49 protein-coding genes (1 of these 49 cut by a window edge) are annotated in these 44147 nt (G+C 68.9%); 27 read left to right on the top strand and 22 right to left on the bottom strand.

The window, feature by feature from the left end:
• Nucleotides 1-242: 242 nt before the first annotated feature.
• From A6I89_RS12195 to A6I89_RS12185, 3 genes are read right to left on the bottom strand one after another with little or no spacing between them, the layout of a single operon-like run.
• On the bottom strand, nucleotides 243-1901 hold the full coding sequence (locus A6I89_RS12195) for a CotH kinase family protein (protein ID WP_060934538.1): 1659 nt from the start codon (nucleotides 1899-1901) through the stop codon (nucleotides 243-245).
• On the bottom strand, nucleotides 1901-2578 hold the full coding sequence (locus A6I89_RS12190) for a DUF4956 domain-containing protein (RefSeq protein WP_005516395.1): 678 nt from the start codon (nucleotides 2576-2578) through the stop codon (nucleotides 1901-1903). Before A6I89_RS12190 ends, A6I89_RS12195 begins: the two co-directional genes overlap by 1 nt.
• Nucleotides 2578-3438 carry a polyphosphate polymerase domain-containing protein gene (locus A6I89_RS12185; protein ID WP_013414476.1) on the bottom strand — a complete coding sequence of 287 codons (861 nt, stop codon included), beginning with the start codon at nucleotides 3436-3438 and terminating at the stop codon, nucleotides 2578-2580. Before A6I89_RS12185 ends, A6I89_RS12190 begins: the two co-directional genes overlap by 1 nt.
• A gap of 125 nt (nucleotides 3439-3563) precedes the next feature.
• Between A6I89_RS12185 and A6I89_RS12180 the strand changes: the two genes are divergently transcribed.
• From A6I89_RS12180 to A6I89_RS12165, 4 genes are all read left to right on the top strand, one after another.
• Complete coding sequence (locus A6I89_RS12180) at nucleotides 3564-4424, top strand: SMP-30/gluconolactonase/LRE family protein (RefSeq protein WP_022593323.1); 861 nt, start codon at nucleotides 3564-3566, stop codon at nucleotides 4422-4424.
• Nucleotides 4425-4586: 162 nt separating this feature from the next.
• Nucleotides 4587-5114 carry a hypothetical protein gene (locus A6I89_RS12175; RefSeq protein WP_041674502.1) on the top strand — a complete coding sequence of 176 codons (528 nt, stop codon included), beginning with the start codon at nucleotides 4587-4589 and terminating at the stop codon, nucleotides 5112-5114.
• Nucleotides 5115-5384: 270 nt separating this feature from the next.
• Entirely contained in the window at nucleotides 5385-6092 is a 708-nt protein-coding gene (locus A6I89_RS12170) for a TMEM165/GDT1 family protein (protein WP_005516399.1), read from the top strand.
• Nucleotides 6093-6101: 9 nt separating this feature from the next.
• The gene (locus tag A6I89_RS12165; RefSeq protein ID WP_013414473.1) at nucleotides 6102-6587 is read left to right on the top strand and encodes a heme-binding beta-barrel domain-containing protein; all 486 of its coding nucleotides are present in this window, start codon (nucleotides 6102-6104) and stop codon (nucleotides 6585-6587) included.
• A 4-nt stretch (nucleotides 6588-6591) separates the two neighbouring features.
• Here the strand turns inward: A6I89_RS12165 and nrdF are convergent, their stop codons facing one another.
• Complete coding sequence (gene nrdF / locus A6I89_RS12160; protein ID WP_022593322.1) at nucleotides 6592-7560, bottom strand: class 1b ribonucleoside-diphosphate reductase subunit beta; 969 nt, start codon at nucleotides 7558-7560, stop codon at nucleotides 6592-6594.
• On the bottom strand, nucleotides 7553-8191 hold the full coding sequence (locus tag A6I89_RS12155; RefSeq protein ID WP_022593321.1) for a superoxide dismutase: 639 nt from the start codon (nucleotides 8189-8191) through the stop codon (nucleotides 7553-7555). The genes nrdF and A6I89_RS12155 overlap by 8 nt, the downstream gene beginning before the upstream one ends.
• Nucleotides 8192-8443: 252 nt before the next feature.
• Here A6I89_RS12155 and A6I89_RS12150 point away from each other — a divergent pair, with 252 nt between their 5' ends.
• The 6 genes from A6I89_RS12150 (at nucleotide 8444) to A6I89_RS12125 (ending at nucleotide 14581) form a co-directional block, all read left to right on the top strand.
• On the top strand, nucleotides 8444-9280 hold the full coding sequence (locus tag A6I89_RS12150; protein ID WP_022593320.1) for an alpha/beta fold hydrolase: 837 nt from the start codon (nucleotides 8444-8446) through the stop codon (nucleotides 9278-9280).
• A gap of 35 nt (nucleotides 9281-9315) precedes the next feature.
• A complete protein-coding gene (locus A6I89_RS12145; RefSeq protein WP_022593319.1) occupies nucleotides 9316-10479 on the top strand; it encodes an acyl-CoA dehydrogenase family protein in 1164 nt (387 codons plus the stop codon).
• Between the two features lie 15 nt (nucleotides 10480-10494).
• A complete protein-coding gene (locus tag A6I89_RS12140) occupies nucleotides 10495-11376 on the top strand; it encodes a VOC family protein (RefSeq protein WP_005516408.1) in 882 nt (293 codons plus the stop codon).
• 104 nt (nucleotides 11377-11480) lie between these two features.
• Nucleotides 11481-12251 carry a TetR/AcrR family transcriptional regulator gene (locus A6I89_RS12135; protein ID WP_005516409.1) on the top strand — a complete coding sequence of 257 codons (771 nt, stop codon included), beginning with the start codon at nucleotides 11481-11483 and terminating at the stop codon, nucleotides 12249-12251.
• A gap of 55 nt (nucleotides 12252-12306) precedes the next feature.
• Entirely contained in the window at nucleotides 12307-13725 is a 1419-nt protein-coding gene (locus A6I89_RS12130; RefSeq protein WP_005516410.1) for an amidase, read from the top strand.
• Nucleotides 13726-13759: 34 nt separating this feature from the next.
• Nucleotides 13760-14581 carry a hypothetical protein gene (locus tag A6I89_RS12125; protein ID WP_022593318.1) on the top strand — a complete coding sequence of 274 codons (822 nt, stop codon included), beginning with the start codon at nucleotides 13760-13762 and terminating at the stop codon, nucleotides 14579-14581.
• 7 nt (nucleotides 14582-14588) lie between these two features.
• Here A6I89_RS12125 and A6I89_RS12120 read toward each other — a convergent pair whose 3' ends face one another.
• The gene (locus tag A6I89_RS12120; RefSeq protein WP_022593317.1) at nucleotides 14589-15230 is read right to left on the bottom strand and encodes an ankyrin repeat domain-containing protein; all 642 of its coding nucleotides are present in this window, start codon (nucleotides 15228-15230) and stop codon (nucleotides 14589-14591) included.
• Complete coding sequence (locus A6I89_RS12115; RefSeq protein WP_013414465.1) at nucleotides 15227-15817, bottom strand: GlcG/HbpS family heme-binding protein; 591 nt, start codon at nucleotides 15815-15817, stop codon at nucleotides 15227-15229. The genes A6I89_RS12120 and A6I89_RS12115 overlap by 4 nt, the downstream gene beginning before the upstream one ends.
• Nucleotides 15818-15958: 141 nt before the next feature.
• Here A6I89_RS12115 and A6I89_RS12110 point away from each other — a divergent pair, with 141 nt between their 5' ends.
• The 3 genes from A6I89_RS12110 to A6I89_RS12100 are packed head-to-tail and all read left to right on the top strand — an operon-like array spanning nucleotide 15959 to nucleotide 18282.
• Complete coding sequence (locus A6I89_RS12110; RefSeq protein WP_022593316.1) at nucleotides 15959-17116, top strand: sensor histidine kinase; 1158 nt, start codon at nucleotides 15959-15961, stop codon at nucleotides 17114-17116.
• Nucleotides 17113-17733 (top strand): response regulator, encoded by a 621-nt coding sequence (locus A6I89_RS12105; protein WP_022593315.1) that lies wholly within the window; start codon nucleotides 17113-17115, stop codon nucleotides 17731-17733. The genes A6I89_RS12110 and A6I89_RS12105 overlap by 4 nt, the downstream gene beginning before the upstream one ends.
• A 3-nt stretch (nucleotides 17734-17736) precedes the next feature.
• Entirely contained in the window at nucleotides 17737-18282 is a 546-nt protein-coding gene (locus A6I89_RS12100; protein WP_022593314.1) for a hypothetical protein, read from the top strand.
• 24 nt (nucleotides 18283-18306) lie between these two features.
• On the opposite strand, the gene A6I89_RS12095 is transcribed toward A6I89_RS12100, so the two are convergent.
• Nucleotides 18307-18954, bottom strand: a complete 648-nt coding sequence (locus A6I89_RS12095) for a PadR family transcriptional regulator (RefSeq protein WP_013414461.1) — start codon at nucleotides 18952-18954, stop codon at nucleotides 18307-18309.
• A gap of 210 nt (nucleotides 18955-19164) precedes the next feature.
• Here A6I89_RS12095 and A6I89_RS12090 point away from each other — a divergent pair, with 210 nt between their 5' ends.
• Both A6I89_RS12090 and A6I89_RS12085 read left to right on the top strand, forming a co-directional pair.
• Nucleotides 19165-19659, top strand: a complete 495-nt coding sequence (locus tag A6I89_RS12090; protein WP_232244843.1) for a DUF3558 domain-containing protein — start codon at nucleotides 19165-19167, stop codon at nucleotides 19657-19659.
• Nucleotides 19660-19665: 6 nt separating this feature from the next.
• Nucleotides 19666-20037, top strand: coding sequence for a hypothetical protein (locus A6I89_RS12085; protein WP_022593311.1), 372 nt, complete (start codon nucleotides 19666-19668; stop codon nucleotides 20035-20037).
• Between the two features lie 28 nt (nucleotides 20038-20065).
• Here A6I89_RS12085 and A6I89_RS12080 read toward each other — a convergent pair whose 3' ends face one another.
• The 6 genes from A6I89_RS12080 to A6I89_RS12055 all read right to left on the bottom strand — a co-directional run bounded on the left by A6I89_RS12080 (nucleotide 20066) and on the right by A6I89_RS12055 (nucleotide 24894).
• A complete protein-coding gene (locus A6I89_RS12080; protein WP_060934537.1) occupies nucleotides 20066-20872 on the bottom strand; it encodes a hypothetical protein in 807 nt (268 codons plus the stop codon).
• Nucleotides 20873-20935: 63 nt separating this feature from the next.
• Complete coding sequence (locus A6I89_RS12075) at nucleotides 20936-21538, bottom strand: TIGR03086 family metal-binding protein (protein WP_022593309.1); 603 nt, start codon at nucleotides 21536-21538, stop codon at nucleotides 20936-20938.
• A gap of 73 nt (nucleotides 21539-21611) precedes the next feature.
• Nucleotides 21612-22247: a DUF6308 family protein gene (locus A6I89_RS12070; protein WP_022593308.1), complete on the bottom strand. Its 636-nt coding sequence runs from the start codon at nucleotides 22245-22247 to the stop codon at nucleotides 21612-21614.
• A 1-nt stretch (nucleotide 22248) separates the two neighbouring features.
• Nucleotides 22249-22833 carry a hypothetical protein gene (locus A6I89_RS12065; RefSeq protein WP_022593307.1) on the bottom strand — a complete coding sequence of 195 codons (585 nt, stop codon included), beginning with the start codon at nucleotides 22831-22833 and terminating at the stop codon, nucleotides 22249-22251.
• Nucleotides 22834-22917: 84 nt separating this feature from the next.
• On the bottom strand, nucleotides 22918-24462 hold the full coding sequence (locus A6I89_RS12060) for a flavin-containing monooxygenase (RefSeq protein WP_044990237.1): 1545 nt from the start codon (nucleotides 24460-24462) through the stop codon (nucleotides 22918-22920).
• A gap of 63 nt (nucleotides 24463-24525) precedes the next feature.
• Nucleotides 24526-24894 (bottom strand): RidA family protein, encoded by a 369-nt coding sequence (locus A6I89_RS12055; protein ID WP_005516430.1) that lies wholly within the window; start codon nucleotides 24892-24894, stop codon nucleotides 24526-24528.
• Between the two features lie 170 nt (nucleotides 24895-25064).
• Here A6I89_RS12055 and A6I89_RS12050 point away from each other — a divergent pair, with 170 nt between their 5' ends.
• Complete coding sequence (locus A6I89_RS12050) at nucleotides 25065-25832, top strand: SDR family NAD(P)-dependent oxidoreductase (protein ID WP_022593306.1); 768 nt, start codon at nucleotides 25065-25067, stop codon at nucleotides 25830-25832.
• Nucleotides 25833-25878: 46 nt separating this feature from the next.
• Here the strand turns inward: A6I89_RS12050 and A6I89_RS12045 are convergent, their stop codons facing one another.
• Both A6I89_RS12045 and A6I89_RS12040 read right to left on the bottom strand, forming a co-directional pair.
• Nucleotides 25879-26388, bottom strand: coding sequence for a pyridoxamine 5'-phosphate oxidase family protein (locus A6I89_RS12045; RefSeq protein ID WP_022593305.1), 510 nt, complete (start codon nucleotides 26386-26388; stop codon nucleotides 25879-25881).
• 137 nt (nucleotides 26389-26525) lie between these two features.
• The gene (locus A6I89_RS12040; RefSeq protein WP_044990236.1) at nucleotides 26526-28121 is read right to left on the bottom strand and encodes a TM0106 family RecB-like putative nuclease; all 1596 of its coding nucleotides are present in this window, start codon (nucleotides 28119-28121) and stop codon (nucleotides 26526-26528) included.
• Between the two features lie 121 nt (nucleotides 28122-28242).
• Here A6I89_RS12040 and A6I89_RS12035 point away from each other — a divergent pair, with 121 nt between their 5' ends.
• The 5 genes from A6I89_RS12035 to A6I89_RS12015 all read left to right on the top strand — a co-directional run bounded on the left by A6I89_RS12035 (nucleotide 28243) and on the right by A6I89_RS12015 (nucleotide 31622).
• Nucleotides 28243-28872: a DUF6474 family protein gene (locus tag A6I89_RS12035; RefSeq protein ID WP_005516436.1), complete on the top strand. Its 630-nt coding sequence runs from the start codon at nucleotides 28243-28245 to the stop codon at nucleotides 28870-28872.
• 67 nt (nucleotides 28873-28939) lie between these two features.
• Complete coding sequence (locus A6I89_RS12030; RefSeq protein WP_226347426.1) at nucleotides 28940-29419, top strand: hypothetical protein; 480 nt, start codon at nucleotides 28940-28942, stop codon at nucleotides 29417-29419.
• A 43-nt stretch (nucleotides 29420-29462) separates the two neighbouring features.
• Nucleotides 29463-30116: a YcnI family copper-binding membrane protein gene (locus tag A6I89_RS12025; protein ID WP_022593301.1), complete on the top strand. Its 654-nt coding sequence runs from the start codon at nucleotides 29463-29465 to the stop codon at nucleotides 30114-30116.
• Nucleotides 30113-30661, top strand: a complete 549-nt coding sequence (locus A6I89_RS12020) for a copper resistance CopC family protein (RefSeq protein ID WP_013414448.1) — start codon at nucleotides 30113-30115, stop codon at nucleotides 30659-30661. The genes A6I89_RS12025 and A6I89_RS12020 overlap by 4 nt, the downstream gene beginning before the upstream one ends.
• Nucleotides 30662-30677: 16 nt before the next feature.
• Nucleotides 30678-31622, top strand: coding sequence for a copper resistance D family protein (locus A6I89_RS12015; RefSeq protein WP_022593300.1), 945 nt, complete (start codon nucleotides 30678-30680; stop codon nucleotides 31620-31622).
• A 9-nt stretch (nucleotides 31623-31631) separates the two neighbouring features.
• Here the strand turns inward: A6I89_RS12015 and A6I89_RS12010 are convergent, their stop codons facing one another.
• The 3 genes from A6I89_RS12010 to A6I89_RS12000 form a co-directional block, all read right to left on the bottom strand.
• The gene (locus A6I89_RS12010) at nucleotides 31632-32369 is read right to left on the bottom strand and encodes a hypothetical protein (RefSeq protein ID WP_232244840.1); all 738 of its coding nucleotides are present in this window, start codon (nucleotides 32367-32369) and stop codon (nucleotides 31632-31634) included.
• A gap of 17 nt (nucleotides 32370-32386) precedes the next feature.
• Nucleotides 32387-33382, bottom strand: coding sequence for a COG1361 family protein (locus A6I89_RS12005; protein ID WP_022593298.1), 996 nt, complete (start codon nucleotides 33380-33382; stop codon nucleotides 32387-32389).
• Between the two features lie 64 nt (nucleotides 33383-33446).
• A complete protein-coding gene (locus A6I89_RS12000; protein ID WP_005516445.1) occupies nucleotides 33447-33977 on the bottom strand; it encodes a hypothetical protein in 531 nt (176 codons plus the stop codon).
• A 286-nt stretch (nucleotides 33978-34263) separates the two neighbouring features.
• Here A6I89_RS12000 and A6I89_RS11995 point away from each other — a divergent pair, with 286 nt between their 5' ends.
• Complete coding sequence (locus A6I89_RS11995; RefSeq protein ID WP_005516446.1) at nucleotides 34264-35124, top strand: SDR family NAD(P)-dependent oxidoreductase; 861 nt, start codon at nucleotides 34264-34266, stop codon at nucleotides 35122-35124.
• Nucleotides 35125-35133: 9 nt separating this feature from the next.
• Here A6I89_RS11995 and A6I89_RS11990 read toward each other — a convergent pair whose 3' ends face one another.
• Complete coding sequence (locus A6I89_RS11990; protein ID WP_044990207.1) at nucleotides 35134-36030, bottom strand: LysR family transcriptional regulator; 897 nt, start codon at nucleotides 36028-36030, stop codon at nucleotides 35134-35136.
• 83 nt (nucleotides 36031-36113) lie between these two features.
• On the opposite strand from A6I89_RS11990, the gene mmsB reads away from it, so the two are divergent.
• From mmsB to A6I89_RS24395, 5 genes are all read left to right on the top strand, one after another.
• The gene (mmsB, locus tag A6I89_RS11985; RefSeq protein WP_080668343.1) at nucleotides 36114-37085 is read left to right on the top strand and encodes a 3-hydroxyisobutyrate dehydrogenase; all 972 of its coding nucleotides are present in this window, start codon (nucleotides 36114-36116) and stop codon (nucleotides 37083-37085) included.
• A complete protein-coding gene (locus A6I89_RS11980; protein WP_013414443.1) occupies nucleotides 37082-38452 on the top strand; it encodes an MFS transporter in 1371 nt (456 codons plus the stop codon). Before mmsB ends, A6I89_RS11980 begins: the two co-directional genes overlap by 4 nt.
• Before the next feature lie 32 nt (nucleotides 38453-38484).
• Nucleotides 38485-39963, top strand: a complete 1479-nt coding sequence (gene mmsA, locus A6I89_RS11975) for a CoA-acylating methylmalonate-semialdehyde dehydrogenase (protein ID WP_022593295.1) — start codon at nucleotides 38485-38487, stop codon at nucleotides 39961-39963.
• Between the two features lie 155 nt (nucleotides 39964-40118).
• Nucleotides 40119-40556, top strand: coding sequence for an SPW repeat protein (locus tag A6I89_RS11970; protein WP_022593294.1), 438 nt, complete (start codon nucleotides 40119-40121; stop codon nucleotides 40554-40556).
• The gene (locus tag A6I89_RS24395; protein WP_022593293.1) at nucleotides 40556-40753 is read left to right on the top strand and encodes a hypothetical protein; all 198 of its coding nucleotides are present in this window, start codon (nucleotides 40556-40558) and stop codon (nucleotides 40751-40753) included. The genes A6I89_RS11970 and A6I89_RS24395 overlap by 1 nt, the downstream gene beginning before the upstream one ends.
• Nucleotides 40754-40812: 59 nt before the next feature.
• On the opposite strand, the gene A6I89_RS11965 is transcribed toward A6I89_RS24395, so the two are convergent.
• Both A6I89_RS11965 and A6I89_RS11960 read right to left on the bottom strand, forming a co-directional pair.
• Entirely contained in the window at nucleotides 40813-42468 is a 1656-nt protein-coding gene (locus tag A6I89_RS11965) for a DHA2 family efflux MFS transporter permease subunit (RefSeq protein WP_022593292.1), read from the bottom strand.
• A gap of 148 nt (nucleotides 42469-42616) precedes the next feature.
• On the bottom strand, nucleotides 42617-44147 hold the 3' portion of the coding sequence (locus A6I89_RS11960; protein ID WP_022593291.1) for a carboxylesterase/lipase family protein. Its footprint extends 26 nt past the window's final position; only the last 1531 of its 1557 coding nucleotides appear in the window; its start codon lies beyond the right edge, outside the window — the gene reads right to left on this strand; its stop codon occupies nucleotides 42617-42619.

Below are 44147 nucleotides of genomic sequence, written 5' to 3'. Positions count from 1 at the left end.
ACCGCTTCACCAAGGCACGCACCCAGACCACCGGACTCATCGTCCCCGCCTGATCCGACGCGCGTCAGCGCTCCGGAACATCCGACGGCGCCGCTCCCCTCTCAGGGGTGCGGCGCCGTCGCGCATTCCCGCCCCACCCCTCCCCTCCCCGCGCCTCGCCCCCCTCCGCGTTTCGCGCACTTATCGCGCGTTTTCGGGGTCCGGGAGCGCGACAAGTGCGCAAAACGCGGGAGCTGAGGGGGTCATCCGACGATGACCTCGTGGTCGGCGAGGGCGTCGGTGCGGGCCTGCAGGCGCGTGCGCAGCGTCTCGACCTGCTCGGCCAGGGCGTCGGCGGTGAGCGAGTCGCTGGTGGGGACGGAGTCGGCGATCTCGTCGAGGATCTCGATCGCCCGGCCGCTCGCGAACAGCTGCTCGTACAACTCCCGGTAGGCGTTCTCGTAGATGCCGGTGAACGCGCCGGACGCGAGGAACCGCTCCTTCAAGGCATTTCCGCTACGCATCCCCCCGCCGCCCATCGCCGGCGCCCCCTGCCGACCCGGACCGCCCTGCTGGACAGGTGCGCCCTGCTCCTGCCGCTGTCCGGCCATCCTCGGTCCGCGCTGCTGCGGCTCACCGGCGGTGTCTGCGGTCGGAACATCGGTGGTCGCGGCACCGGGGGGTCCCCCCATGCCTCCCATGCCGATCGAATCATGGGGTCCGGCAGTGGAGTTCGACGACAGCGCGAGGTTGAGATCCCACGAGACCACCGTGAGCTTCTTCGTTCCGAGGTCGTACCAGAGGTAGTAGTTGCGTCCCGGCCCAGCCATGTCGTCGCTGTTGACCAGGAGGTTCTGCGTCGCGACGTAGCGGGCGAACGACTCGACGTCGACGTGATCGGACAGGTGTGCGGCGAACTCGTCGTCACTCGCGCCGTCCATCCACTTCAGGAAGCTGATGATCGGTTGCAGGTCCTGGGAGCCTTGACCGTTCACCTGCGTGAACTGGTCGGCGTACGTCGTCTGGTCGTCGCCCTGATACGTGAACGACGAGTTGGCGTCGGCCTTGTAGAGCACGCCGGGGTCGTCGAACAGTGAGTTGGCGTAGCCGTCGTCGGGATGCTCGAGCAGCAGACGCGTCTGCGTCGCACCGCCGTTCACCGAGTAGGTCGCGTAGCTGTAGCGTTGCGTCGCCTGCCCGGACTCCGCCGTGAGCGACAGCGCGGTGGCCTCGTTCAGCACCGGCGATCCGGGACGCACCGACAGTTCGGTCATCCCCTGGTACGCCCGGCCCTCGACGAACTTGTCGAACCGGATCAGCAACGGCAGCGAGGTCGGGTCGTCCGCGGACAACGACACCATGCCGCCCGGGCCGCCACCGCCCGGTGGGGCGAACCCCTCCGGGATCTCCATCCCCTCGGGAAGTCCCATTCCGTCCGGAAGTTCCATTCCTTCCGGAAGCTCCATCCCCTCGGGCAGTTCCGGCATCTGCATGCCACCGGGTCCCTCCGTCCCGCCGCGCAGCCCCATCAGCGTGGAGTTGCCCTTCAGCCGCACCCCGACGTCGGTGATCAGCGTGCCGTCGACGGTGACGTCGGCGGTGATCCACTCCTTCTCGCCCTCGTCCTGGTAGGCCGCGATCATCCGGTCGTAATCCGATTGCGAGAAATCGAGATTCACCGTGTGGTCCTGCTCGGCATCGAAGAAGTCGACGGTTCCTGCGATGTTCTCGGTGATGTCCGATGCGATGACGCTCGCGTTGCCGGTGATGTAGGGACGCACGCGCGTCGACCCGAATACCGTTGCGGCGACGAGGACGAACGCACAGAACACGGCGACGAGCGGCCAGTGCTGCCGAAGCGACACCGGAATGCGGTGCCGCAGTCGCCGCGGCGGGCCCCCGGAACCGTTCTCGGTCGTCATCAGATATCGGTCTGGTCGTACCCGGTCAGGACCGTCACGCGTTGACCGGTGTTGACCTCGCTGAGCGCGGCGATCAACTCGGCCGGCTTCTTCCCGGGCTTCAGCTGCGCGGTGTAGTACAGCTCGGTGAGCGCGCCGGCGCGAACGGATTCGGTACTGACGAGCTCGAACTCCTTGGTGAACTGGACCAGGATGTCCTCGACCACCGCGGTGTAGCCGGGCTCCGGCGGCACCTGCACCTTGACGACCTGCCGCTGGACGTCGAGCTTGAACCAGTTGAACCGGCTCATCAGCACCAGCACGAGGCAGATCGCGACGGTCGCGGCGATCGCGAGGACGTAGAACCGTGTACCCGTGGTCATGCCGATCGCCATCACCAGGAAGATGAACCCGACGTCACGAGTTTCCTTGATGGCGTTGCGGAATCGCACCACGGAGAGCGCACCGACGAGCGCGAAGGCTCGCGCGATGTTGGAACCGACCACCAGCATGATGAGGCTGATGACCATGCCCACGAGCACGAGGGTCTGCACGTAGGACTGACTGTAGGAGACGTTCTTGTGGGTCAGCCGGTAGACCCAGCCGATGATCGCGGAGAGCACGAACGCCAACGACAACGACACGATGATGTCGAACGTGGAGAACGTCCCGCTGAGGTCTTGGAGGTCGAAGTTCATCATGCTCCTGTCGGGGCGAACCGAGTGTCGAACACGTCGGCCGGTGCGGTGGTGAGGTTTTCGGGGAGTCCGTGCAGGCGCGACCGTGGCGCCAGGCCGAAGGCCTCCACGCTCTGGCAGTACTTGGAGACGCGCACCACCGACATGTCCAGTCGTGCCGTGAGGTCGGTGACCCAGTACGGCACACGCTCGTTGGCCTTTATCTCGACGATGCACAGGTGCGGCGGAATGATGAAGCGGTTCTCGGACGTCGACGCGAAGTGGAAGTCCCGGTCGCGGCCGTGCACCCGGTGGTCGATCGTCACGCGCAGGCCCAGGTCCGCCTCGGTGCCGACGAAGGCTTCGCGCAGGTATCCGGTGGTGACCGTCGGCACCAGGTCGAGATTGCCGAGGAGAGTCGACACCTCGCCGACGAAGGCCCGCTGCCGGTCGTCGTGCTCGATCGACCGACGCTCGTCGCACAGTTGTCGTGCCTGCGCGTACGGCAGTTGGATTCTGCGCTTCTGCGTCACGCGGTTGACCCGCTGTTTGATCTCGACGTACACCGGCGTCGCGTCGGTCGCCTCGGACGGCCGGCCGTAGAGCCGGACACGCAGCTTGCGCCGGAAACGGAGCCCCTCGATCTTCTCCCAGTAGAACCGCAGGTTCCGGGTGTCGTAGTAGAGGCTCGTGACGGGATACCCGCCCACGGGGCTGAACTCGTCGGCCGCCATATGGGCGGCGAGCGCCTCCCGCAACCGCGGCACGTCGCGTTCCTCCGCCAGATACTTGATCTCGTAGCGGTTGAACGCGTGCAGTGAGCTGGCGGTCTGCAGGTAGCCGGAGGGCGCGGCGAGTCCGCGCGAACCGGGTGATGACATGGTCGGTGCAGCCTTTCTCTCGGGGGCGGCACCAGTTCATCGGGTGAACCTCGAGTGAACCTGCGGTGAACCTGGGAGGTTGCTCCGTCTCGCCGAGCAAGCGTTCAGTACGTAGTCTGGCGACTATGACGGACCTCACACTCGACACCCTCGCCACAGGTCTGGCGTTCCCCGAATGCCCCCGGTGGCGGGACGGCCACTTGTGGTTCTCCGACATCTACCGCGGCGTGGTCCTGCGGCTGGATCCCGCCACCGGGGACGTCGAGCATGTCGTCGAGGTGCCGGGTCAGCCCGCAGGCCTGGGATTTCTGCCCGACGGCGATCTCCTGGTCGCGTCGGTGGAGGAACGCAGGATCTATCGTCTCGGTTCCGACGGCACGCTCAGGCCGCACGCGAACCTGAGCGGCATCGCCACCTGGCACCTCAACGACATGACGGTGGACCGGCACGGCCGGACGTACATCGGTAACTACGGCGATGCCAGCGCACCCCCGGAACCGCCGTTCCCGGCCGACCTGGCGATGGTCGAGGCCGACGGTACCGCGCACATCGTGGCGACGGAGATGATGTTCGCGAACGGCATGGCGATCACCCCGGACGGCTCGACACTCATCGTTGCCGAGACCCGCGCGACACCGGCACGCCTGTCCGCGTTCACGATCGAGGCCGACGGCAGCCTGGTGAACCGCCGCGCACTCGTCGAGTTCGACGATCCCCGGGTCATGCCCGACGGGATCGCGCTCGATGCCGAGGGGGCCGTCTGGGTGGCGTCGCCGTTCAGCGAAGAGGTCATCCGCGTCGGCGCGGACGGCGCGATTCTCGATCGTGTCTCCGTGCCGCACCCGTACGCGGTGGCGCTCGGCGGCGCCGACGGCCGCGATCTGTTCGTCTGCACCGCAGACACCTGGGTCCCCGAGGAGGCCCTGCGGCTCGGCGGCGGCGCGATCCGGCGCATGCGGGTCGCGGTGCCCGGCGCGGGCCTCTGACGCCGGGCTGGCACTCGAGACCCCTTGTGTGCCAGCACTACCGCGGCGCATGCTCGTAGTACCCAACGAGGTGTGAACGACGCGCGCCGGGCGGGCCCGACATCGGGTTCGCCCGGCGCTCCCGTCGTCGACGGGTACCGCGCGGGAAGAATCGAGGCCGAGATGAACGAGAACGACTTCGTCGGAATCGCGCCGTTCCACGCCTCGGGAGACCTGCGCGGCTTCGTCATCTCCGGACGTTGGCCGGACACCACGCGGGAGTGGGCGCAGTTGCTGGCACTCGCGGTGCGGATCGCGTCGCTGCCGGGACTGTTGCCCACGTCCACCGTGTTCGGAGCCCGGGAAGAGGTCCCGGACGATCCGGCACCGGGAACGGTCGGTTTGATCATCGCGGAGGGTCCCGTCCTCGGCGACTCCGCGGTGTCGCCGGGTCGCTTCGTTGAACACCAGCCCCCGGCCCTGATGATGTTGCATCCGCCGGCCGAGACGGTCCCGTCGCTGCCGGAGTGCACGGGCGCCGCGTCGGGTTGCCTGTTGCTGCCGGGACTGCCGCATCTCGGGCTCGAGCATCGCGCCGCATGGGTCGAGGCGGAGGCGGACGGCACTGTCACATCGATGATTTCGCGCGTGGGAATCGACCCGATCAGCGATCCCGACACCGCAGTTCTGGCAATGCTGCTCGCGGCGTGACCGGCACCGAAAGAGAAAAGTTCGGTATTCCAAACTTATTGCAGCCTTTGCACTTTCACCAATCCACGGTTATCGTTGCGTCAGCGAAGGGGAGTAGCCCCCAATCGCTGGGTCGACATACTGGCCGGCACGACCAAGTGCCCGCCCGGCTCAGCGGACCGGTCTCCGTACCGGTGGGCGAGACCTTCGGCCCGCGAGCGCGCCGCGTTCGGGGCCGGAGGAAGGTTTCCCGACATCCTCCGAGAACGAGAAGTCCGGAGGAGGTTCCACATGCTGGCCGCGATGCTGCTGAGTTTCGGCGTCATCTTCGTAGCGGAACTGGGCGACAAGTCCCAGCTCATGGCAATGACATTCGCCCTGCGTTACCGCTGGTGGGTGGTGATCGCGGGCATCACCGTCGCCACCACCGTCGTGCACCTGGTCTCGGTCGGCGTCGGCCACTTCCTCGGGGCGGCACTGCCCACCACGGCGATCTCGATCGTCGGCGGCATCGCGTTCGTGATCTTCGGTCTGTGGACCCTGCGCGGCGACAGCCTCTCCGACGACGAGGAGAGCAAGGCCGGCAAGGTCACCGGCTCGGCCTTCCTGGCGGTCGCGTCGGCGTTCTTCCTCGCCGAACTCGGCGACAAGACGATGCTGGCCACCGTCACGCTCGCAGCCGACAACGACTGGGTGGGCGTCTGGATCGGCTCCACAGTCGGCATGGTGGCGGCTGACGCCCTCGCGATCGTCGTCGGCGCGGTTCTCGGCAAGCACCTGCCCGAGGCGGTCGTCCGGATCGGCGCGGCGGTCCTGTTCTTCGCCTTCGGCGCGTGGCTCGTCCTCGAGGGACTCTTCCCCGAGAGCCCGGCCGGCCCGATCACCGCCGGTGCGGTGGTGGCGGTCGCCGCTGTGGGCGCCGGCGTTCGACGCCTGACCAAGGGTCGTCCCGCACTCGAAGAGTCCGCCGATCAGCCCGACCGGTCGCGCACTTCCTAGACTGACGGCATGGATCAGACGCAGCCCGAACTGCTCGCGCCCCTCGGTGATCTCACCGCGTTCGCCGGACGCTGGGTGGGGGGCGGTTCCGGTCACTACCCCACGATCGACGACTTCGCGTACGACGAGGAGATCGAACTCGCGCCGAGCGGCAAGCCGTTCCTGTTCTACCGGTCCCGCACCCGCAAGCCCGGCGGCGGCATGCCGATGCACACCGAGACCGGCTACCTGCGGCGGGCCGGCGATGGCGTCGAACTCCTGGTGGCGCAGCCCACCGGTTTCGTGGAGATCCACCGTGCCACCCTGTCCGACGGGGTTCTCGACTTCGTCTCGCACGCGCTCGACGCCTCCCCGGACGCCAAGCCGGTCCACGAGATCCGGCGCCGCTTCGAGCTTCTCGAGGGCGGGACGGTGCTCGCGTACGACATGTGGATGGCGTTCGACGCGGTGCCGATGACTCATCACCTGCGCGCGGAACTGCGCCGGGCGGACTGAGGATTCAGAAGTTCCAGTCCACGTCCTCGGTGGGTTTCTGCTTCCCGATGACGTATGCGCTGCCGGAGCCGGAGAAGAAGTCGTGGTTCTCTCCGGCCCCGGGATCGAGGGCCGACAGGATCGCCGGGTTCACCTGGCACTCGGACACTGGGAACATGGGCTCGTATCCGAGATTGGCGAGCGCCTTGTTCGCGTTGAACCGCATGTAGGACACCACCTCTGCCGTCCACCCCACCTCGTCGTACAGATCGGCGGCGTACGCGACCTCGTTGGCATAGAGCGTCTCCAACAAGTCGTAGGTGTAGCGCCGATGCGCGTCGCGCGCGCTCGCGTCGAGCCGTTCGAGCGCTTTGCGGCACTTGTATCCGATGTAGTACCCGTGTACCGCCTCGTCGCGGATGATCAACCGGATCAGGTCGGCGGTGTTGGTGAGTTTGCCGTGGCTTGCCCAGTACATCGGCAGGTAGAAGCCGCTGTAGAACAGGAACGATTCGAGCATCACCGACGCCGCCTTGCGGGCGAGGGCGTCGTCGCCGCGGTAGTAGTCGACGACGATCTGCGCCTTGCGCTGCAGGTGCGGGTTGCGCTCCGACCACTCGAACGCCGCATCGATTTGCCGAGTGGAGCACAGCGTCGAGAAGATCGAACTGTAGCTCTTGGCGTGCACCGACTCCATGAAGGCCATGTTCGTCAGGACGGCCTCCTCGTGTGGGGTGACGGCATCGGCGATCATCGCGACGGCTCCGACGGTGGCCTGCGCGGTGTCGAGCAACGTCAACCCGGTGAACACCCGGATGGTCATCTCTCGCTCGGTGTCGGTCAGCGTCGCCCACGAGGCGAGGTCGTTGGACAGCGGAATCTTCTCGGGCAGCCAGAAATTGCCGGTGAGTCGGTCCCACACCTCGGCGTCCTTGGGGTCCGGCACCCGGTTCCAGTTGATCGCGTGAACCCGATCGACCAGGCGGTCACTCACCGCCGATCGCCTCCCGTAGGTCGAACGCGCGTCCGGCGCGCGCCGCCTCGAACCTGCGTCCCACATCCGACCAGTCGACGAGCGACCACAGCCGATCGATGTAATCGGCCTTCACGTTCCGGTACTGCAGGTAGAAGGCGTGCTCCCACGCGTCGAAGACGAGCAGCGGTGTGCTGGTGATCGCGAAGTTCGTATGGTGGTCGTGCAACTGGTGCACCACGAGTCGGACGCCCACCGGATCCCAGGCCAGCACGCCCCAGCCCGATCCCTGCACCGTGGCCGTCGCCGCAGACATCTCTGCACGAAAGCCCTCGAAGCTCCCGAAGAACTCGTCGATCGCGGCCGCCAGTTCGCCGTCGGGCCGGTCGCCACCCGTCGGCGAAAGATTGCGCCAGAAGATCGAGTGCAGCGCGTGGCCGGACAGGTTGAAGGCGAGGGCACGCTCGAGTCCCGCGAGCGCAGAGTGGTCGCCACACGCGCGAGCCTCCTGGAGTTGTTCCACTGCGGTGTTCGCGCCCCTCACGTATGCAGCGTGGTGTGCGCCGTGATGCAACTCCATCACCTCGCCGGAGATCACGGGTGCGAGCGCCCCGTAGTCGTAGGCCAGGTCGGGAAGAACGTAATCGGGCATCTCTGGTCACCTTTCGTCGATGGATTGCCGTCAGACTAGCTCGAGTTCGGTCAGACGAACATTTCAGTTCTATTCAGCGAACTTCCTGCCTGGTGGAACATGCGGTCACCAGAATCACTCAATCGCTTGATTGAACTCGGGAGTGACCGTAGGCTCACGATCCAGTATCGGAATTCGAACTGTTACCGAGATCGGTTCGCGCTCAGGGCTTCTTGCTATTCGCCAACGAACCGCACGGAGGATGGGACCAGAATGGACACGCTCGACTACGCCGACACCACCCGCGGCCCTTCCGCGACCGACAAGCTGCACTTCCACGAGGCGGGCGAGGGGCACCCGCTCGTGCTGCTGCACGGTTCCGGACCGGGCGTGTCCGGCTGGTCGAACTTCTCGAAGAACCTGCCGGTCTTCGCGCGCGACTTCCGCACCATCGTCGTCGACATGCCGGGGTTCGGCGCGAGCCCCGACATGGAGTACGACCGGCCGTACCCCGAGGTCGCCGCCGAAACCATCGTCACACTGCTCGACGATCTCGGCATCGAGAAGGCGCACCTGCTGGGCAATTCGATGGGCGGCTGGGTTGCACTCGAGACCGCCGCACTGGCCCCGGACCGGGTGGACCGGATGGCTCTGATGGGCCCCGGCGGCCTGTACGCGCCGCTGCTCGGTCCGATGATGAGCGAGGGGGCGCGGCGCCTCAACGCCTTCCTGGTGGATCCCACTCGCGAAGCCCTCGAGGCGTGGGTCGACTCGATGGTCTACGACCCGGCCACCATCACCCCTCAGCTTCTCCACGAGCGCTGGGCCAACGCCACCGCACCGCGGGCGATCGAGCGCATGCGCGCGGTGATGGCGTCGCTCGGGCTGCCCGGCAAGGCGCCGCTGTGGGCGCGCACCGACGAGATCCCGCACAAGACGCTCGTCACCTGGGGCCGCGACGACCGCATGCTGCCACCGGACGGGGCCCTGTTCGCGTTGCGCCGGATGCCCAAGGCGGACCTGCACATCCTCGGCGAGTGCGGGCACTGGGCACAGGTCGAGCGCAAGCACGACTTCGAGTCCCTCGTCACGGAATTCCTGACCCGCTAGTCCCCGCTCCACGCTGACGAAAGGTGCCCTTCACCATGCAGTTTCAGCACGAAGCCATCGATTCGGTCCGCGCCGCCGGCGACCGGATGCGCGACCTGGAATCCGAGTGCGTCGAGCAGCGCAAGCTCGCCGACGACTCCGCCAAGATCCTCCGCGACGCGGGTGTCATGCGGCTCCTGCAGCCCAGGCGCTACGGCGGTTTCGAGGCCGACCCCGGCGTGTTCAACGCCGCGATGTACGAGATCGCCCGGCTGTCGAGTTCGGCGGGCTGGGTGACCGGCGTCGTAGGCGTCCACTCGTGGCACCTGGGTCTGTACCCGGATCGGGCGCAGCACGACGTGTGGGGCGAGAACCCCGACACGTGGATCAGTTCGTCGTACAGCCCAGCCGGCACCGCCCGGATCGTGCCCGGCGGTTACGAACTGACCGGGCGCTGGGGTTTCTCGTCGGGCAGCAATCACTGTGACTGGGTGTTCGTCGGTGCGATGGTCACCGACGCGGACGGGCGCCGCACCGGACAGCAGGTGCACCTGCTGCTCCCCTGTGCCGACTACACGATCGACGACGTCTGGTTCACGTCCGGGCTCGCGGGCACCGGCAGCAACGACATCGTGGTCGACGGGGCCTTCGTGCCCGACCATCGTGTACTCGACGTCGCGGACCTGTACGCCCAGCGCTACCCCGGCAACGAGGTGAACACCGCGGGCCTGTTCCGGATCCCGTGGTACACGCTGTTCGTCAACGCCGTCGTGATGCCTTTGGTGGGTATGTCGCGTCGGGTGCTCGACGAGGCCGTGGGAATCCACCAGTCCCGCTTGGCCGTCGACGCGTCGAAGCTCCCCCACCCGGCCTCCCTCACCCGCCTCGCAGAGGCCGACTTCGAGGTCGACACCGCGTACCGGATCCTGCAGGCGAACCTCGCCGACGCCTACGCCGCCGTCGAACGCGGCGACCAGGTGCCGATGGAGGTCCGTCAGCACACCAGACGGGACCACATCGCCGCTGTCCGGCTTGCTGTCTCGGCCGCCGACAAGGCCTACCAGGTCGGTGGCCCCCGCTCGATCTCCACGGCGAGCGCGCTGCAGGCGGTGTGGCGCGACGTCCACGCGGGTCAGCACCACGCCGTCAATCTGCCCGACCGGTCCGATCACGAGTACGGCGAATACCTGCTCACCGGAAACCCCGGCACCCTCTACTGATCCGAGGAGTACGCAATGCCTGTTCTCTCGCTGGGATACCTGCGCCTGAACGTCGAATCGGCGGCGCGATGGAAGCCCTTTGCGGCCGACTTTCTGGGCATGATGCCCGTGGACGGCCCGCTGCCGGGCTCGCAGCACTACCGCATGGACGACTACCCGCCACGGCTGGTGGTCACCGAGTCCGCGACGCCCGGTCTGGAGGCGGTCGGATTCGAAGTCCTCGACCGTGGCGATCTGCGGGAACTGGTGGCCCGCGTCGAGGCGGCCGGGATCGAGACCCGGGCCGGCACCGCGGAGGAGTGCGCGCTGCGGCAGGTCTCGGGGTTCGCAGGGTTCGACGACCCCTCGGGCAACCGGGTGGAGTTGTTCTACGGACCGGTGCTCAGTCATCGTCCGGTCGAACTCCCGCACGTGTCCGGCTTCGTCACCGGCGATCAGGGCATGGGCCACGTCATCCTGAACGTGGTGGACACCGAGAAGGCGTACGAGTTCTACGTGGACGTACTGGGATTCGCCGAGCGCAACTCGCTCGAGCTCCCCGGGGGAACCAGTTACTTCCTGGGCTGCAACGCGCGTCAGCACACGCTCGGACTCAATCCGGCCCAGGGGCCGGCCCTGCTGCACCTCATGGTGGAGACGGCGGACATCGACGACGTCGGCAAGGCACTCGACCGCGTCGACGGGCTCGGCATCCCCATGATGCAGTCGCTGGGCAAGCACACCAACGACCGCATGCTGTCGTTCTACGTCTACTCCCCCGACGGTCATGCCACCGAGATCGGCTGGGGTGGCGAGCGGATCGAGGGCCCGGCACCGACCTATCGGATCACCGAGGGAGCGGTGTGGGGGCACAAGTACACGCCCGCACCGGCCGGTGCGAAGGGGCTCCCGCTCTGAGGCAGCCACCGAGCAAGCGCTTCGTCGATCAATCGTCCAGTTCGCCGCTGCTAGCCTTCGGTGATACTCGGTCGAACCGAATACCTGGACAATGAGGAGTACGTGTGGCGTCAGCGGGTCGACGCGAAGTCATCCTGACAGAATCGGCGCGGTTGTTCTCCGACCGCGGCATCGCGGCCACGACGATCCGGGAGATCGGTGAGGCCGTGGGCCTGAACTCGGGCACGCTGTACCACTACTTCAAGTCCAAGGACGCGATCGTCTCGGAGATCCTGGTCAGCTTTCTGACGGACCTCGTGGAGCGGTACCGCGCGGTCGTCGCCCGACCGGAGAGCGCGCGGGCCCGTCTCGTCGGCATCGTCCGCGCCTCGCTCGAGATCGCCGACATGCACCCGTACGCGACGGAGATCTACCAGAACGACTTCGCGAACCTCGGGTCCCTGCCCGGCTACCCGGAGATCGCCGACGCGGTCCAGGCGTCGCACGATGCGTGGTACAGCGTGGTCGAGGACGGCGTCCGGGACGGCGAATTCAATTCGGGTATAGACATCTTCGAGTTCCAGCGAATGATGCGCGAGTGCGTGTTCATGTCGGTGCGCTGGCACCGCAAGACGCTCGGCCAGGACATCGACACGCTCACCGAGACGCTCACGACGGTGTTCCTCAACGGCTTCGTCCCGCCGCCGTCGGGGGCGGCGGCCCCGCCGCCCCCGCCCAAGCGGAAGCGAGTTCCCGAGCGGTCCGTCGCCTCGGATCCGACGCCGCCCGAGAAGGCGGGGGACGACGTCCAGGACATCCGGTCCGAACTGGACTCGCTGCGCACCGAGATGCGCGCGATCCGCGCGGCCATCGCCGATCGCTCCGACGCACCCTGACCCTTTCGCGACGCGACTGTTCCCCGCGGGCGTCGTGTCGTCCTACACTCCGGGCATGACGGACAGTTCGCGTGTGCACGCGTTCCGTGACGACGCCCTCGGCGATCTCGACGCGACCGGTGTCGCAGCACGGATCGCGTCGGGTGAGGTGTCGGCGCGTGAAGTGGTCGAAGCCGCGATCGAGCGGGCCGAACTGGTGCAGGGGTCCCTGAACGGCATCCAGTTCGCCGACTTCGAGCGCGCGCTGCGGCATGCCGACACCCCCCGCCCTGGCGTCTTCGCCGGCGTCCCCACGATCGTGAAGGACAACGTGGACGTCGCGGGTGCCCCGACCGGGCACGGCAGCGCGGCGTTCACCCCCTCTCCGGCACGCCGCAACAGCGACTTCGTCGACCAGTTCCTGTCCACCGGCGCCGTGTCGATCGGCAAGAGCCGGCTCCCGGAGTTCGGATTCAGCGCGTCCACCGAATACGAGGACGCCGATCCGGTGCGTAATCCCTGGGACCCCGACTACTCGTCGGGCGCGTCGTCGGGAGGATCCGCGGCGCTGGTGGCGTCCGGTGCGCTGCCCTTCGCGCACGCCAACGACGGCGGCGGCTCCATCCGGATCCCGGCTGCGGCATGCGGGCTCGTCGGGCTCAAACCGACACGCGGACGCACGGTGGCCGACGCGACCGACAAGACGATGCCGATCCGCATCATCTCCCAGGGCGTGGTCACTCGGTCGGTGCGCGACTCCGCGCGGTTCTATGCGGCAGCCGAACGCTACTACCGCAACCCGAAGCAGCCACCGATCCGGCTCGTCGAGGGCCCCGGATCCGCGCGCCTGCGGATCGGAGTGATCGTCGACTCCGTGACGGGTGTACCCACCGACGACGAGACGCGGAAGTCGGTGCAGGCCACCGCGGATCTGCTCGATTCGCTCGGCCACCACGTGGAGGAGGCGTCGCTGCCGGTCGACGCCACGTTCATGAACGACTTCCGTCTCTACTGGGGATTCCTGTCGTTCGCCGTCCTCACCGGCGGAAAGCGCATGTTCGGACCGTCGTTCGAGCGGACCGGTACCGACAACCTCAGCCGCGGCCTCGACGCGTTGTACCGCAAACACCTGGCGCAGACACCCCGCATGCTCTATCGGCTTCGACGCAGCGCGAACGCCTACTCGAGAATGTTCCGGAACTACGACGTCGTGCTGTCGCCGGTCCTGAGTCACACGACCCCGAAGATCGGTTACCTCTCGCCCGCACAGGATTTCGACACGCTTCTCGAGCGCCTGGTGAACTACGCGGCCTTCACGCCACTCAACAACGCGACGGGCGGACCCGCCATCTCCCTGCCCCTGCACCAGACCTCGGCCGGCCTGCCACTGGCGTCACACTTCTCCGCGAACCACGGAGACGAGCGCACGCTACTCGAACTCGCCTACGAGCTCGAGGCGGCCAAGCCGTGGGCCCGCATCCAGGACCCGGCCTGAACGCGGAATCGTCCGGTACGGAAGGCAGTCACGGATGATCGACGACGCCGACATCACGGCGCACCTGACCGACGAGGTGCGGGCGCTCCCCTACCCGGGGCGGTGGTCGAATCCTCCGTTCGCGGGTGACGGCGCGGCGGTGATCGCCCGCGACGGCGACCTGACGGAGTTGCGCGTCGACCGGCGGGCCGGTCGCGTCGACTGGGTGGATCTGCAGACCGGAGCCGGGCAGATGCTCGCACCGTCGCTGCGCGTCCTCGGGGCGCTCGCGGCGGCGTACGCGACAGCATTACGGGACACCCGAGGAGCCGGCGACCGCGCGCTGCGTCGCATCGAGCGGACGTTCCTCGATTCCGTCCGCACGGTGTCCGCCGATCTGGCCGCCGACGGCACGTTCTGGGCCACCGCGGCGGAGGAACTCGGCGACGGTGTGCTCGGCGGTGAAGACCTGCCCGAACCGCTCACCGTGGTCCCGGCGGGCGGGTCGACCGTCGTCATCGCGATGCCGATGCTGCGGCTGCACCGGGCGCTCGCCGACGAGGGACTCACCCTGTCCGACTACCGCTCCGCGGTGTCGTACGTGACGCTGTCCGACGACCTCGAGACCACACTGGCGAACACAGCCCGCCCCGGTGCACAGGCGTCGGGACCGGCCCGGGTGCTCGTCGTCGACGGGCAGAGCCCGCTCACCGCCGACGCCCTCGCCTTTGCGGCGCTACGGACGCTGATCCTCGTCGAGCCCGCCACACTGCCGGAGCATCTCGCCGCAGCCGCCGCGGCCCTCGCGGTGGTGACCGTCGGCCCCCGCGAACCGTTCGCCCGGATCGCCGATCTCCTCGCCCACCACGAAGTCTGACGACCCGTCAGTTCGCCTCGGCCGCGGTCAAGAGCGCGACGATGTCGTGCTGGCCGCGGGCCTGCGCGTGCTGCAGCGCCGTCCGCCCGCGCGCGTCCCGGATCGACGGGTCGGCCCCGGCGTCCAGCAGTTGCCCGACGACGTCGACGTAGCGCGCCGAGCCGTCGCCGTAGAAGACGGCCTCGAGCAGCGCCGTCCACCCCGGGTCGTTGACGTGGTTCACCGGCACGCCGGCCGCGATGAGGATGCGAACCGTCTCGACATGGCCGTGCTCGGCCGCGGGAATGAGCGCAGTACCGCCGAACCGGTTGGTGGAGTGCACGTCCGCGCCGTGTTCGAGCGTCGCGACGAGAATGTCGTTCAGACCTTCCGCACCGGCGTACAGGAACGCCGAGTCCTCGATGGCGTCCTTCGCGTTCACGTCGGCCCCGGCCTCGATCAGCGCGATCGCTTCCGCGACCTCGTTCGCCTTGGTGGCCGCGACGAGGCGGCGTTCGAGGTCCGGGGTGGAGGGCGGCACGGCGTCCGCGGCTTCCACGGTTGCCGAGGTGACGGCGGAGGGTGTCGGGGTGGGGGTCAGGGCGACATCGGCGTTGCCACAGGCGCCCGCCGTCAGCGCGACGGCGGCCACCAGGACGGCCGCTCTCACTGGAGGCTGCCGGCGATCTCGGCGAGACCCGCTGCCGCGCAGGCCTGATCGGCGTTGCCGTCGGGCGCCCCGCCCACGCCGATGCCGGCGATCGACGCGTTGCCGACCTTGACGCTCACACCGCCGGGGAGGAACAGCGTGCCGGGCAGGTCGGCGATCGTCGGGCCGTCGCCCTTCACGCGTCCGGCGAGATCGCTGGTGTTCGCGCCGAACGCGGCGGCGGTGTAGCCCTTCGCGCGCGCCGCCTCGACGGTGTGCTCGGCAGCATTGTCACCGCGCAGCATCGCCTGCACGTTCCCGAACCGGTCGACCACCGAGACGGTGACGAAGCCGAGACCGTCGGCCTGGCACTTGGCGAGCGCGGCCTGCGCGGCGCGGCCCGCGGTCGCTACCGACAGCCGGTTGGCCGCCACGGTTCCCTTGTCGGCGTCGCCGGGCTCCTGCGACGACACGGCCACCGGGGTGACCTCGGTGGCGGTCGACGTGGCGGTCGTGTTCTCGCCGGAACCGCACGCGGTCGCGGCGAGCAGGGCGACGGCGGGGACGGTGATCGCGAGGGCGCGGGGCAGCCGGCGGGAGATGTTCATCGGGAGCCTTTCGAAACGAGGGGGAAACGAGTGCTTCCACCCTCACGCCGGCACCGGGTTCGCGACATCGGCCGCGCGGCCACGGTCGGATCATCCGAATGGCCGATCCCGGGTCGCTGCGGCGTCCGTAGGATCGGCCCGATGCAGGGCAACCGGGAAAACGCGGACAACGCCGCCTTCCGCGGACCGCTCGGTGTCGCGATCCACCTCTCGTTCTACGTGCTGCTCGCGGCGTCGACGGCCCGCTACCTGACGTATCACGGGGTGAGCGGGCGGTGGCTCGTGGTCGCCGGTCTGATCGTCGTGCTGGCCGGGCTGTACGCGGTGATCGTGGTGCTGTCCCGGCGCGGCGGTGCGTGGCAACCGTGGGTGTGGCCGGTGCTGACGTCGTGGGTGGCGCTGGTGTGGTTGGCGCCGAGCTTCGCGTGGACGGCGTTCCCGATCTTCTTCCTGTGCACACGTGCGTTCCCGCGCTGGGCGGCCTACCTCATCGTCGCGGCACTCGCGGTGTTCGCGGGCATCGAGTTCGCGTCGTTCAGCGGCCGCACCGAGTGGGCGGTGCTGCTGGCGCCCCTGTGCACCGGCGCGCTGATCGTGCTCGCCTACGGGCAGGTGGAGCGGGACAGCGCCGAGCGTGAACGCCTCCTCGGCGAACTCGTCGACGCCAAGTCACGGCTCGCGGAAACCGAGCGGGAGGCCGGCGTGCTGTCCGAGCGTGAGCGTCTGGCGCGGGAGATCCACGACACCGTCACGCAGGGACTCACCAGTGCGCTGCTGCACCTCGAGGCGGCCGACGAGGTGTGGGAGCGGTCCGGGCCACGGGCCCGCGACGAGGTGCGGGTGGCCACCCGCTCACTGCGCGAGAATCTCGCCGAGACCCGCAACCTCGTCCACTACCTCAGCTCCCCCGACCTCACGACGCAGACACTCGACGCCGCGCTGCTCGCCGCGGTCCGCGGATACGTGCCGTCGGCGCAGTTGCGGGTGATCGGTGAGCCGGTGGGCCTGCCGCCGGACGTCGAGCACGCGCTGCTGCGGATCGTGCAGAGCGCAGCGTCGAACATCCGACGGCACGCCGACGCGCACACTGTGGGGGTGACCCTGACGTACCTGCCCGACGCCGTCGCCCTCGACGTGTTCGACGACGGCAGCGGTTTCGTGGTGGGTGAGACGAGCGGGTTCGGCCTACCGGCGATGCGGCAGCGCGTCGAGGCACTCGGTGGCACGTTCTCGGTGGAGAGCGCGCCCGGTGAGGGCACCGTCGTCGCGGCGCAGATCCCGGTCGGGGACGCGTCGTGATCTCGGTGCTGCTGGTCGACGACCACCTCGTGGTGCGCGCCGGGCTGCGGGCACTGCTGGATTCGCAGCCGGACATCACCGTGATCGGCGAGGCCGACACCGGCGAGGACGCCGTTGCGATGTCCGCGGACCGGTCCCCCGACGTGGTGATGATGGATCTGGCGCTCGGTATGGGAATCGATGGCGTGGAGGCGATCCGGCGAATCCGCGCGGCCCGACCCGATCAGCCGGTGCTGGTGTTCACCACGTACGACACCGACGCCGACGTGGTGCGCGCGCTCGATGCCGGCGCGATCGGATATCTGCTCAAGGACTCTGCGCCGCCGGACATCTTCGGCGCGATCCGGGACGCGGTGGCCGGCCGCAGCGTGTTGTCGCCGCCGGTGGCGTCGCGTGTGCTGGATCGGATGCGACGCCCCGATCAGGCGTTGACGGCACGGGAGGCGGAGTTGTTGAGCCTGCTGGCCGAGGGGCTGACGAACAAGGAACTCGGCAAACGACTCTTCATCAGTGAGGCCACCGTGAAGACCCATCTGGCACACATCTACGCCAAGCTCGGCGTCGATTCGCGGGCCGCTGCGGTCTCGATCGCTTTGCGCCGGGACGGGATTCGCTGACCGATGTCCTCGTTCTCCGCGATTCGCGTGCACGGCACGCCCACGGTCTCACATCTCGATCTCGCGCTACTGGAGACTTTCACGTTCGCCGACGGCGGCGGGCTCCCGGCGTCGTATCGCGACTTCGTGCGAAATCTCGGCTGGGGAAGACTGTTCGGGCTGTGGCTGGTGTATCCGCCCGTGCTCGACGGCTACGCGGACGGCTGGCAGGCCCGCAGCCGCATCCTCACCGAGAGGCTGCAGGAGATCTATCGCGACGGTCGCACCGAGGATTTCGACTGGATGATCGAACCGGACGGCGACTGGTCGCTGATCGACTCGCTGCGCGTCTTCGCGATCAGCGAGAACGGGGACGTACTGGTGTGGGACACCGCCGCTCGCGACGAGCACGGCGAGTTACCGGTGTACTGCTCGCAGGGGATGAACTCGCTGCGGTTGCTCGGACGTTCACTGGATGCGGCGGTGACGGTGCTGCGCGCCGAGTCGGTGGAGTTGTTCGGCGAGAACGAGTTCGACCTCGAACCGCTCGACGCGCAGCGCCTGCCGTGACCGGACTGCCGGTCACGCCGGTGTTCACGACTCCGTGGTGGTGTCGCCTGAGCCCGCGTCCTGCTCGTCTCCGGCCAGGATCAGGTACAGCGCCCGACGGGCGTCGGTGAGCACCTTCTCCGCCGCGGCGAGTTGCTCGGCGGTCCCGGACATCTGGACCTGACGGGCGGCGCCGTGCAGGTCGTGGAGCGGTCCGCGCAGATCGGGCCCCGATCCCGCGAAGGCGAACGGGTCGCCCCAGGATTCGGCGTTCTGCTCGACGAACTCACGTCCGGCGTCGGTGAGGGTGACGAGCTTGCGTCCGCCCTCGGCGGTCGTCTGCACCAGGCCCTCGTCCTCCAACTGCTGGAGCTTCGGGTAGATCGCGCCGGCGCTCGGGCGCCAGGCACCGTTGGTGCGATCGGTGATGGTCTGCATCAGCTGGTAGCCGTACATCGAGTCCTCCTTCAGCAGGAGCAGGACGGCTGCGCGGACGTCGCCGCGACCTGCTCGACCCATGCCACCGCGTCCGCGGGGTCCGCCGTGTCCGCGCCCCCGGCCCCGACCACCGCGCATGCGGGGGTCCTCGCCGTCGAAGGGGCGGTGATGGCGGCGCTGACGGCCCATCTCCTCACCCCACGCGGGGTGTCCGTGCATCTGTTCCGGCCCTCGCCGGTGATTGATGTTCCTCATCGGTTCTTCCTTTCATCGTTTTCCGACACACTCACGATATATCGTGATCGTATCTTTGAAAAGGGTGGCGTGGGTCACCGACCTTCCCGGCGGATCATGCGATGGAACCGGGTGCGGTCTCGCTGCGTCTGATCCAATGAGCGAGTCGTCTGGGCGGTTGAGGGGGGAAACGTGAGGTCAGTGAGTCGGTGGGGTATGGCTGTTCTCGTAGTGGCCGGTGTCGTAGGACTGGCCGGTTGCGGCTCGACCAGCGTGGAGGGGCAGGCCGAGACCACCAAGCCCGAGGCCGGCGAGCCGGCATTCGATCCGTGCAGCATTCCGGAGGATGTGCTGCGGGAGGCGGGGGTTGATCCGGCTACTGAGTCGCGGGACATCCTCGGCGTCAAACAACCCGGCTGGAAGCTCTGCGACTGGGGCGGAGACGGAACAGCAATCACCGTGTTCGCCACCGCGCAAGCGCTCAGCGAGGTGCGAGCGAACGATCGCTTCACGAGCTTCGCACCAATCGAGCTTGGGGGTCGCGAGGCGTTCACCTTTCGCGAGGTGGCGGACACCCGCAACGAGTACTGCGATGTCGTCTTCGTGGCTGGAACCGACACAGTGATGATCAAGTCGGGCTACTTCGTCGGCAGGACGCCCTCCGAGGGTCCCTGTCCACTCGCGATTCGGAACGCCCAGATCCTCGCTCCATCAATTCCCGACTGACAGGCGGTGGTCTCGATCAACGGCAATCTGTGGAGTGAACTCGGCGCACGAGCAGAGGAAGGTGAGCTCTACCTCGAGCCCGGCGTGGCACAGAAGTGTGCGCAACGCTGCGCCGAACTCGGCGCAGAACTCGACCGAATCAGACGCGGCGCAGCGAGCCTCGGCCGTATCGACGGCCTCGGCCACCTCCCCTCCGGCACAGCCTTGGCCCGCAAGTTCGAACAGAAGGCGTCGGGCGGTGAGTATCCGCTCGATCAGGCGCTCGCAGACCACATCACCGTCGTCGAGGAGATGCAGTCGGTGTTCGAGAAGATCGCCGCGAACTACGCGACCGCCGAGGAGTCGAACGCGCAGCGGTTCACGGAAAGCGGAGGCTGACTGACCCGCAGCCGCTCGCCGGCGCGGTCTAGAACTCGGTGAGGTCCGCGAAGTTCTCCGTGTAACCGAGCAGCAGCACCAACGAGCCCCGCAATACGGCGCCTAGCTCGTTCCAGGCGTCGGCGTCGCGCTGCACGTACAGCTCCCGCAGATCCGCGATGAGCGCGTCTACGTCACGCTGCTCGGGATCGACGACACTCAGGAACCCCAGTGTGGACGCGCCGATCCCGACGAGCTCGTACCCGTGCCGCTCCCGCATCCGGCGCGCCACCGCGCAACTCTCGAATGGCGTCCAGTCCCCGGCGAAGTAGCCGTTCGGGAGGTCGGCGAGCAGGTCGATGTCGTCCTCGGTCGGCAGGCACTGCACCACGTGCACGTCATCTACCACCAGACCGGGATCGCGATTGAGCGCGATCAGTGCCTCGATGTCGCTCGGCGCGGTGACGAGCGAACCGCACACGTCCTCCCATCGCACCGCACGATCCGGGTCCGCGAGCACCGCCCGCGCAGACTCGAACACCGCGGTGTCGTAGGCGAGAACGGCCTCGTCGGTCTCGTCGTCCGGGTACTCCACGTCCCCGTCCAGATCGTGCTTACCGCGTGCGTGGCCGCTCGTGTAGAGACACTGGTTCGGGTCGTCCAGCGTCAGGAAGCACCGGCCGTCGTTTCGATGGGCCGCCTCGATTTCCCGGAACGCTGCGAGCAGCGCATCGAAGGACTGTGCCTCGGTCACGACTGCGACGCTCAGCCGGTTCACACCCCGGTGTCCCGCGTCGGGCAGGGCACTGACGACCGCCCCCGCGACGTCGCCGTGGGGCTGCCGGGTATCGGACACTGTTCCTCCATCAGGGCTCGGCGCTACCGCATGCCGAACCATGATCCCCGAAGGTCGCGCCGGCTAGTCGCCCACCATCTGCCCGGACGCCGCCCATCGCGGATCGCGTCCGGCGCATCCGAGGAGCCGGTCCAGATCGGAGGCGTCGTCCGGGACCGGAACCACCGGCCCGTAGAGCCCCTCGCGGCCCGCCTCCTCCCCCGGCACCGACATCGAGGCCGCGAAGCTCAGGCTCGCCTCGACGCTGGCCGGATCGGATTCGAAGGGCTGACCGGTGGCGCGTGCGAGGTCCCAGCCGTGCAGGACGAGCTCGTCGATCGCCACGGTGCCCATGACGGCGGCGGGCATCGTCACGCCGCCCGCCGCCGCTTCGCCTTCCCAGGCTCCGGGCTCACGCCACGCGGCAGGCAGTGCCTCGAGTTGTCGTTCGAGCTGCTCCCGCCAGTCCACCGGCAGTTCCGTCGGCCGCGCCGACCCGTCCCCGGGGAACGGAGTCTTGCGCGCAGTGGCCGCGAACGCGGTCGTCAGCTCGAGGAGATGCCGCAGCAGGTCGGCCACCGACCAATCGGTGCAGGGCGTCGGGAGTCCCAGGTGCTCGTCACGAACCCCGGCGGCCACCCGCGCCACCTGCATCGACGCCGGCCCCAGGTCGTATTCGGTCGTCATGAGTGCCTCCGTCCGTCGAATGTCGTCTCACTGGTATCGACCGGGCGGGGGCGCGAAACTCATCGTCGCCGGATCACTGCGGGGACTTGAGCTGCATCCACGCGAGCACCGTGAGGATCCGTAGCGCCGGAACCGCCTCGTCCAATCCAGCCCGTTCGCGCAGTGAGACGAGGCGGCGCTGCAGTGCGCCGTCGTCTGCACGCAACGCCGTCCGCACGGACTCGAGGTGCGCCTGCTTCGTGTCGAGTACCTCGCCGATCACGCGATCGTAGATCGGGAAGAGCCGCGGTCGTTTCCGCGCGATCAGCTTCGACGCCACGGTGCGGCCGATGCTCGGCACCGTCCACAGCGCCGCCTCGAGCCGGCACACCGGCGACTCGGGGGTCAGCTCGTCAGCTTCGTCGGCAAGGTCACGGTCCGGCCCCACCGCGACCAGCAACTCGCCGAACTCGTCGACACGCTCCCGCAACAGGATCTGCGCGCCATCCGGAGACACGTCGACCGACAGCATCGTGACCGCCACAAGATCGTCCGCCGTGAAAGTGTCGGCGTCTCGCCCGCGGGTCCCGGTCGAGTCCCAGGTGTCCCAGCGGGCACCGCTGCGCAGATACCCGGTCTTGACGAGCGGCTCGGTGAAGTACCTCCGCAGGACTTCGACGGCGGCGCCGTCGTCGTCGGCCACGAGCACCTTCGGGAGCCGAATCGTCATGTCAGTCATCCTCGTTCATCACGTTCAGCACATGCTGCGCGAACGAACGATTGTGGTACTGCGCGTACGGTCCGCGCCCCTTGCCTACCAGCGCCTGCGCCAGCGGACGGATCGTCGTCTCGTCGAGGGGCAGTTCGAAGAACTGTTCGTCGGCACCCTCGTCGGACAGGAACCAGTCGATGAGTACGCCGTCGCCGTCCGCAGCGGCATTGTCGGTCTTCTTGAAGCGCAGCAGCGGATTGGCCAGCGCGAGCCCGTCGAGGCTGTAGCCGGTGCTGCGCTGCAGCGCCGACAGCGACGTGTACAGCACGGTGCGGAAGTCGACGGTCTCACCGTTCTCGGTGTAGCGCTCCACGTACAGCACTTCCATCGGCCCGACGTTGAGGGTGAACAGACGTTCGCGTTCGGCGGTCTTGTTCGTCGTCGGCAGGCAGCTCAGAGTCCACTCGTCCACCTCACCCGACGCCGGATCGTCGAACGCCGACGCCAGGTAGCCGGCGATCAGATCGACCACCACATCGAAGAACGGGTCGGTCTGCAGCAGCTCGAAGTTGGCGTCGGTCGCGGCAGGGTGGATGTCAGGCATGGATGATCCTCGAGTTGTGGGGCGACCTTCGAGGATACTGGGCCGAGGGCGCTCGACTCCGCGCGAGAGGTGGTGCCCCGGCCCTCACACGCTCGCCGACTCCATCCGGTAGTCGTCCAGCGGGAAACTCCGCGCCTCCGCGAAGGCGTTGGCCGTCGACGTCGGACGCAGCAGGGCCGCCTCGCCGTGCTGGTTGAAGTAGTACGAGCGCGCCGAACTGCAGCTGCCGCCGTAGAACACCGAGTCGTCGAGGTTCGCGGTCATCCGGTCCAGGAACCGGGTGTTGGCGTCCTCGGTCACCTCGAAGACGTCGGCGCCTTGTCGCCGCATCTCGGTGAACAGCCGGGTCATGTGCGCCATCTGCGACTCGATGGTGGTGAAGTACGACAGCCCGCTGTAGGAGTACGGGCTCGCCAGGGTGAGGAAGTTCGGGAACTTCGGCACCGCGACCCCCTCGTATGCCTGGAAGCGGTTGTCCCGCCACCACTTCCCGAGGTTACGGCCGTCCCGGCCGATCACCTCGATGGCCGGGAAGTTCACATCCCACAGGTTGAAGCCGGTCGCCAGGATCAGCGTGTCGATGTCGGTGCGCCGGCCGTCGGTGGTGACGACGGCGTCCGGTTCGATGCGCGCGATCGAGGTGGTCTCCAACTTCACGTTCTTCTTCGTGAACGTGCGGTAGTAGTGGTTCGAGAAGGTGGGCCGTTTGCAGCCGAAGTCGTAGTGCGGCGTCAGTTTTCGTCGTAGATCGGCGTTGGGCACCTGCGCGCGCAGGAACAGTTTCGACGCCGCCGCGGCGCCCTTGTTGAGGATCTTCGCCTGCCGGTAGTGCAGCACCGCGCTCACCATGATGCCCTCGAGAATGGCGTCGCTGACCGCCCGGGCCACGCGCTGCGTCACCGGTACCCGCGAGAAGAGTCGTTGCACCACAGCGGGAATCGGCATGTCGAGCTTCGGCACCACCCAGATGGGGGTGCGCTGGTAGACGGTGAGCTCCCGCGCCTTGCGGGCGACCTCGGGGATCAACTGGACGGCGGTGGCGCCGGTACCGATGATCGCGGACCGCGACCCGGCCAGGTCGATGCCGTCCTCCCACGCGGTGGTGTGCAGCACCCGCCCGGCGAACGTGTCGATGCCGTCGATGGCCGGTAGCTGCGGCTGCGACAGGAACCCGGTCGCGGTGAGCAGGTAGCGCCCGGTGACCTGCCCGCCCCCGTCGATCGACACCACCCAGTGCCGGGCGTCCTCGTCCCAGCGCGCACCGGTGACGACGGTCCCGAAGCGCATGTGGCGGCGCAGGTCGTACTTGTCGGCGACGTGCTCGGCGTACCGCTTGAGCTCGGCGCCCGGCGCGAACAACCGCGACCAGTGCGGATTCGGTTCGAACGAGTACGAGTAGGTGACCGACGCGATGTCGACGGCCAGACCCGGGTAGCGGTTGACGTGCCACGTGCCGCCGAGGTCGTCTTCGCGTTCGAGGATCGCCAGGTTGGTCAGCCCGAGCCGGCCCAGGGCGATCGCCGCACCCATCCCGCCGAAGCCGGCACCGACGATCACGGCGTCGTACTGCGTATTCCGGTCCACCGCTGCACCCTTCCCCAGGTATGTGTCACTTCCAGTGTCACTCATCTGCGCGGGTGTGGCCAGGCTTTCGGCCCGATCGGTCGACGCCGACGCACCGGCCGCCCGGACTCAGCCGCCGGTGCGGGCCGTCGCGACCGCGTCGATCTCCACCGTCGCGCCGTAGGGCAGCCCGCTCACCTCGACGAAGGTGCGGGCGGGACGGGGAGCGTCGAAGATCCGCTCGAATTGGCGGTTCGCCTCCTCGCGCAGCGACAGGTCGGTGACGAAGTAGGTGAGCTTCACGACGTCCCTCAGTTCGCCGCCGACCGTCGCGAGGCGGTCGACCATCCGGTCGACAGCGGCGTCGAGCGCCTCCGTACGGCCCGGCACCGGAACGCAGTTCTCGTCGACGGACAGGGCGCCCGAGACGAAGACGAGGCCGGCGGCGACGAACGCCGGGCTGTAGGGGTGGTCGGCGGACACCTCGGTCAACGACATCGAGTGCCTCCTCTGAGGTCGACAGCAACGGATCAGGCCGACCATAGCCCGCCCCGGGACACGTGCCGACGAACAGCACGCACACCCCAGCGACAGCCCCGACCGCGCGTTATGGTGCAGGTCACACGGCCGACCGTGAGGGGTCGACCCGACGCGAAGGGGAAACCGCAGTGGAAATCCAGGGAACCGCGGCACTGATCACCGGCGCAGCCTCCGGCCTCGGGGCCGCGACCGCGAAGCGATTCGCCGACGCGGGCGCCACCGTGTTCGGGCTCGACCTCGCGCAGTCGATCGAACGCGCCGGGGACAACGTGCCCGCGGGTGTCACGTTCCTTCCCGCCGACGTCACCAGCGAGGCCGACGTCCAGGGCGCCGTCGACAAGATCGGCGAGTCGGGGGTTCCGCTGCGCACCGTCGTCAACTGCGCCGGCGTCGGCTGGGCGGGCCGGATCCTGTCGAAGAACGGCCCGCACGACCTCGAACTGTTCCGGACCGTGATCACCGTCAACCTGCTCGGCACCTTCAACGTGATGCGACTGGCCGCCAACGCGATGCAGTACCTGCCGACCGTCGACGACTCGGGCCAGCGCGGCGTCATCATCAACACCGCATCGGTGGCGGCGTTCGAGGGGCAGATCGGGCAGATCGCCTACACCGCGTCGAAGGGCGGCGTGCATGCCATGACGATCACCGCCGCGCGCGACCTCGCGCAGGTCGGCATCCGGGTCAACACCATCGCCCCCGGCACCATCGACACCCCGATGCTCGCGGGCGTGACCGACGAGTACCGCACCAACCTCGAGGCCGGCATTCCCTTCCCGTCGCGCCTAGGCAAGCCCGACGAGTACGCGCAGCTGGCGCAGTTCCTCGTCGAGCACGACTACCTCAACGGCGAAACGGTCCGCATGGACGGCGCGCTACGCATGGCGCCGCGGTAGAGGCCCGACGCGCCGGGGCGAGCGCCTCGGGGCTTTCGTCGTCCGGTCAGAATCGCCAACGCGTCTGCGCGTAGACACCTTTCGCGAAGGCGAAGACGAGGGACGGTTCGACGCGGAACACCGTGGCCGGCCCGCCGGCCGTGTTGACGAACCGCCCGTCCGTGACGTCGAAGCTCCAGTCCGACCCGTACTTCGCGCGGTAGGCGTCGGCGATGCCGGTCAGCGACTCCGGATCCGAGATCCGTACCGCTCGCCCCTCGATCACGACATCCAGTCCGGATCCGAGGGCGTTCGCCCCGGTCGTCAGCGCGCACGCACTGGATTCGGAGAGGTTGCGCGCCTTCTGCTCGTCGGGCCCGGTGCAGAAGTGCATCCGGTCGTCGACGCGGACAGCGATCAGCGGCGTCACGTGCGGTCGGCCATCGGCGCGGACCGTGGACAGCCAGAACACCTCGGCGGCGTCGAGTGCGGCCGTCACCTGCGGCCACGTGGAGGCCGGCGCTTTCTCGTCGCTGTATCGGCTGTCGAGTTCGGCGGCGGGCAGCTGCGCGGTCATGGGGGTCTCCCGTCTCGTGGGGTGCTGTCACAAGTACAGACCCGGACCCTGCCGAGAACTCATCGCCCGGAGCGCTTCGCGCCCGTGCGCCTTTTTGGTAGCGACAGGTACCAGAAAGGCGCACAGGCGCGAAGCGCCTACAGTTCCGACTCGTGCGGGATCTCGGCGGCGGCGCGCTCACTCATCCACTCGCGCAGCACCTTGGTGGCGATGACGTCGTCCTCGTTGTACTCGAGGAGACGCTGACGCTGGGTGAGGTCGGGGTCGCCGTCGTAGCCGACGGCCTCGCGGTACCAGCTCATCGAGGCCTCGCCGTTGGCCTCGGCGTCGCGCCAGTGGAATCCGGCGACAGGCGCGATCTTCTTGAGCCCCTTGCCGTTCGGGCACACGAAGTTGTCGCTGACGGCCTGGTAGATGTCCACCCACTGCGGGCTGTCGATGAACTCGCGGATCTCGGCGACGCTGGGGATTCCGTCGATGCCGGCGAAGCGACGCGCCGAGTCGAGCAGCCACTTGTCCTCGGCGGATCGCGAATAGCAGTACGCGGCGAAGGTTTTACCGACGGCGGCCGCGCCGGCCCGCTCGGCCATGAGCCACGTCCAGAACTCGGCGAACGAGCGCGCCTCGTCGACCGTCGGTAGCGGATCCCAGCTCACGAACGGCCGGTACACCGACGTGCCCGCGACGTTGAGCAGCGTGCCCCACAGGTAGGCGCCGTGCTCCTGATAGCTCTCCATGTCGACGTCGACCTCGACGTCGGCGCGGGCCACCGTGACGGTCTCGTGGCGCCGCACCAGCGGCGCCGACGCGATCCAAGCCTTCGCCGTGACGACGGTGTCGTGGAAAGAGTTGTGCGGCCACTCCTCCGGGGCATCGCCTTCCCACGCGGCGAGCTGCTCGACGGTGCGCACGCCACGCTCACGCAGCACGTCGGCCCGCGACCCGGACGCCACCAGCGACACGTCCTGGGTCTTCTCCAGCTTCTCCCGGCAGCCCGGCCACCACGGGCACGAGCGGCACTCGCCGATCTGCGACGGCACCGTCGCGATCTCGCCGCGCGCGACGGCGATGCGGTCGGCGAAACGTTCGTCGTAGTCGTCGAGGACGTTCGCCAGGTCGTGCACCAATATGCAGTCGGCGCCGTAGCCGATGGCACCGCCCGACAGCGCCGGGCTCGCCAGACCGTGCCGCTCGAGCATCCGGTACACCTGGGCGAGCCGCATCTGGTCGCGCAGTTGGGCGCGCACCTTCCGCTTCTCGTCGACGGTGGGCGCCCACTCGAACAACCCGGTCGTGACCGCTCCGGTTCCGGGGTCGGTGACCTTGTGGTTGACGACGATGACGGGCAGGTAGCCGCCGCGCTCGACGTCGCGGAGCAGGATCTCGACCCGCCCCCGCCGGCCGGTGTCCCGTTCGGAGGGCAGCACCGCACCCCAGATCTTGTCGGCACCGTTCCGGCACGCCTCGAGGGTGGCGCGGGCGCGCTGCCGGGCCGGGCCGTCGGGGTCGATCCGCACCCACGCGTCGGGGTCGGCGTCCATCAGCCGGACGCGGACCGCCTCGCGCTGCGCGGCCGCCGCCTCCTGCCGCTGCTTCACTCCGGTGTTCTCGGGGGCCGCCGCCAGCAGATCGGGGTAGGCGGCATCGAGATGGACGCGGTGGCGGCACCGCGTCAGCGCACCGGGCTCGAGAAGCACGGGGGCGCCGTCCTGCGGGCCGTTGGGGGAACACACGATGTGGAAGATTATGTGCTCACCTAGGGTAAAGCCGAAAGCGGCGGAGCCCGAGCAAACGCGGATAGGCTGTGACACAGTCCGTCGCCGCGCCGAAACACCAGATGGAGGGGCCTTTCCAGTGGGGTTGTTCAAGAAACGTAAGCGGCGCGCCACGCGCAAGGCCGAGGCGAAGGCGCTCAAGCACAAGGCGAAGCTCGAGGCCAAGCTCGGCGCCAAGAACGACCGCAAGAAGCACCGGTCGTACGCGAAGGCCCAGAAGAAGGTCGACAAGGCCCAGATCTCGGCGCTGAAGGCGCAGGAGAAGGCCGCCGCCAAGGCGGCCGAGAAGGGCCTGACGGTCGCCCAACTGCGCCGCTACATGGGCGTCGCCCGCCTGCTGGCGCCGGTCGTCGTGCCGCTGGCATACCGCGGCGCCACCGCGCTGCGCGGTCAGCTCGACGCCCAGCGTGCCCAGCGCATGGGCATCGCCGTCGACCAGCTCGGCGAGTACACCGGCCACGGCGCCAAGCTCAGTGCCCGCATCGCCGGCGCCGAGAAGTCGGTCGCCGAGATCGTCAGCCGGCACCCCGGGGACGCCGAGACGCAGCAGTTCGCGACCGCGATCCGGGCCCGGCTCACCGACCTGGAGACCGCCGTCCACGCCTCCGAGCAGATGCCGCCCGCCCGCCGCAAGCAGGCGCACCACGCCATCTCCTCCGAGCTCGACGGCGTCGAAGCCGACATCCTGGCGCGCCTCGGCGTGCGCTGACCGTCCCGCCCCGACCGCCGTGTCCGCTCCCCGCCCCGCCCCGACCGCCGCGCTTCGCGGTGGTGCCGTGGGCGCGCTGGCGGCGGCGCTGGCGGTCGCGGCGCACGGCGTCGCCGGCGGCGGGTTCCCCGGGTCGCCGGCCCTGACGCTGCTGTTGGCCGCGTGCGCCGCGGTAGGCGCCGCGGCGGGCGGGGTCCCCGTGCTGAGCCGCAGCCGGACCGCTCTGTTCGGTGCCCTCGCGGCCGGGCAGGGCGCCGGCCACCTCGCGCTCACCGTCTCCGCCGACGGGCACCTCCACCAGGGTGTACCGGTCGTCGCAATGCTCGCCGCGCATGCTGCGGCCACCGTCGTGTGCGCGGGTCTGGTCCTCGGCGCCGAGCGCCTGTACGGGCCGATCACCCGTGTCCTCCGGGCCGTTCTGGCGCCACCCGTCCTGGGTGTCGCATCCGCACCCGTGTGCGCGCCGCGACCGCTCGACCGCCGCGCGCCGCGCCTGACGGTGCTCGCCACCGGGTTGTCCCGCCGCGGACCTCCGCTGTTCGCCTGACCCGCGAACCGGTACCTCCGCACAGAAAAGACACCCGAACCAGATGAAGAAGACCATCACGCGCGCCCTCCTCACGGTGGGCGCCGCCGGCAGCGCGCTGCTGCTCGCGACCGGCGTGGCCTCCGCGCACGTCTCGGTCGCCGCCCCCGGCGCCGAGCAGGGCGGCTACTCCGTCCTCACCTTCCGCGTCCCCACCGAGTCCGACACCGCCGGCACCACCGCACTCACCGTGCAGTTGCCGGGCCTGAAGTCGGCGCGCACCGAGCCCATGCCCGGCTGGACGTCCGCCGTGCAGAAGGACCCGTCCGGCGTCGCGACGTCCGTGACGTGGACGGCCGACCCCGGCGTGAGCGTCGGCCCCGGCCAGTTCCAGCAGTTCGTGCTCTCCGCGGGCCCGCTGCCCGAGCAGGACGCCGTCGAGTTCCCCGCCACCCAGACCTACAGCGACGGCAACGTCGTGCAGTGGGACCAGAAGCCCGGCCCGGACGGATCCGAACCCGACAAGCCGGCTCCGTCGCTGACGCTTGCGGCGGGCAGTGGCGACAGCCACGGCACCGTGGACGCGACGGTCTCGGTCGACGAGACCACCAACACCACCGACACCACCGCCCGCTGGCTCGGCGGCATCGGCCTGGTGCTCGGTGCGTTGGGCGCCGCCCTGGGCATCGGCGCGACGCTGCGGGGGCGCCGCTCATGAGCCCGCACCTGATCCGACGTTTCCGCGTCGTCGCCGTCGGTTTCGTCGCGATGCTCGCAACGCTGCTCGGCGCCGGCACGGCGTCCGCGCACTCCGCGGTGATCGCCAGCACCCCCGACAACGGCGCCCAGATCGCGACCGCGCCCCAGCGGGTCAGCCTCCAGTTCAACGAGGCCCTGCAGGAGAAGTTCGCGTCCCTCACCGTCGTCGGCCCCGACGGCAACCTGTGGTCCAAGGGCGACCCGACGATCCAGGGTGACACCGCCAGCGTCCCACTCGAGGGCCTCGGCCCGGTGGGCGAGTACACGATCGCGTTCCGCGTGACCTCGGCCGACGGCCATCCGGTGAGCGGCACCCGCGTGTTCACGTTGACGCAGGAGGGGACCGGCGTCCCCGGCCCCAAGGCGGGCGGTCAGGACGCGTCGAGCAGCAGTGACGGCGACTCCGACTCGAACATGATCATCTGGGTCATCGTCGGTGTCGCCGTGGTGGTGTTCGGCGGCGGCCTGTGGTTCGCGCTGCGCAAGCCGCGCGGCGAGAACTGAGCCGAGCGGTACCCCGATGAGGACGGCGAACATCGGCCGGGGCCGGCTGCTGTTCGCCGTCCCCACCGCGCTGGCCGGGGTGGCGCTCGCGTGGCTGCTCGCCACCCCCGACGGCCCGTCCCCCACCGCCGCGGTGCGGGTGCTGGCCGTCGGGCTGGGAGCCACCGTGTTCGGGCTGGCCGCGTGGCAGTGGCTGCAGCGGGACGAGCGTCGCCCCGCGCTCGACGCCGGACTGCTGTGGCGGACACTGGCAGCCGTCGCGGGTGCCTGGACGATCGCCGAGTGCGTACTGGTGGTTCTCGAGGCCGCCGAGACCGGGGGGCGGTCGCACTTCGCGGTGGCGCCAGGCACCGTCGTCGACTTCGTCCGCGTCGTCGGGGCCGGACGTCTCGGTGCCGTCACCGTGGCCTGCACGGCACTGGTGACGCTGATCGCGGCCGTCGCCTACCGCCGCAGCCTGCCGTGGCCGGCCGCGCCGGTACTCGCGCTGACGGGCCTGGCGCTGATCGCCCGCCCCATCGGCGGGCACATGTCGCAGCAGACCCTCGGCTCGCTGCTCGACGCCGCGCACGTCCTCGCGGCGGCCACGTGGTTCGGGATGCTCACCGCCCTGGCCCTCACGGCCCGCTCACGCGGCGCGTGGGCGTCCCTGCTCCCCCGCTACTCGACCATCGCGTGGCGGTGTGTGTGGGTCCTCGCCGCAACGGGCCTGATCAACGCGGCGGTCCGGCTCGGCGGCATCGCTCCGCTGGTCACCACCGGCTACGGCCGCGTGGTCCTCGCGAAGGTCGTCGCGCTGGCCGGGTTGCTCGCCGCCGGGTGGTGGCTGCGCCGCACGTGGGTGGGCCCGGCGGCCGCACACCGGATCGACGCCGACGCGTCACTGCGTCGAGCCGTCGGCGAATCGGCCACGATGGCAGTCGCATTCGGGCTGGCCGCGGCTCTCGCGACCACCGCCTGATCCGGACTCCTACGCGACCGAGATGGTGATCGTGCCGGAGTAGGCGCCGATCGCCGCGCCGTCGGGGTAGTCGACCCAGAGTCTCGGAGTCCACGTAACCGTCTCAGACGGCCAGACACTGCCCGTGCGATCGACGACGATCTTCGGGCTGCCGAGATTCTGCCTCGGAGCCGAGGTCGAGCCCCCGACATTGCCCGCAATGGCGGTCGCCTCGTAAGTCACCGCGCTCTTGGGGATGGTGCCGTTGGTGCCGACGAAATCGGTCGACGAGGCGGTCGCGGTCCAATCGACCGGTGAGCCCACCACGCCCCCGGTCGACGTCACCGAGATGAGCGTGAGCGTGCCGTTGGCGCTCTTCGCACCGGGAACGACGGTGGCCCACTGCCCGGCGACGGTGATCGACAGACCGGACCGGCCCGCGGCGGCGGTCAATGCGCGATTACCGCCCGGAGTCGTCGGGGCAGGGGCCGACGTGGTCGGCGCGACCGCCGTGGCAGGCGTCGTCGTCGTCGTGGTCGTGGTCGTAGCCGTGGCTTCGTCCGAGTCGCCCCGGGAGACGTAGCGCTCACGGGTGGTCGTCGGCGCCGCCGTCGTTGTCGCCGCTGCCGCAGTGGTGGTGGTGGTCGTGGGCGCGGCCGTCGTGGTCACCTCGTTCGCCCCATCGGACGGCGCTGCCGTCGCGGTGGGCGCGCCGACGAGGACCAGGGCCCCGACAGCGGCCAGGGACAGACGGAGGCCTCGCGGCATCGTGTTGCGCCACACGGCTACTGCTCCGATCCCGACGGGCGACGCTTCCGCACCACCAGGTAGCCGCCGACTCCGGCGACGGCGAGCACCGCCACCACGATTCCGGCGATCAGCGGCCACGACGTCGAGTCGGACGCGCCGACCGACTCGCCGTCACCCTTGTCGGGAAAGGTGAGCGTCGCCGACGTGTCGTGCTTGATGATGCCGCTCTCGAGCTCGACGTCGGCCTTCCACGGACCGGCGGGCAACGCGACACTGTCGGGCACGGCGATGACGACCTCGCCGTCCTCACCGGGCGCGATGGTCGCGACCGCACTGTCGATGGGGCCGGCGGACAGTCCCCCGGGGCCGCCCGAAAGGTTCAAGGTCCCGGCAAGATCGACCGCTCGTCCGCCCGTGTTGGTGACCGAGGCGACGACGGACGCGAGCCCGTCGGCCGTGCGACGCGGCGTCAGGCTGGAGATCGTGAAGTCGGCGGGCGGACCGTTGCCCGGCCCCACCGACAGGTAGACCCGCACCCCGACGCGTGATTCGTTGGTGATGCCGTTCGACGCCGGGGCCTTGTGGGACGCCCAGATCACGGCGTACTGCTCGACCTCCGGCGCATCCTGCGGCACGGCGATCGTCACGGCCACCTCGGCCTGTTCGCCGTCGGCGAGGTCGACCGTGGGCCGGTCGACGGAGATCCATGACGAGAGTGCGTTCGTCTCGCCCGGCTCCCCCAGCGCGAATGTCCCCTTCGCGACTCGTGCGGCACCGGCGTAGACGTCGATCTGCGCGGGCGCGCCGGTGTCGTTGGACACCATCACATGTCGGGTGACAGTGGTGCCCGGCGGGAGGTTGTCGACGATGTAGCGCAGTGCCCGAGGATCGTCCTTCAGCGCGACCGGCGCGTCGAGCAGGCGCACGCCGATCGATCCGTCGGGAGTGGCCTGATCCGGGGCAGCAAGAGCCGACGCGGGCACACTGACGGCCGCGATGACGGCCACGAGGAACGCGAGGAGGGAACGCATGGATCACTTTCTGGCCGAACGGCCGGAGACGCAGGAAGCGTCCCCGGCCGATGGGTACCGAGCTCTAGGCGACCGAAATGGTGATGGTGCCCGTGTAGCTACCGATGGAGGCGCCGTCCGGGTAGTTGACGGTCAGGGTCGGGCTCCACGTCGCGACCTCCAACGGCCACGTCAGGCCCGTCCGGCTGACGACAGTCTTGGGAGAGTCGAGGGTCTGCTCTCCGGTCGACGCGAGCGTGCCCCCACCGACCTTGCCCGCGGGCGACGAGGCCGAGTAGGTGACCGCGCTCTTCGGGATGGTCTCGTTGGTGCCGACGAAGTCCGTCGAGGATGCGCTGGCAACCCACCCGCGCGGCGCCTGGTTACGGCTGTCACTCACGGAAACCAGGGTCAACAGACCGCTGGCCTTACCGGCCGTAGGCGTGACGGTGCCGAGCCCACCGGCGACAGTGACGGACAGGCCACCACCCTCGGTTCCGAGGATGGAGAAATTGACGGTGGTGCTGGCGTCGTTGGCGGCGTTCGCGGCGGTGGCCGGGACGACGAGACCGGCGGCAGCGACCAGGCCGGCGGCGAGAAGCGTTACTTTGCGCATGTTTCCTCTTCGGGGGGGATGTTCGGGTGGAACAGACAGCAGCCCGTTACCGAACAGAACCAAACGGCCCGATTCGGGGGTCGACTATTGATACTCGACAGTTGGTCAAGTGTCCAGTAGGGGAATCGAATTATTTTGCTCGGCTCGGACGGTACTCGGAACGTTTGTTTGTTTTGCCGTTTTCGCGCTTCTCGATCCGGACGGCACCCGGCGATGGCATTGGCGGGCACCGACTCTGATCGTTTTCGCAGCTGGGGCGCCGAGGTCGGCACTAATATTCGGGATCGTGACTTCGACGGGGTGGTGGTTCCGGGCCAAGCACGCGCTCGACACTCGGGGGCCGTTTCCGCGCCGTCGGCGCGGCTCGCTCGCCGACGCGGTGGCCGGACGCCGGGTCCTGGTCACCGGGGCGTCGTCGGGGATCGGCCGGGCCGCCGCGATCGATCTCGGTGCGGCCGGTGCGACGGTGCTGCTCCTCGCCCGTCGCGAGGCCGAACTCGACGAGGTCGTCCGAACCATCGAGGCCCACGGTGGGAAGGCGTTCGCCTACCCGTGCAACCTCAACGACGCCGACGCGACCGACGCGACGATCGCTCGGATCCTGGACGAGCACGCCGGCGTGGACATTCTCGTCAACAACGCGGGCCGCTCGATCCGGCGGCCACTCGACCAGTCCTACGACCGGGCACACGACTTCGAACGGACCATGCGGCTCAACTACTTCGCTGCGGTGCGCCTGATGCTGGCCGTACTGCCGGGGATGCGGGAGCGTCGCTACGGGCAGGTGATCAACGTGCTGTCGGCCGCGAACCTGTTCGGCGGACCCGGCTACAGCGCGTACGTGGCGTCGAAGGCCGCGCTCGACGAGGTGTGCGCCAGCTTCCAAGCCGAAACACTCAGTGAGAACGTCACGTTCACGTCGATCTACATGCCGCTGGTGCGGACCGCGATGGTCGCCCCGAACAATCAGTACCTGAAGGCCGCGGCGCTCAGCCCCGAGGAGGCGGGCCGGGTCGTCTGCGACGCGATCGTCCACCGGCCGCGGCGCATGGGCCCGACGTTGGGACGTCTGACCCGGTTGATCGACGCGATCAGCACCGAGCGCGCCGACGCCGCCCGGCACCGGAGGTTCGCGTCGGGCGGCTGACCGGCCTGCTCACCACTGCGGCATCAGTTCGGACTGCCTGTCGGCCACCATCTCCCGGATCGCCTGCAGCACCGTGGCCGCCGCGGGTCGGCGCAGCCGTCTCGGCGCCAGGCACGCCGAGAACTCGAGGGTGATGGCGACGTCCGACGGCAGCACTCGCCGGAGCGTCGGCTCACGCTCGGCCACGAACGCGGGCAGCAGTCCGATCCCGGCACCGGCCAGTGTCGCCGCGGTCTGCGCCTGAACACTGGTCGAGCCGAAGGTGACCTTGTGGTTGCCGGTGAGCTTCGTCAGCACATCGAGGTCCTCCACCCGGAGCAGGCCCTCGATGTAGTAGACGAGCGAATGCCCCTCCAGGTCCTCGAGCGACGTCGGCATGCCGCGTTCGGCCCGATACGCGTCGGATGCGTACAGGCCCAGCCGATAGTCCGTCAGTTTCTCGGCGCCCGGTCGCCCGAAGACCGGCTCGCCCACTCCGATCTCGATGTCGGCGCCGGCCCCGAACGCGCTGAGCCGTGTCTGGGTGACGATCTCCACGAGAAGGTCGGAGTTGATGCGGTGCAGGTCGGCCATCAGCGGCGCGATGAAGTACGAACCGAAGGCCTCCGTCGTGGCGATCCGCACGAGCCCGGAGAGTTCCCGTTCGCGGGGCGTGATGCTGGCCAGATCGCGCACATCGGTCAGCGCCGATTCGATCTGCTCACACGATCGCAGCAACCGATGACCCAGGTCGGTCAGTTCGCATCCCTGGACGCCCCGCACCAGGACCGGCGCGTGCAGTTCCGCCTCCAGCGCGGACATCCGCCGCGACACCGTCGCATGGTTGAGCCCGAGGGCGGACGCGGCCCCGACGAGCGAGCCGCACCGGGCGATTTCCAGCAGCACCACGAGATCATCCGCACGCATATTGACTCCCGGCTCGCCTGTGCATTGCCGCACAGCTTGTGTGTCGAATAGGGCCTTTTCCGGCGCTGTAATCTAGCTCACTCTTGTCCCACGGTCGACGTAGACACCTACAGCTCGACATCGGACGGAAGGGCACCACCATGAAGATCGGTTGGATCGGCCTGGGCAACATGGGGTTGCCGATGGCTGCAAATCTGCACAGTGCGGGGTTCGAACTGGTCGGTTTCGACCTGTCGTCCGCCGCCCGCGACGACGCGGCAGCCCACGGCATCCCCACCACCGATTCGCCCGTCGACGTCGCAGCGGACGCCGACGTCCTGATCACCATGCTGCCCAAGGGCGACCACGTGCGTGCAGCCCTGCTCGACTCCGGCGCCCTCGCCGTCACCGCTCCGGCCGCGCTGGTGATCGACTCCTCGACGATTGCCACCGCCCAGGCCGTCGACATCGCCGCGGCCGTGGCCGCGACAGGTCGTCGCTTCCTGGACGCCCCGGTCTCCGGTGGCACCGCCGGCGCCGCGAACGCGACGCTGACGTTCATGGTGGGCGGCGCGGAAGCGGACCTCGACGAGGCTCGCCCACTCGTGCAGGCCATGGGCACGCGCGTCTTCCACGCCGGCGACCTCGGCGCGGGCCAGAGCGCCAAGATGCTCAACAACATGATGCTGGCCGCGAACATGCAGAGCACCTGTGAAGCCGCGGCACTGGCACAACGTCTGGGTATCCCACCGAAGACGGTCATCGAGATCGCCGGCGTCTCCACCGGCGACAGCTGGGCGCTGCGCAGCTACTACCCCGTCGGCGGCGCCGTGGAGTCCGCACCGTCCAGCAGGGATTTCACGGGCGGCTTCGCCGTCACCCTGATGCGCAAGGATCTCGGCCTCGCGCTCGACGCGGCGGCCTCGCACGGAATCGACGCCTCGGCCACCGCGGAGGTCGCCCGACGACTGGACCTGCTCGCCGACAACGGTTTCGGCGGCCTCGACTTCTCGGCCCTGATCCGCCTCGTCGACGGCACGATCGAGATCGAGCCTGCCCGGGAGGGGGTCCGGTGACCGCACAGTTGACCGACCCGGCTCCCGAGACGCCCAAGCAGAAGACCCCCGCCGGCTTCCACCGGATCGTCGCGGCCTCCATGGCCGGGACGGTCGCCGAGTGGTACGAGTTCTTCCTCTACGGCATGGCGGCCGCGCTCGTCTTCGGCGACGTGTTCTTCAAGGCGACCGGCAATCCGCTCGACGGTGTGATCGCCGCTCTGCTGACCTACGCGATCGGCTTCGTCGCCCGGCCGATCGGCGGCATCATCTTCGGGCACTACGGCGACAAGTTCGGCCGCAAGAAGTTGCTGCAGGTCTCGCTTCTCGTCATCGGGGTCTCGACCTTCCTGATCGGCGCGATCCCGAGCTTCGACCAGATCGGTTATGCGGCCCCGATCATCCTCGTGGTACTCCGCTTCATGCAGGGCATCGCGATCGGAGGCGAGTGGGGCGGCGCCGTGCTGCTCGTCGCCGAGCAGAGCCCCGACGACAAGCGTGGGTTCTGGGCCAGTTTCCCGCAGGTCGGCGCGCCACTCGGCAACGTCCTGGCGACCGTGGTGCTCCTGGTGCTGTCCTTCGCGCTTCCCGAGGCCGCCTTCCTCTCGTGGGGTTGGCGTGTGGCGTTCTTCTTCTCCGCCTTCATCGTTCTGATCGGCTGGTTCATCCGTACCAAGGTGGAGGACTCACCGATCTTCAAGGACGCCGCCGAGGAGCAGCCGCAGGCGGAGAGCACGTGGAAGGCGATCAAACGCGTCTTCCAGGCACGCCCCCGCGAGGTGCTCACCGCGATGGGCGCCCGGGTGATCGAGAACATCCTCTACTACATGGTCGTCACCTTCTCGCTGACGTACCTGAAGGTGCAGCTCGACGTCGACACCTCCACCATCCTGACTCTGATGCTGATCTCGCACATCGTTCACGCCGCGATGATCCTCGTGTTCGGCTGGATGTCCGACAAGGTGGGCCGCCGCCCCGTCTACCTCGCCGGCGCGACTCTGGCCACGGTGTACTGCTTCGTGGCATTCCCGTTGATGGACACCAAGTCCGACGCGCTCATCCTGTGCGCGATCACGGTGGGCCTGATCATCCACGCCGTCATGTACGCACCGCAGCCGGCGCTCCTCTCGGAGATGTTCCCCACGCACATGCGCTACATCGGTGTTTCCCTCGGCGCACAGGTCACCGCGATCTTCGCCGGGTCCCTCGCCCCGGTGATCGCCACGATGCTGTTGCGCACCTTCGACAGTTGGGTTCCGATCGCGATCTACGTCGCGGTCGCCGGACTGATCTCGATCGTCGCGGTCCTGTTCATGCGCGAGACCAAGGGCACCTCGCTGGCCGCGCTCGACGACGAACACCGCGCCCGCTTCGGCACTTCCCTGTGAATTCTGCTCTACCCCTGAAAGGTTCATCACCCATGCGCACCATCCCCCACTGGATCAACGGCGCCCCCGTCGCGGGCGGCTCCGACACCATCGATGTGCTCGACCCGGCCACCGACCAGCCGGTCGCCACCGTGCCCATGGCGGACGCAGCCACGGTGGACGCAGCGATCGCCGCTGCCGCGAGCGCCTTCGACGGCTGGGCCGCCACGCCCCTGTCCAAGCGGGCCCACGTGCTGTACCGGTTCCGTGAACTGCTCTTGGCCAACCGTTCCGAGCTCGCTGCGATGATCACCGAGGAGCACGGCAAGACCCTCGACGACGCCGCCGGCGAGATCTCACGAGCGGCTGACTCCGTCGAACTCGCTTGTGGTGGACCGGCACTGGCCCGCGGCGGCACGTCGCTGCAGACCGGTCCGAACATCGACACCAAGTCGGTGCTGCATCCCCTGGGTGTCTGCGTGGGCATCACACCGTTCAACTTCCCCGCGATGATGGGCATGATGATGGTGTCGGTGGCCCTGGCGGCGGGTAACACCTTCGTCTGGAAGCCGAGCGAGCAGGATCCCGGCGTCTGCCTGCGTATCGCCGAGCTGTTCCGGGAGGCCGGTCTGCCGGACGGCGTGCTCAACGTCGTGCACGGTCGGCAGGACACCGTGGAGCAGCTGATCGATTCGCCCGACACCGAGGCGGTGTCGTTCGTGGGTTCGAGCAAGGTGGCGCACATCGTCTACTCGCGGGCCGCGGCCGCGGGCAAACGCGTGCAGGCCTTCGGCGGCGCGAAGAATCACATGATCGTGATGCCCGACGCCGACCTGGACGTCGTCGCCGACCAGCTCACCTCCGCCTGCTTCGGCGCCGCCGGCCAGCGGTGCATGGCGATCTCGGTGGCGGTGGTCGTCGGCGACACCGCCGAGCCCCTGCTCGACAAGCTCGTCGGCCGCGCCCAGCAGGTGCGCCTCGGCGCCGGCAATGCCCCGGACACCGAGGTCGGTCCCGTGATCAACCGCCAGTCGCAGCAGCGCATCCAGGCCGCCGTCAAGGAGGCGGTCGCGGCCGGTGCCCGGGCGGTGGTCGACCGCAGCACCGAGGTCGTGGCCGGATACGAAGGCGGATACTTCATCGGGCCGACCGTGCTGGCCGACGTCGACGTGTCCTCGCCCGCGTACCAGGACGAGTTGTTCGGCCCGGTACTCGTGGTGATGCGGGTGGACTCGCTGAACGACGGTCTCGCACTGATCGCGAATCACCGCTACGGCAACGGGGCATCGATCTTCACCAGGGACGGGGCCGCGGCCAACGAGTTCGAACGCCGGGCGTCCGCGGGCATGGTCGGCATCAACGTCGCCATCCCCGTCCCCGTGGCGGCGTATGCCGTCCAGGGCTGGAAGGACTCCGCCTACGGCGACACCGGCCTGAACAACGCATCGTGGAGCTTCTACACGCGTCCGAAGTACGTGACGTCACGTTGGGACAGCGTCGCGGGCACGGACTTCGGTTTCCGCCCGAACTGATCGGCGCGACAGCGCACCGGAGCGGGCGGCGGCCGTCGGGGCGTCGCCCGCTCCGGTCGTTCCGCCGGGCGATCCGGACAGGCCCTGTACGCCGCCCGGCCGGGCAATTAGTGTCGAAAGGACACAGGTCGAACAGGCCGAGGAGATGATTCGCCATGTCGATCACACCGAACATGTCGATGGAAACCCACCCGGACATCGTCGCGCTCCGCAACAGCTACGACGAACTCGGCGGAGGTCCGGCCCTCCAGGTTGCGGAGGGGTTGATGGTGCTGGCCGGTCTCTACGCGGCGGCGTCGTCGTGGATCGTCGGATTCAGCGGGCAGACGTCGCTCATGATGAGCAATCTCATCTGTGGTCTCGCGGTGGCACTGCTGGCCGCCGGGTACGCGACCACGTACGGCCGCACGCACGGGATCGCTTTCGTCGCACCGCTTCTGGGGGTGTGGCTGATCGTGTCGCCGTGGCTCGTCTCCGGCGTGAGCACGAGTACGGGGATGATCCTGTCGAACGTCGTCGTCGGTGCCGTGGTCGTCGTGCTGGGCGCGGCGGGGATGGCGATGGCGATGACCCGGCGCGGTAACCACAGGTAGTGCACGAACACCCCGGTCGACGGCCGGTGCGGGCGATCCAGACCGTCGGGGTCGCGGTGCTGGCGGTACTGGTCATCGCGGTGACGCTGTCGCTGACAGGATCGTTCCTGCTGGCGGCGGCGTTCGGGGTGGCGTGCGCGCTCGGTGTCGCCGCCACCATGCTGCTGTGGCAGATCCTCCCGCCCACCGACGAGTGACCTTTCCCGCCCGCAGCCACGTCCGGCGCTCGCCGCTGGGCGCCTGTCCGACGCGCCGCCTACGCCGGGGCGGTGGCCGCGGCGTCGTCGTCCTCCGGGCGTCGGTGCTGCAGTCGGGTGGCGGTTGCGAGTCCGACGGCGAGGAATCCGGCCGCGACGAACAGCGACCAGCGGGTGGCGTCGGCGAAGCCCTCGGACAGCGCGTCGGCGGTCTCGGGTCCGGCCGGGCCGAGCCTGCCGTGGTCGCCCTGCTCCCGGATCGGTGGGATGGTGCCGCCGGCCGAGTCACGGGTGCTGTCGACGAGTCCCGACTCCACCTGCGGCGGCAGCGCCACCGGTTCGAGGCGGTCGGTGAGGGCGTGCGCGAGCCCGAGCGAGAGCACGGTCCCCAGGATCGCAGTGCCCAGCGCGGCGCCCAGCTGACGGACCGTGCTCTGCGTCGCCGATCCCTGGCCGGACTCCGACGTCGGGATGTCGACGAGAACCGTGCCGGTGAGCTGCGCCGACGCGAGCCCCAGCCCGAGGCCGTAGATCGCGAGCAGCAGCGCCAGCAGCCACGCCGCCGACGACGGCCGCAGGTACAGCGCGAACGCCAGGACGCCGACCACCTCGAGTGCCAGACCGAGCATCACGGTGCGCGGGGCACCGAAGCGGGCGGTGACGTGACGCGCGGCCGCTCCGGACGCGAACGCGCCGAGCGCCATCACCGCGAGCACGTAGCCGGCGCCCAGTGTGCTGAGCCCGTACGCGTTGACGAGGAACAGCGGTAGCACCAGCAGCAGACCGAACTCGCCGATCGCGACCGCCATCGCGGTGCAGTTGCCCCAGCTGAAGGTGTGGAACCGGAAGAGCCCCAGATCGAGGATGGCGGAGTACCGGATCCGCGCCCGGTGCCGCTCCCACAGGACGAATCCGACGAGTGCGACGACGCCGACGGCGGCGACGACCGGGGTGGCCGAGATCGGCGCCGTCGACGGCCACGTCGCCCCGAACACGTGGAGATCCGCGATGGGCTTCCACCAGCCGATGGTCTGGCCCTCGATGAGCGCGAAGATCAACGCGCCGAAACCGATTGCGCTCAGCAGCAGACCCACCACATCGAGTCCGGGCACGGTGATCTTCGCCCGGGTCTCGGGGACCGTGAGAAACGCGCCGATGATGACGAGGATGCCGATCGGCACGTTCACCAGGAAGATCCACGGCCACGTGAACGACGTCGTGAGCCAGCCGCCGAGCAGCGGGCCCACGGCCGCCATGCCGGAGATGACCGCGCCCCACACTCCGAACGCGATGGCCCGGTCGCGTCCGCGGAACGTGGCGTTGACCGTCGACAGCGTGCACGGCAGCACCAGCGCGCCGCCGACGCCCTGCACGACGCGGGCGACGATCAGCGCCGTCGAGGACTCCGACGCCGCCGCCATCAGGCTGCCGCCGATGAACACGACGACACCGGCGACGAAGAGCATCCGGCGGCCCAGCCGGTCGCCGAGGCGGCCGGCCGTGAGCAGCAGTGCTGCGAACACCACCGAGTAGATGCTGTTGATCCACTGGGCGTCGGTGAGGTCGAGACCCAGTTCGTCGATGATCACCGGGAGCGAGACGTTGACGATGGTGCCGTCGACGACGATGAGCGACAGACCGGCGGCGAGGACGCCGAGCCCTATCCACTCCCGGCGGCCTACCCGCGGTTCGTCCTCGAGCGATTCCACGGTCATGGTGTGCGCCTTTCTCCCGGTGGCGCGTCTCGATACGACGCTACCGCGATTCCACCAGAGCCGACGCTGCCCCGACGGGTAAATCCGTTGCAGATTCGGTCATTTCAAACTTTCGAACGATTTTTTCGACGCCCACCGCGCAGGGTGTTCACGCGAACGCGATGACCTGCTCCCCCCACGCCGCGCGCAGCGGTCCGTCGAGATCGGCAACCACCGTGTCGTGCTTGTCGATCACCAGGGTCGAGCGGCCGTCGCGGTCGTAGGCCCGCCACTCGGGCTCGCCTTCGAGCCCGAGTGGGGTCCCGGCCTCGGCGAAGGCCAACCAACGGTGCTGCATCCGCTCCGACACCCTTCGTGCCGTGGACAATCCGCCCAGAAGATAGGTGATCTCCCGGGGACCGTGGGCGATGTTTCCGAACACGTAGGGCAGTTCGGTCGCGTGTGTGGCACCGATCTTCAGTGCCTTCAGCATCGGGGTCGCGTAGTCGAAACGGTACAGCCACGTGGGGGCGTAGCGGCTGTGCGCCTCCACGATCCACAGCGTCGGCAATCGGAATCCGAGGTCGCGGGTCAGGCCCATCGCGTCGTTCCTGGTGGCCAGTCCCGAGTACGCCGACTCGATGCGGGCCTGATCGGGAAACTCGACGTCCGGGTGCTCGGCGGCGATCTCGGCGAACATGCCGCGGATGACGTCCGGGTCGAGCGGCATCAGCGGCGACTTCATCAGTTTGAACAGTGAGGCCTCGTCCTTGTTCGTACCGATCAGCAACGGGACTCGCAGCGCGGTGCCGTTCCAGTACGCGTTGACCGGGTAGTCCGGTATCAGCGTGCCGTCCACCACCGGCCCGAACGCGAGTGTCCCGGGGGTGTCGGTGGGGATGCGTGAGAACAGCTCGTCCGACGCGGCGAGCAACTCGTCGGTGCTCGCGGTGAGCAGACGATCGACGGGATCGTCTGCGCCGCCGAGGATCTCCAGGAACAACTGCGCTACGTGCGCGGCCCTCTCCTGGTTGTACACCGACGTGGCCGGTGAGCTCTCGGCGATCGCGCGGTGGAACAGCCCCCGCGCCGACGGCATCGTCAACAAGGTGGTGACCGCGCCGCCGCCGGCCGACTCACCGAACACGGTGACACAGTCCGGGTCGCCACCGAAGGCCGCGATGTTCGCCTGCACCCAGCGCAGGGCGGCGATCATGTCCTGCATCGCGACGTTGGTGTCGAACCGGTGACGGTCGCTGCTCAGCGACGAGAAGTCGACGAAGCCGAAGGCACCCAGTCGGTAGTTGATCGTCACGACGACGACGTCTCCCGCCTCGGCCAGCGCCCGTCCGTCGTACACCGGCTGACTCGACGCACCGCGGAAGTACGCTCCGCCGTGGATCCACACCATCACCGGCTTCTTCGTCGCGCCGGCGTCGGCGGCCCACACGTTGAGCGACAGGCAGTCCTCGTCCTGCCGAACGTCGTCGCCGAGTGACATTCCCGGCATCGCGCTCTGCGGGCCCACCGGTCCGAATCGGTCGGCGTCGAACACCTCGGCCCACGGCTGCGGGGGCACCGGAGCGCGGAAGCGACGATCACCGGTCGGGGCGGCCGCGTAGCGGATCCCCTTCCACACCGCGACCGGCCCGCAGTGGGTGCCACGCACCGGCCCGTAGGTGGTCTGGATGATGGCCGTA

Origin of the sequence: Prescottella equi (assembly GCF_002094305.1) — a bacterium.
Taxonomy (GTDB): Bacteria; Actinomycetota; Actinomycetes; order Mycobacteriales; family Mycobacteriaceae; genus Prescottella; species Prescottella equi.
Note: the sequence above shows the minus strand (reverse complement) of the source record. Positions and strands in the feature narration are given on the sequence as shown.

What these genes read in the sequence shown, in the direction of transcription:
- A6I89_RS12195 (WP_060934538.1), bottom strand. Translation starts at nt 1,901, where the DNA reads ATGACGACCGAGAACGGTTCCGGGGGCCCGCCGCGGCGACTGCGGCAC.
- A6I89_RS12190 (WP_005516395.1), bottom strand. Translation starts at nt 2,578, where the DNA reads ATGAACTTCGACCTCCAAGACCTCAGCGGGACGTTCTCCACGTTCGAC.
- A6I89_RS12185 (WP_013414476.1), bottom strand. Translation starts at nt 3,438, where the DNA reads ATGTCATCACCCGGTTCGCGCGGACTCGCCGCGCCCTCCGGCTACCTG.
- A6I89_RS12180 (WP_022593323.1), top strand. Translation starts at nt 3,564, where the DNA reads ATGACGGACCTCACACTCGACACCCTCGCCACAGGTCTGGCGTTCCCC.
- A6I89_RS12175 (WP_041674502.1), top strand. Translation starts at nt 4,587, where the DNA reads ATGAACGAGAACGACTTCGTCGGAATCGCGCCGTTCCACGCCTCGGGA.
- A6I89_RS12170 (WP_005516399.1), top strand. Translation starts at nt 5,385, where the DNA reads ATGCTGGCCGCGATGCTGCTGAGTTTCGGCGTCATCTTCGTAGCGGAA.
- A6I89_RS12165 (WP_013414473.1), top strand. Translation starts at nt 6,102, where the DNA reads ATGGATCAGACGCAGCCCGAACTGCTCGCGCCCCTCGGTGATCTCACC.
- A6I89_RS12155 (WP_022593321.1), bottom strand. Translation starts at nt 8,191, where the DNA reads ATGCCCGATTACGTTCTTCCCGACCTGGCCTACGACTACGGGGCGCTC.
- A6I89_RS12150 (WP_022593320.1), top strand. Translation starts at nt 8,444, where the DNA reads ATGGACACGCTCGACTACGCCGACACCACCCGCGGCCCTTCCGCGACC.
- A6I89_RS12145 (WP_022593319.1), top strand. Translation starts at nt 9,316, where the DNA reads ATGCAGTTTCAGCACGAAGCCATCGATTCGGTCCGCGCCGCCGGCGAC.
- A6I89_RS12140 (WP_005516408.1), top strand. Translation starts at nt 10,495, where the DNA reads ATGCCTGTTCTCTCGCTGGGATACCTGCGCCTGAACGTCGAATCGGCG.
- A6I89_RS12130 (WP_005516410.1), top strand. Translation starts at nt 12,307, where the DNA reads ATGACGGACAGTTCGCGTGTGCACGCGTTCCGTGACGACGCCCTCGGC.
- A6I89_RS12125 (WP_022593318.1), top strand. Translation starts at nt 13,760, where the DNA reads ATGATCGACGACGCCGACATCACGGCGCACCTGACCGACGAGGTGCGG.
- A6I89_RS12115 (WP_013414465.1), bottom strand. Translation starts at nt 15,817, where the DNA reads ATGAACATCTCCCGCCGGCTGCCCCGCGCCCTCGCGATCACCGTCCCC.
- A6I89_RS12110 (WP_022593316.1), top strand. Translation starts at nt 15,959, where the DNA reads ATGCAGGGCAACCGGGAAAACGCGGACAACGCCGCCTTCCGCGGACCG.
- A6I89_RS12100 (WP_022593314.1), top strand. Translation starts at nt 17,737, where the DNA reads ATGTCCTCGTTCTCCGCGATTCGCGTGCACGGCACGCCCACGGTCTCA.
- A6I89_RS12095 (WP_013414461.1), bottom strand. Translation starts at nt 18,954, where the DNA reads ATGAGGAACATCAATCACCGGCGAGGGCCGGAACAGATGCACGGACAC.
- A6I89_RS12075 (WP_022593309.1), bottom strand. Translation starts at nt 21,538, where the DNA reads ATGACGACCGAATACGACCTGGGGCCGGCGTCGATGCAGGTGGCGCGG.
- A6I89_RS12070 (WP_022593308.1), bottom strand. Translation starts at nt 22,247, where the DNA reads ATGACGATTCGGCTCCCGAAGGTGCTCGTGGCCGACGACGACGGCGCC.
- A6I89_RS12065 (WP_022593307.1), bottom strand. Translation starts at nt 22,833, where the DNA reads ATGCCTGACATCCACCCTGCCGCGACCGACGCCAACTTCGAGCTGCTG.
- A6I89_RS12060 (WP_044990237.1), bottom strand. Translation starts at nt 24,462, where the DNA reads ATGAGTGACACTGGAAGTGACACATACCTGGGGAAGGGTGCAGCGGTG.
- A6I89_RS12055 (WP_005516430.1), bottom strand. Translation starts at nt 24,894, where the DNA reads ATGTCGTTGACCGAGGTGTCCGCCGACCACCCCTACAGCCCGGCGTTC.
- A6I89_RS12045 (WP_022593305.1), bottom strand. Translation starts at nt 26,388, where the DNA reads ATGACCGCGCAGCTGCCCGCCGCCGAACTCGACAGCCGATACAGCGAC.
- A6I89_RS12025 (WP_022593301.1), top strand. Translation starts at nt 29,463, where the DNA reads ATGAAGAAGACCATCACGCGCGCCCTCCTCACGGTGGGCGCCGCCGGC.
- A6I89_RS12020 (WP_013414448.1), top strand. Translation starts at nt 30,113, where the DNA reads ATGAGCCCGCACCTGATCCGACGTTTCCGCGTCGTCGCCGTCGGTTTC.
- A6I89_RS12015 (WP_022593300.1), top strand. Translation starts at nt 30,678, where the DNA reads ATGAGGACGGCGAACATCGGCCGGGGCCGGCTGCTGTTCGCCGTCCCC.
- A6I89_RS12010 (WP_232244840.1), bottom strand. Translation starts at nt 32,369, where the DNA reads ATGCCGCGAGGCCTCCGTCTGTCCCTGGCCGCTGTCGGGGCCCTGGTC.
- A6I89_RS12005 (WP_022593298.1), bottom strand. Translation starts at nt 33,382, where the DNA reads ATGCGTTCCCTCCTCGCGTTCCTCGTGGCCGTCATCGCGGCCGTCAGT.
- A6I89_RS12000 (WP_005516445.1), bottom strand. Translation starts at nt 33,977, where the DNA reads ATGCGCAAAGTAACGCTTCTCGCCGCCGGCCTGGTCGCTGCCGCCGGT.
- A6I89_RS11990 (WP_044990207.1), bottom strand. Translation starts at nt 36,030, where the DNA reads ATGCGTGCGGATGATCTCGTGGTGCTGCTGGAAATCGCCCGGTGCGGC.
- mmsA (WP_022593295.1), top strand. Translation starts at nt 38,485, where the DNA reads ATGCGCACCATCCCCCACTGGATCAACGGCGCCCCCGTCGCGGGCGGC.
- A6I89_RS11970 (WP_022593294.1), top strand. Translation starts at nt 40,119, where the DNA reads ATGTCGATCACACCGAACATGTCGATGGAAACCCACCCGGACATCGTC.
- A6I89_RS11965 (WP_022593292.1), bottom strand. Translation starts at nt 42,468, where the DNA reads ATGACCGTGGAATCGCTCGAGGACGAACCGCGGGTAGGCCGCCGGGAG.